This is a genomic window from Shewanella sp. 10N.286.54.B9 (genome assembly GCF_041468565.1).
Taxonomy (GTDB): Bacteria; Pseudomonadota; Gammaproteobacteria; order Enterobacterales; family Shewanellaceae; genus Shewanella.
In genome coordinates this window covers 115,344-173,014 of record NZ_JBFRIY010000038.1, presented here as the reverse complement: position 1 = coordinate 173,014, position 57,671 = coordinate 115,344, and the positions used below count along the sequence as shown (strand labels likewise).

46 protein-coding genes (2 of these 46 cut by a window edge) are annotated in these 57,671 nt (G+C 42.5%); 10 read left to right on the top strand and 36 right to left on the bottom strand.

Features of this window, described 5'->3' with window-relative positions:
* From AB4135_RS14410 to bioB, 15 genes are all read right to left on the bottom strand, one after another.
* Positions 1 to 750 carry the 5' portion of a tetratricopeptide repeat protein gene (locus AB4135_RS14410; RefSeq protein ID WP_371993929.1) on the bottom strand. The gene continues 402 nt to the left of window position 1, outside the view, so 750 of the gene's 1,152 nt are visible here — the first part of the coding sequence; the start codon lies at positions 748 to 750; its stop codon lies beyond the left edge, outside the window.
* 71 nt (positions 751 to 821) lie between these two features.
* Positions 822 to 2,666: a protein kinase domain-containing protein gene (locus AB4135_RS14405; RefSeq protein ID WP_371993927.1), complete on the bottom strand. Its 1,845-nt coding sequence runs from the start codon at positions 2,664 to 2,666 to the stop codon at positions 822 to 824.
* Between the two features lie 11 nt (positions 2,667 to 2,677).
* Complete coding sequence (locus AB4135_RS14400) at positions 2,678 to 4,159, bottom strand: NarK family nitrate/nitrite MFS transporter (RefSeq protein ID WP_371993926.1); 1,482 nt, start codon at positions 4,157 to 4,159, stop codon at positions 2,678 to 2,680.
* A 16-nt stretch (positions 4,160 to 4,175) separates the two neighbouring features.
* Positions 4,176 to 4,502, bottom strand: coding sequence for a nitrite reductase small subunit NirD (gene nirD / locus AB4135_RS14395; RefSeq protein WP_371993925.1), 327 nt, complete (start codon positions 4,500 to 4,502; stop codon positions 4,176 to 4,178).
* On the bottom strand, positions 4,499 to 7,129 hold the full coding sequence (nirB, locus tag AB4135_RS14390; protein ID WP_371993923.1) for a nitrite reductase large subunit NirB: 2,631 nt from the start codon (positions 7,127 to 7,129) through the stop codon (positions 4,499 to 4,501). Before nirB ends, nirD begins: the two co-directional genes overlap by 4 nt.
* A 290-nt stretch (positions 7,130 to 7,419) precedes the next feature.
* Positions 7,420 to 7,983 (bottom strand): ANTAR domain-containing response regulator, encoded by a 564-nt coding sequence (locus AB4135_RS14385; RefSeq protein WP_371993921.1) that lies wholly within the window; start codon positions 7,981 to 7,983, stop codon positions 7,420 to 7,422.
* Entirely contained in the window at positions 7,983 to 9,209 is a 1,227-nt protein-coding gene (locus tag AB4135_RS14380; protein WP_371993920.1) for a glycosyl transferase, read from the bottom strand. Before AB4135_RS14380 ends, AB4135_RS14385 begins: the two co-directional genes overlap by 1 nt.
* Entirely contained in the window at positions 9,157 to 10,068 is a 912-nt protein-coding gene (gene cobA, locus AB4135_RS14375; RefSeq protein WP_371993918.1) for a uroporphyrinogen-III C-methyltransferase, read from the bottom strand. Before cobA ends, AB4135_RS14380 begins: the two co-directional genes overlap by 53 nt.
* A 2-nt stretch (positions 10,069 to 10,070) precedes the next feature.
* Complete coding sequence (locus AB4135_RS14370) at positions 10,071 to 12,839, bottom strand: molybdopterin-dependent oxidoreductase (protein WP_371993916.1); 2,769 nt, start codon at positions 12,837 to 12,839, stop codon at positions 10,071 to 10,073.
* Positions 12,840 to 13,142: 303 nt separating this feature from the next.
* A complete protein-coding gene (gene cctA / locus AB4135_RS14365) occupies positions 13,143 to 13,490 on the bottom strand; it encodes a tetraheme c-type cytochrome CctA (protein ID WP_020913003.1) in 348 nt (115 codons plus the stop codon).
* Positions 13,491 to 13,791: 301 nt separating this feature from the next.
* The gene (gene htpX, locus AB4135_RS14360) at positions 13,792 to 14,655 is read right to left on the bottom strand and encodes a protease HtpX (RefSeq protein ID WP_371993913.1); all 864 of its coding nucleotides are present in this window, start codon (positions 14,653 to 14,655) and stop codon (positions 13,792 to 13,794) included.
* Positions 14,656 to 14,950: 295 nt separating this feature from the next.
* Complete coding sequence (gene bioD, locus AB4135_RS14355; RefSeq protein ID WP_371993912.1) at positions 14,951 to 15,616, bottom strand: dethiobiotin synthase; 666 nt, start codon at positions 15,614 to 15,616, stop codon at positions 14,951 to 14,953.
* A gap of 25 nt (positions 15,617 to 15,641) precedes the next feature.
* The gene (locus tag AB4135_RS14350) at positions 15,642 to 16,412 is read right to left on the bottom strand and encodes a methyltransferase domain-containing protein (protein ID WP_371993910.1); all 771 of its coding nucleotides are present in this window, start codon (positions 16,410 to 16,412) and stop codon (positions 15,642 to 15,644) included.
* Between the two features lie 55 nt (positions 16,413 to 16,467).
* Positions 16,468 to 17,655: an aminotransferase class I/II-fold pyridoxal phosphate-dependent enzyme gene (locus AB4135_RS14345; protein ID WP_371993908.1), complete on the bottom strand. Its 1,188-nt coding sequence runs from the start codon at positions 17,653 to 17,655 to the stop codon at positions 16,468 to 16,470.
* A 103-nt stretch (positions 17,656 to 17,758) separates the two neighbouring features.
* A complete protein-coding gene (gene bioB, locus AB4135_RS14340) occupies positions 17,759 to 18,811 on the bottom strand; it encodes a biotin synthase BioB (protein ID WP_371993906.1) in 1,053 nt (350 codons plus the stop codon).
* A gap of 249 nt (positions 18,812 to 19,060) precedes the next feature.
* Between bioB and bioA the strand changes: the two genes are divergently transcribed.
* Positions 19,061 to 20,401, top strand: coding sequence for an adenosylmethionine--8-amino-7-oxononanoate transaminase (gene bioA / locus AB4135_RS14335; protein WP_371993904.1), 1,341 nt, complete (start codon positions 19,061 to 19,063; stop codon positions 20,399 to 20,401).
* Between the two features lie 50 nt (positions 20,402 to 20,451).
* On the opposite strand, the gene AB4135_RS14330 is transcribed toward bioA, so the two are convergent.
* Both AB4135_RS14330 and AB4135_RS14325 read right to left on the bottom strand, forming a co-directional pair.
* Positions 20,452 to 21,321 (bottom strand): hypothetical protein, encoded by an 870-nt coding sequence (locus AB4135_RS14330; protein ID WP_371993902.1) that lies wholly within the window; start codon positions 21,319 to 21,321, stop codon positions 20,452 to 20,454.
* 238 nt (positions 21,322 to 21,559) lie between these two features.
* Complete coding sequence (locus AB4135_RS14325; RefSeq protein ID WP_371993900.1) at positions 21,560 to 23,515, bottom strand: methyl-accepting chemotaxis protein; 1,956 nt, start codon at positions 23,513 to 23,515, stop codon at positions 21,560 to 21,562.
* A 390-nt stretch (positions 23,516 to 23,905) separates the two neighbouring features.
* On the opposite strand from AB4135_RS14325, the gene fusA reads away from it, so the two are divergent.
* Complete coding sequence (fusA, locus tag AB4135_RS14320) at positions 23,906 to 25,996, top strand: elongation factor G (RefSeq protein WP_371993898.1); 2,091 nt, start codon at positions 23,906 to 23,908, stop codon at positions 25,994 to 25,996.
* Positions 25,997 to 26,232: 236 nt separating this feature from the next.
* The gene (locus AB4135_RS14315; RefSeq protein ID WP_371993896.1) at positions 26,233 to 27,177 is read left to right on the top strand and encodes a hypothetical protein; all 945 of its coding nucleotides are present in this window, start codon (positions 26,233 to 26,235) and stop codon (positions 27,175 to 27,177) included.
* Between the two features lie 36 nt (positions 27,178 to 27,213).
* On the opposite strand, the gene AB4135_RS14310 is transcribed toward AB4135_RS14315, so the two are convergent.
* Positions 27,214 to 27,681: an AAA family ATPase gene (locus AB4135_RS14310; RefSeq protein ID WP_371993894.1), complete on the bottom strand. Its 468-nt coding sequence runs from the start codon at positions 27,679 to 27,681 to the stop codon at positions 27,214 to 27,216.
* Positions 27,682 to 27,686: 5 nt separating this feature from the next.
* Positions 27,687 to 28,421 (bottom strand): Sir2 family NAD+-dependent deacetylase, encoded by a 735-nt coding sequence (gene cobB, locus AB4135_RS14305; RefSeq protein WP_371993892.1) that lies wholly within the window; start codon positions 28,419 to 28,421, stop codon positions 27,687 to 27,689.
* A gap of 268 nt (positions 28,422 to 28,689) precedes the next feature.
* Here cobB and fur point away from each other — a divergent pair, with 268 nt between their 5' ends.
* Entirely contained in the window at positions 28,690 to 29,121 is a 432-nt protein-coding gene (gene fur, locus AB4135_RS14300) for a ferric iron uptake transcriptional regulator (protein WP_220737515.1), read from the top strand.
* A gap of 72 nt (positions 29,122 to 29,193) precedes the next feature.
* Here the strand turns inward: fur and AB4135_RS14295 are convergent, their stop codons facing one another.
* Positions 29,194 to 29,694 (bottom strand): GNAT family N-acetyltransferase, encoded by a 501-nt coding sequence (locus AB4135_RS14295; RefSeq protein WP_371993890.1) that lies wholly within the window; start codon positions 29,692 to 29,694, stop codon positions 29,194 to 29,196.
* Positions 29,695 to 29,911: 217 nt separating this feature from the next.
* On the opposite strand from AB4135_RS14295, the gene AB4135_RS14290 reads away from it, so the two are divergent.
* Complete coding sequence (locus AB4135_RS14290) at positions 29,912 to 31,591, top strand: FMN-binding glutamate synthase family protein (protein WP_371993888.1); 1,680 nt, start codon at positions 29,912 to 29,914, stop codon at positions 31,589 to 31,591.
* A 12-nt stretch (positions 31,592 to 31,603) separates the two neighbouring features.
* Here the strand turns inward: AB4135_RS14290 and AB4135_RS14285 are convergent, their stop codons facing one another.
* The 11 genes from AB4135_RS14285 to sdhC form a co-directional block, all read right to left on the bottom strand.
* Positions 31,604 to 32,527, bottom strand: coding sequence for an AEC family transporter (locus AB4135_RS14285; protein ID WP_371993886.1), 924 nt, complete (start codon positions 32,525 to 32,527; stop codon positions 31,604 to 31,606).
* A 235-nt stretch (positions 32,528 to 32,762) separates the two neighbouring features.
* On the bottom strand, positions 32,763 to 33,071 hold the full coding sequence (locus AB4135_RS14280; protein WP_220737519.1) for a hypothetical protein: 309 nt from the start codon (positions 33,069 to 33,071) through the stop codon (positions 32,763 to 32,765).
* A gap of 229 nt (positions 33,072 to 33,300) precedes the next feature.
* Complete coding sequence (locus tag AB4135_RS14275; RefSeq protein ID WP_371993884.1) at positions 33,301 to 35,316, bottom strand: methyl-accepting chemotaxis protein; 2,016 nt, start codon at positions 35,314 to 35,316, stop codon at positions 33,301 to 33,303.
* 743 nt (positions 35,317 to 36,059) lie between these two features.
* Positions 36,060 to 36,932, bottom strand: a complete 873-nt coding sequence (gene sucD / locus AB4135_RS14270) for a succinate--CoA ligase subunit alpha (RefSeq protein WP_371993882.1) — start codon at positions 36,930 to 36,932, stop codon at positions 36,060 to 36,062.
* Positions 36,932 to 38,098, bottom strand: a complete 1,167-nt coding sequence (gene sucC / locus AB4135_RS14265; protein ID WP_020913026.1) for an ADP-forming succinate--CoA ligase subunit beta — start codon at positions 38,096 to 38,098, stop codon at positions 36,932 to 36,934. Before sucC ends, sucD begins: the two co-directional genes overlap by 1 nt.
* Before the next feature lie 81 nt (positions 38,099 to 38,179).
* Positions 38,180 to 39,370, bottom strand: a complete 1,191-nt coding sequence (gene odhB, locus AB4135_RS14260; protein ID WP_371993880.1) for a 2-oxoglutarate dehydrogenase complex dihydrolipoyllysine-residue succinyltransferase — start codon at positions 39,368 to 39,370, stop codon at positions 38,180 to 38,182.
* Positions 39,371 to 39,402: 32 nt separating this feature from the next.
* Complete coding sequence (gene sucA / locus AB4135_RS14255) at positions 39,403 to 42,225, bottom strand: 2-oxoglutarate dehydrogenase E1 component (RefSeq protein ID WP_371993878.1); 2,823 nt, start codon at positions 42,223 to 42,225, stop codon at positions 39,403 to 39,405.
* Between the two features lie 203 nt (positions 42,226 to 42,428).
* Positions 42,429 to 43,136, bottom strand: a complete 708-nt coding sequence (locus tag AB4135_RS14250; protein ID WP_371993876.1) for a succinate dehydrogenase iron-sulfur subunit — start codon at positions 43,134 to 43,136, stop codon at positions 42,429 to 42,431.
* Positions 43,137 to 43,148: 12 nt separating this feature from the next.
* A complete protein-coding gene (sdhA, locus tag AB4135_RS14245; RefSeq protein WP_371993874.1) occupies positions 43,149 to 44,915 on the bottom strand; it encodes a succinate dehydrogenase flavoprotein subunit in 1,767 nt (588 codons plus the stop codon).
* Positions 44,916 to 45,263, bottom strand: coding sequence for a succinate dehydrogenase, hydrophobic membrane anchor protein (gene sdhD, locus AB4135_RS14240; RefSeq protein WP_220737526.1), 348 nt, complete (start codon positions 45,261 to 45,263; stop codon positions 44,916 to 44,918).
* Positions 45,257 to 45,652 carry a succinate dehydrogenase cytochrome b556 subunit gene (sdhC, locus tag AB4135_RS14235; protein WP_220737543.1) on the bottom strand — a complete coding sequence of 132 codons (396 nt, stop codon included), beginning with the start codon at positions 45,650 to 45,652 and terminating at the stop codon, positions 45,257 to 45,259. Before sdhC ends, sdhD begins: the two co-directional genes overlap by 7 nt.
* A 410-nt stretch (positions 45,653 to 46,062) precedes the next feature.
* On the opposite strand from sdhC, the gene AB4135_RS14230 reads away from it, so the two are divergent.
* Positions 46,063 to 47,352, top strand: a complete 1,290-nt coding sequence (locus AB4135_RS14230; RefSeq protein WP_371993872.1) for a citrate synthase — start codon at positions 46,063 to 46,065, stop codon at positions 47,350 to 47,352.
* A 602-nt stretch (positions 47,353 to 47,954) separates the two neighbouring features.
* Here the strand turns inward: AB4135_RS14230 and AB4135_RS14225 are convergent.
* The 3 genes from AB4135_RS14225 to AB4135_RS14215 all read right to left on the bottom strand — a co-directional run bounded on the left by AB4135_RS14225 (position 47,955) and on the right by AB4135_RS14215 (position 50,395).
* Positions 47,955 to 48,917: a hypothetical protein gene (locus AB4135_RS14225; RefSeq protein WP_371993871.1), complete on the bottom strand. Its 963-nt coding sequence runs from the start codon at positions 48,915 to 48,917 to the stop codon at positions 47,955 to 47,957.
* Positions 48,918 to 49,082: 165 nt separating this feature from the next.
* Entirely contained in the window at positions 49,083 to 49,967 is an 885-nt protein-coding gene (locus AB4135_RS14220; protein ID WP_371993869.1) for a pirin family protein, read from the bottom strand.
* Positions 49,968 to 50,032: 65 nt separating this feature from the next.
* Positions 50,033 to 50,395: a DoxX family protein gene (locus AB4135_RS14215; protein ID WP_371993996.1), complete on the bottom strand. Its 363-nt coding sequence runs from the start codon at positions 50,393 to 50,395 to the stop codon at positions 50,033 to 50,035.
* A 124-nt stretch (positions 50,396 to 50,519) separates the two neighbouring features.
* Here AB4135_RS14215 and AB4135_RS14210 point away from each other — a divergent pair, with 124 nt between their 5' ends.
* The gene (locus AB4135_RS14210) at positions 50,520 to 51,407 is read left to right on the top strand and encodes a LysR family transcriptional regulator (protein ID WP_371993867.1); all 888 of its coding nucleotides are present in this window, start codon (positions 50,520 to 50,522) and stop codon (positions 51,405 to 51,407) included.
* 517 nt (positions 51,408 to 51,924) lie between these two features.
* A complete protein-coding gene (locus AB4135_RS14205; RefSeq protein ID WP_371993865.1) occupies positions 51,925 to 52,173 on the top strand; it encodes a hypothetical protein in 249 nt (82 codons plus the stop codon).
* Between the two features lie 423 nt (positions 52,174 to 52,596).
* Here the strand turns inward: AB4135_RS14205 and AB4135_RS14200 are convergent, their stop codons facing one another.
* Together AB4135_RS14200 and AB4135_RS14195 are read right to left on the bottom strand one after the other, a co-directional pair.
* Positions 52,597 to 53,001 (bottom strand): hypothetical protein, encoded by a 405-nt coding sequence (locus tag AB4135_RS14200; RefSeq protein ID WP_371993864.1) that lies wholly within the window; start codon positions 52,999 to 53,001, stop codon positions 52,597 to 52,599.
* A gap of 3 nt (positions 53,002 to 53,004) precedes the next feature.
* On the bottom strand, positions 53,005 to 54,174 hold the full coding sequence (locus AB4135_RS14195) for an RHS repeat domain-containing protein (protein ID WP_371993862.1): 1,170 nt from the start codon (positions 54,172 to 54,174) through the stop codon (positions 53,005 to 53,007).
* 577 nt (positions 54,175 to 54,751) lie between these two features.
* Between AB4135_RS14195 and AB4135_RS14190 the strand changes: the two genes are divergently transcribed.
* The gene (locus tag AB4135_RS14190) at positions 54,752 to 56,434 is read left to right on the top strand and encodes a thiamine pyrophosphate-binding protein (RefSeq protein ID WP_371993860.1); all 1,683 of its coding nucleotides are present in this window, start codon (positions 54,752 to 54,754) and stop codon (positions 56,432 to 56,434) included.
* A 247-nt stretch (positions 56,435 to 56,681) separates the two neighbouring features.
* Positions 56,682 to 57,671: the 5' portion of a nitrilase-related carbon-nitrogen hydrolase gene (locus AB4135_RS14185; protein WP_102542293.1), read on the top strand. 117 nt of this gene lie beyond the right edge of the window; only the first 990 of its 1,107 coding nucleotides appear in the window; its start codon is at positions 56,682 to 56,684; its stop codon lies off the right edge, out of view.

Sequence of the window (57,671 nt, the reverse complement as noted above, 5' to 3'; positions counted from 1 at the left end):
GGTTTCTACATCACCTAACCGTCGCAAAACAACGGCCAACATGTTAATTGAAGGCCCATAAGTTTGGCTAAAAGATAAACTTTTTTTAAGTAATAAATAGGCTAGTGGTAAGTCATCACTGAACAATGCATCCGCAGCTAAATTTCGATACAGCATCGCGAAGAACTCATTACTATAGACCTTTTTCCCACCTCTGTCATAACGACCAGGAAAGTAGTCTATTGCAACCCTTTTACTACCAGAAAATATAGTGTTGCTTTCATCATTATTATTCTCATAAAGAAATGTTCTAACATGATCTGACGTTACAGAGTATTGGTCTGTTACATCGAGTAAAACAGGCATAGTATGTAAGAGTTGAAATGATATATCGACTTGGAACTCGCTGGCGATTGCATAGGTTAAAAGAGCCAAGGACATACAGTTACCTTGGTTAAGTTCTAATGCCTCGGACGCGCTGTAGTTTTTGCCTTCATAGTTAAAGTTGACCAAGCGTTTTTCAATAAAATGTTTGACCTGTTGAAACGGGAGTAATGTGTCGACATCACTCTGTAATTGAAAACGCTTAAATTCTGCAACTTGCTCAGCAGTTAAAGAAAATAAGCTTTCTGGCTCAGGTATTTCATATTCACTGGCATCTACTTCATACGCTAATATCGGCATCTGGGTAGGCTGGTGAATCGGAGCAGACACTGTCTGGCAACCACTTACAATTAAGCATACTAACAACAGGTACTTCATAAATTCCATTTACATAGCTATGTCCTTATATTCAAAGATATACCAAGCAGATGCTAACTACAACAGTACGGTAAACAACCTCAGAATAACGCAAGTAGTACCAAAGCTAGCCCCAGCAACACGCTCAATGAGCGCCAAAATAGCAGTGGGTTCCGTTCTATTAATGCAGGCTTAGTCACTGAACGTTGCCAAGTTTTTACCGGCTCAGTCATTTCAAACAGCCATTCACTGCAGTCTGCTTGCCTATATTCAGGTGCCACACTCAATGCCTTTTTAAGAGCATTGTCCATCCAGATTGGGATCAAAGGGTTAATTTCATAACTTGGAACATATTCAAGCCGCATAAAATCAAGCTTTGATCTACAAGTTTGCTGCTTACCGTTAAAAGGTAACTGACCCGTTAACATTTCAAAAGCGATAACGGCAATGGAGTAAAGATCTGTTCTTTCCGTCACTTGATAACCTAGAATACTTTCTGGCGCTGAATAATCGGCGGTTCCTAGTATACAGTCGCGCTCTAGGGGGCTGGCGATCTCAGCAATACCTTTAATGAAACATGAACCAAAATCGATAACTTTAAGCTGACCATCATTGGTCAATATCAAGTTGTCAGGCTTTAGATCTTGATGCAGAGTTTCCTTACGGTGAAACGCTCTTACCCCTATCGCCAACTGCTTTAACAAAGCTAAAACCTCCTGTATATCTGGCGTCGGGTTATGCTTTATCCATTGGCTTAGTAATTGTCCGTCAATATATTCTGTTAGATAATAAAGCGCTGATTTCTGTTTATCACGGTCAACTATTGACACCACATGGGGACTATTAATTCGTCTGCCTATCCAGCTTTCCAATAAAAATCGTTCAATATAGGCTGCATCATCTAAGTAGTTTACTGAAGGCGTTTTCATGCACGATAAACGACCCTGCTGATTCTTGACTAAATAAACTTGGCTTCTTTGGCTTTGGTGCAGAATATCTACCACCGAATATCCATCGAGCTTCATTCCAACACTCAGAGGCGGTGGAAAGGGCAACTTAGATAGATGTTGATACACTTCATCAATGGTTTGTTCTGGCAAGGCGTCAATATATAATAACTGACAACTAATGTTATCTTGGCAGCCTAACTGGAGGGCTGAATTGACCAGTTTATGGCAGAATCTATCACACTTTTCGTCAGTGAAATGCGCGCTTAAACTGTTAGCTTGTTGAGTTTGATTAAATCGTGCTAACTTCCGCTCTAATTCAAAGTCAGTTACAACATCATGCACTCCGTCAGTCGTTAGCAGGTATAAGTCTCCCTCCTCTAGCGCTAACATACGATAGTCCACCTCAACATTCACATCCAACCCCAGAGCCCGGGCAAGGTAACGTTGATTATTACCCACTATACTGGTGTGATCGTGGCTTAGCTTATCCAATGTGCCATTACGGTAGCGGTAAATTCTTGAATCCCCAACATGAAACAGGTGCAAATGACGTGACTTAAAAACTAATGCACTTAAGGTACAAACATAGCCTCTTCGTGCATCTCGATAATCTTGCCCTAGTCCATAAAGCCATCGATTTAGTGCTGTTAACACTTGGGTACTTGATTTTTGAACTGACCAAAGATCAGGCGTTGAATAATAGTCGGCGAGAAAATTACTTACGCTAATAGCGGAAGCTGCTGCGCCTCCCTCAGCAGTACTAACGCCATCACTAATCGCAGCAACAACCCCTTTGGTGGTTAACATTAAGCCGCTAGGAATTCGGATCCCAATGGCATCTTCATTGGCCGTTTTAACACCTTTATCAGAATACTGACCAGCCTTAACGACTAAATTGCACTTAGTCTTTTGCCACTCGATATCATGACTCGTTGCCAATGAAGACAGATTGTCATCAAGATTATTAGCTGCAATAACCTCAGAATGCATATTCATCGAACTCCTAACTAGTTAACGCTGATCAAAGTCACTTCGCCATTTTCATTTATCTCAGCAATATGACCTTTAGGCTCAGTCATTAAGAACACGCTTAGAAAACCCAATAATGCACTTACAGCAATAACATAGAAAAAAGTTTGTGTAGAAACCATGGAGTAAACCGTCAAGAAAAACACGGCTCCAACATTACCGTAAGCGCCAGTCATACCAGCAATTTGTCCAGTTAAACGACGTTTGATAAGTGGTACTGCCGCAAATACAGCCCCCTCACCTCCTTGCACAAAGAAGGAACACGCCATCACCATAATAACGGCTAGGGGTAATGCCCAATTTGCCTCAATCTGTGCAACGCCGAAATAGCCAATAGCCAAACCTGCAGTTAATATTAACAATGTGGATTTTCGACCAAAACGGTCACTCAACCATCCGCCGCCAGGGCGAGACATTAGGTTCATGAAAGCATAAGAGGATGCGACTAAACCAGCTTGAGCTAAGCCTAAACCGAATGTTTCAGCAAAAAACAGTGGCAACATAGACACCACTGCTAACTCAGATCCAAATGTAGAGAAATACAGCACGTTCAGTACTGCTACCTGTTTAAACTCATAGCGTTCAAATTCAGGTACCGTGCCAGTAAATACTTGTTTGTTAACTTGATAGGTTTGATAAATATCTATTATAAATATGATGCTAAGCAACACATAGATACCGTCAATAACTTGTTGGCTAAACATACTCACTCCCGCAGGAGATAGCTTCCAACCCAGCAATGCGAGTGTGGCGTACATAGGTAATTTCATCACCAGTAAAAGTACAAAATCGCCTTTACTGGTCACTTCAAGTGCACCTGTCTTTTTCGGCTTGAAGTAGGTCGATCCCTTTGGGGTATCTGTTACATTAAAATAGTAAATAAATGCAAAAACTAAACTGAGTAACCCAGTCAATGCGATGGCATAACGCCAGCCATCAGCGCCACCAAATGCAAGTGCTACGGCTGGCAGAGTGAAGGCAGCAGCAGCCGACCCGAAGTTACCCCAGCCACCATATATCCCTTCAGCGGTACCTAACTCTTTTGCAGGAAACCATTCACTCACAATGCGAATGCCAACTACAAATCCAGCACCAATAAATCCAAGTAAGAAGCGCGCTAGCGCCAACTGTTCAAACGTTGTCCCTAGTGCAAACATAAAACAGGGAATGGAGCAAATGCCTAGCAATAACGAGTACACCAACCGAGGCCCATACTTATCCGTTACCATGCCTATCAATACTCGCGCAGGGATAGTTAGAGCTACATTAAGAATAAGCAGTGTTTTTATTTGCGACTGGCTTAAACCAATACTGCCGGCAATAACGCTCAGCAGCGGTGCAGCATTAAACCAAACCATAAAAGTGATAAAAAATGCCATCCAGCTAAGATGCATGACCTTCATTTTTCCTGAAAAAGAAAAAAGATTAAATCCTGTCTCTACTGTATTTTTACTATTCATACCTTCCCCCTCATCCTTAAGCGAGTAATCGCGCTAAAATCTTGCCAGACTCACGTTTAACCTCATAAACATCTACACTCAGTATCTCATTTTCTAAGCAATGCCCTGTCGTTAAGCTGTAGTGCTGTTTATGCAGTGGTGACGCAACAAATAGTTCATTGTCAAATTCACAAAGTAGACCCCGTGAAAGCACACTTACGCCCGTTGCAGGATCGATGTTATCAATGGCATAAATGCCAGCATCTCCAAGGTGAAAAATCGCCACCGCTTTGCCAGCAACCCATGCAGCAACGCCTCTTTTGGCCGGTAAAGCTTGTTCATCACAAATAGTTACCCAATTCATACCAACACCTCCTCTTCATCCAACTGCGTAATTGCGATATCGCCTAGTGTCGATAGCTTGTGATTAACAGCACTAAATATTTCGACTTCAGAGCTGATAGGAAATTTTTGCGAGCGTTGATATTGATACTGCTTTGTATCAATTAGAGGTGCCTCTTTAGGGTTGATAAATTCTCTGAAACGTTGCAAAAATCCATCATCTTGCAAACTGGTTTTCCATTCGCATTGATAATTGACAACGACTTTATGCATCTGGCTTTCTAACTCATCAGCTAAGCCTAAAGCGTCTTCAACCACGACAGATTGCAGATATTCAAGCCCACCAGCTAAAGATTCAAGCCACACCGATGTGCGCTGAAGTCGCGCAGCTGTTTTGCTGTAGAACATCAGTATTCGGTCAATATAGCTAACAAGTTGCTCGGTTGAGAGATCGGTTGCAAACAGATCGCCATGTCTAGGTCTCATCCCGCCATTACCACCAACAAATAGATTCCAGCCCTTCTCTGTTGCAATAACGCCAATATCTTTACTCTGCGCTTCAGCACATTCTCGAGTACAGCCTGAAACAGCAAACTTTATCTTGTGAGGTGACCTAAGGCCTTTGTATCGGTTTTCTAATGCAATCGCCAAGCCTACAGAATCTTGCACGCCGTAACGGCACCAAGTATTACCCACACAAGATTTAACCGTACGCAGCGACTTACCATAGGCATGCCCAGTTTCAAATCCCTCAGCGATTAGTTCAGACCAGATCGCCGGTAAATCAGATAACGCAGCACCAAACATATCGATACGCTGGCCACCCGTAATTTTGGTGTATAGATCATATCGTTTGGCTATCTGGCCCATGGCTATCAGTTTATCTGGGGTGATCTCGCCACCAGCAACTCTCGGCACCACCGAATAACTGCCATCCTTTTGCAGGTTACCTAAATAAGCATCATTACTATCTTGCAGGGCTACATGTTTTTCATTGAGCACATATTCATTTTCCAAAGTAGCAAAAATAGAAGCGGCAACAGGTTTACAAATATCACAGCCTAGCGCTAATTCAGAAGAGCCCTCTTTGGCATGAATCTGATATAGTTGCTCGAAGTTACTTATGTTTTCTACTTGGCATAGATGAAACAGTGCTTGGCGATCATGCTCAAAGTGACAGCAGATCCCTGCATCTGTTTCTAGTCCTTGTGCCTGCATAGTTTCATCAATGATCTGTTGTACAACAGCGGCGCAGCCTCCACAACCTGATGCCGCTTTAGTGCAACTTTTTATCTCAGCTAGCTGGTGATTTCCCGCAACAACTTGTGTAACGATGTCCGCTTTTGTAACTTGGTGACATGAACAAACAATGGCGCTGTCTTTTAGCGCTAATGGCGCAGAATCATCAGCCATTAGCAATGTGACGGCCGGCTCTTCTAACGCTTCTCCCGACAAGTATTGGCTAAGCAGATGACTGTATTCGTCAACATTGCCTACCAATACTGCCCCCCGCAGGTACTCGCCAGTTTCATCAAGCCAAAGCTTTTTATAAACCCCAGCTTGAACATCACTGAGCTCAACATATTGCGCATTATCAAAACCACGGCTTGCCCCAATAGATGCCACATCAACCCCAAGCAGTTTTAACTTAGTGCTCATGTCTGCACCGGTGAACTTTAACGCCTCTGTAGCCGGCGAGACTAATGAATTATCAAGTAGCTGCTTGGCTATCTGAGACACAGCTACTTTGGCCATTTGATAGCCAGGAGCAACTAATCCAAAGATCTGTTGTTGCCAAAGAGCACACTCTCCAATGGCGTATACATCCTTCGCGGATGTAAGGCAGCAGTCATCTATAACAATACCGCCGCGTTCACCAATACTTATGCCGCTCTCTCTAGCTAATGCATCTTGAGGACGGATCCCTGCGGAAAATACAATCATATCTGTTTCTAAGCAACTGCCATCACTGAAATTAAGTCGATGCTGCGCCCGCTCACCATCAACAATCTCTTGTGTTGCTTTGCTCAAATGCACACCAAGCCCTAACGCTTCAATTTTCTGCCTTAATAGTTCACCACCTCTGTCGTTCAACTGCACTGACATCAGTTGCGGTGCAAACTCAACCACGTGAGTATCGAGCCCTAATGCACTCAGCGCATTGGCTGCTTCTAGTCCCAGTAACCCACCGCCAATAACGACACCTGACTTGGCTGTTGTTGCGGCTTGCTCAATAGCTTCCAGATCATCAATAGTGCGATAAACTAAACAATCACGGCGGTCATTGCCCTTTATCGGCGGTACGAAAGGAAAAGACCCTGTTGCCAAAACAAGCGTGTCATAAAAGACTGTCTCACCATTCACTGTCAGTTGTTTATTATGTTGGTCAATATTGCTGACCTGCTGCCCTAGATGTAAAGCAACACCTTGCGCCGCATAATCAGCCTGCGTTGCTAACATAAGACTATCGACGCTACTTGATTCGAAATACTTCGATAGTTGAACCCTATCGTATGCAGGCAAACACTCTGCACCAAAAACCGTAACGTCATAATGTCGATTAAGCTGTTGCTCACATAATTGTTCCACAAAATGGTGACCAACCATGCCATTGCCCACTATAACTAACTTGGGTTTATCTACTCTCATGCTTTGCCCCTTTTGTGTTTTATACTATTTATTTCAAACAAAAAGGCGCCAATCTCCCTAATGGAGATGGCGCCTTTGCCAAAAATTCAAATTGTTAATTGCTATTAATAACGAATAAAAACCGCTGCTTAGTTACTCATAAAGGTAGCGAAGATTGTGCCAGTATTCACCTTCACCCAAAATACATTCAAAGCATTGATTTCAATGCTTTTTACTCTATGGTTACGCTAAGGGCTACTTTCCTCAAAGCTCCCTGCCATATCTTTTGCACCAATATGGTTAGCAACTGATTATTTATGTGCAAAACGACCCTGCGCGATTTTTCCAAGACCTGCTGCACAATCAGGCAAACGAACGCCTCCATCCATAGACACTTTCTGAATAACCTTATGGGCATCTTGCTCGGACAAGCCCGATTGCTGTAAATCACGCTTTGCCAGTTGAATACGTTTTTCGTCCTCGATCCGGCATTCAAGTTCCGCAACTTTACTGTGCAAACGGTTAGCCGTTTTAAAACGGACGAGTGCCAACTCCATCAATTTTACAAGACGGGAATAATCAAATGGCTGCGGTACATAGGTAACCCGCCCACAATGCAGTAACGTAGATAATTGCCACGGTTCAATACTTGTGGCTGTGATAATTAACGGTGCAGGTGCGAATGCCATCAATCGTTCAATAAACTGCAAATGCGAGGCTCTGATAGTGTCAACGACCATAACCACAGTATCCGTGGCATTGTTAAGTTCGAAACGCTCAAACTGTGATATTGACGTGAAGCTAACTAAATCAAAATCATGACGCTTGGCAGCGTCAATCAGTCCGCGATTGTCTGTATCCTCAATCAAACTCACTAAGCGCATGCCTTACCTCCGGAGCTAATAAGGTCTGCCCCTGGTTTACTGTGACCTGGTGTTTTTAGATCAGTAACACCCTTTATTGAATCGTTCTGGTGTCGCTGCAGCCAAAATTTCTTAGCCATGCTTTGAGCCACATCAATTTGAATACTGGAATCGAGCAGCATAAGAACTGCCATCACATTCGTCATCACGGTAGCCTCTGCTCTGTGTGCTTCCGCTGAATCAAGAGTACCATCGATATGATGGTTAACTGATAAGGAAAGTTCATGCCAAAGCAAGGATAGCCATTGAGCAGACAGCTCTAACGCATTTGCTTTGCGACCAACCAAGCCGTCAAGCTGGGTAGGCAAAGCGATTTGACGCTGGCCACTTAGATTAAAAATATTAATTGTTGTTGAGGTTCTTGAGTTTAATTCACACTCGCCTTGATACCCCTTAAATATAGCTACATTAGATTGATGCAGATTAGGCTCATTTTTGGCCATTAAGCGCGCCACATTAAAGTGAATATCATCTAACCCCGCGTGAAAATAGCTTCTAAGACTAAGTCTGGCATTTGCCGGATTGATACAGCGGATAGCGCTTTGAAACAGGCTTCTTAGACCAAGATCTTGATGAATGTCGCTAAATGAATGAACCAGTGCCGACAACTTATCGGCACTTACATAGCAGATCCCAGCAGACTTTAACGCAACATTAGCTTCCGCCGCAGTTGAAACAGTAGTAATTCCTAATTCATCGACGAATTTTGCAATATGTTGCCGATGAGGTAACGCCTTGTCATCCCCATGCAATAAAATACGATACCCTTGCTGTGCCAGTAACTTGGCACTAAGCAATAGGTAGGGTAATTGATCGCGCTTGGCGCCATAACAAGGCCAGTCAATATCGACATCAAGCTGCTGCCAGTTACTCTCTATCGTTGTTTTTAACGCAATAGCAGCGCCAGCAATCTCTTCAGCACTCTCCCCCTTAACTCGCATCAACATTAGTGCCACACTTAGCTGAGTCACGTTGCCAAAATTATCGTAAAAACCACGAATGAGTTGATAGCTTTCAAGAAAATTTAACGAACGAGAGCCCTTCTTTCCGCGAGCAAGGATTCTGATTAGCTGTTTATACTCATAAGATTCAGTAATATTCACTAATCTATCTTTGGTGGCGTAACTATCCATATGCACGCTCAAGCGGTAAGTTGTTAACCATTTGACTAAGGTCAAGCGAGCTCATACAGTTAGCAAGCTCCTTGCCTATAGCAACCACCTCACCAACAATCAGCAGTGTTGGACCATCAACCGTTATCGCACCAGCTATATCAACCATATCCTTAATCGTGGTAGTGATTACCTGCTGATCCGTGCGGCCGCCATTAGAGATAAAAGCCACCGGCAGCGATAACTTAGCACCGGCTTTTAATAAACCGTGCGCGATATCTGCAGCTCTCTCTTTTCCCATATAAAACACAAGTGTACTTTTTGATGCCAGCAAACCGCCCCATTCAACAGCAGAGTCATCACAATTATGTCCAGTCACAAAAGTCACTGAACGAGACACTTTTCTGTGTGTCAACGGGATCCCAGCGCTTGCGGCGCAACCCAAAGCGGCTGTGACCCCTGCGATAAACTCACTTTTTATACCATGTTGAGCAAGATACATAGCCTCTTCAGCACCGCGGCCAAATACGTTTGGGTCACCGCCTTTAAGACGAATAACCACCTTACCTTGTTGGTTCAATTGGAGTAACTTGAGGTTTATCTGCTCCTGAGTCGCACTGGGCTCCTCAAAGCGTTTTCCCATATAATGTAATTCACAATCATCAGCCGCTAACTGTAAAATATCTCTACTGACTAAATTGTCATAGACGATTGCCTGGGCACCGATAATTGCGCGTACAGCCTTAATAGTCAGTAGATCAATATCACCACAGCCCGCGCCGACAATCGCAATCCGATTTTCATCGAAACCAGCTGTATTTTGCATGGAAATTGTTTCATTTAGCGTTAATAACAGCTCTTGGCTTAAGTGTTGTTGCGGTAGATTATTTTCCAATTGCACTGGTTTATTTGTTGAATTTAGCATCATTAAGCAACCTCCCTGTTTGGTCTCTGCTTCTGTGCTATGACACAGTCTGCAATCTCTTTTACTTGATTTAAGCAACTACCACATACCGCACTGCAGTGTAGTTTTTGCTGTACTGTTTCAATTAATAATGGAGCATTGTCGGCACCACCCGAGATATCTATTTGCATCTGCGATTCAATATCAGATTGGGTCACCCCTGTGCAGGCACACACTATTTGACTACTACCAGCACGCAGTATTTGATGTAATTTTTTAATTGAACCAGCATTAAACATTTGATTTATCAGTAACTGAATAGCATTGTTATCAACATATAATTGCTCTACACCTGTGATAACTAAAGTTTTAAGACGTCCTTTGTTGACGATGCAAGTCACTCGCTTGTTTTGATGCTTCCACTGCATAACATGACCGTTCACACTGGCTGCTGATGACAAGCAAAGTGTCGTATTAAGCCCTGAGAGTGACAGACTAAAATAGTCATCTGCAGCGATGTGACGGCAAACCCCACCTTGAAGCTGCTGTTTTACATCCCAATAAAGTCGCTTTGTATTGACTACAGGTTGTCCCCACTCAATTCCCTGCTCAACCACTTCTAGTGGCTTAATTTGTACCCATTGATTCTTAAACCCGGGTTGCTTTGAATGAGGATCTACCGCTGCTGAAGTAACATTATTAACGCCACCACTCTTACTGAACTGTGATGACCAATGCATAGACAAAAAAGCACTATCAGTTTGTATTGATTGCTCGATAACAACTCTGGCAATCAAAGGGGTGGTTAGGTGGTCAGTGGCTAACGCAGCGAATTCGCCTTCAATAAGTCCATTCTTAATCGCTGTTGACACATTTAGCTTTAGTTCTGGCTGATAGTCTGCAGCAGCTAACTTGGCAATATGGCCGGTCTTGGTCATTGTGTGCCATTGATCTCGAGTGCGGCCACTGTTAAGTCGAACTTTATTGGAGCTTAAACTAACATCATCAGAAATGGGTGATGTTATTGCTGATGTAAATGGGGTTTCGACAAATTGCGCCTTACCCGTTGCGGTTGCAAATACCCCATCATTAAAGAGCCGTTTGTTTTTTTGCCCCAAAGCATCAATATCATCAATCGGCCATTGAGTCGGCACAAGATGTTGGTATTGCTCCGGTGTCAGATTTGCGAGTCCTGCAATTGAGAACTGTTTCTGTGGAAAGTGCTGCTTTACACGTGCGCTGAGCTGAGCATATTCCTTGAAAATTTCGCCGCTGTTTTTAAAGTTAAACTCAGCGTTAAACCCAAGCGTTTTGGCTACTTCACACAGTGCCCACCAATCGGCCTTTGAATCACCTTGAGGTAACACAAAACGGCGCTGGCGACTAATAGTGCGTTCACTATTGGTCACGGTACCCGATTTCTCTGACCAACCTTGTGCCGGCAACAGGATATCAGCGTACTGAGCGGTATCTGTATCAGCTGTAATATCTGATACCACTACAAAATCACATGCTGAGAGTGCTTGCTTAACTAATGCCGTATCTGGCAGAGAAACGACGGGATTCGTGCCTAAAATCCACACAGCTTTTATTTCACCGCTTGCCATCGCTGCGAACATCTCCGTCGCGGTTTTTCCTTTTGTATTAGCTAATTTATCAGTATGCCAATAGTTTGCGACTAACTGGTGCTCCTCTTCAGAAAAACCGAGGTGACACGCAAGCTGAGTAGCAAGACCTCCCACTTCACGTCCTCCCATAGCGTTCGGTTGCCCAGTTAGAGATAGTGGTCCACAACCTGGTTGACCAATATCCCCTAATGCCAAATGGCAATTTATAATCGCATTACTGGTATTTGTGCCTAAAGTAGACTGATTAACCCCTTGGCTACTGGCGGTAACCACTTTACTGCTTTGCTTATACAAGGAGTAAAACTCAATGATTTTATCTACTTGCAGACCAGTATGACGTGCAATATCGCTTAGTGTTACTCCCCCCTCCTGCGCCTTTGTTAATACTTGAGAGAAACCTTCTGTGTTTTGTTTTATGTAATCATCATCGTGTTGCAGGTTTGAAACGATAGCATTCAATAAGCCATTAAACAGTTGTAGATCCGAGCCAGGATTGAGCTGAAGATGAAGATCGGCCTGCGAAGCTGTCGCCGTAACACGCGGATCGATCACTACCAGCTTAGTGCCATGTTCAGCCCTAGCTGCCATTATTTTTTTAAACAAAACGGGGTGTGTCCAAGCTGTATTAGCCCCCACTAGAACGACAACATCTGCAAGCTGTAGATCTTCATAGCAACCCGGAACGACATCTTCACCAAAGGCGCGCATATGAGCGCTCACTGCCGATGACATGCATAACCTTGAATTGGTATCTACATTTGCGGTACCAATAAAGCCTTTAGCTAATTTATTGGCAACATAATAATCTTCCGTAAGTAGTTGGCCTGAAAGATAAAATGCCACGGAGTCAGGACCATATTTGGCTATAGTACTTTTAAAAGTATTCGCGACTTCTGATATTGCCTTAGGCCAGCTTATATCCTCATAATCTGCACCCGTGCTTCTGATACGTGGATATAGCAGTTTATTAGGAAGATTTAGGCTATCTAATAGCACCAAGCCTTTACCACACAGATCGCCACTATTTGCAGAGTGTTCCACATCTCCGCTAATAGCAAAAGAGCTGCTAGCTGAAGGTTGACCGACCTCAGCTCTACCAACCTTCTCGACCTTTACCCCGCAACCGACACCACAATATGCACAGGTTGTTTTACAGCTTGGCATGATTCGCTTCCCGTTAATTTACTCTGCGCTTAATATCGCAATTCTCATGCCATAAATTAAAGCTCTGTTTTTAATAGCTATTTGTTAGGGTAAACACTATTAACTTGCCTGCATGTGCTACAAAGAGGCAAAGGTACGCACTAAAATCACGCAAGCCATTGATAAATATCGAGATAAAATACTCATAAAGAGGTATAAAAGTAACAGCAAGTCAATGAGGTATGGTGGATTAAAACTGCAAAACGCAAAATTCAGGCACAAAAAAACCAGCTATTTGCTGGTTTTTATAGGTAACGGCTGAAATTACTTAAGTGTTGACTCAGCAGTACGTCCATCGTCATGACAGCTGTCACAAGTTGGTTTGTCACCCACGTTCATTTCATGTGGAGCATGACAATCTGCACACATTAGCATGCCATCGTGTGGCTGATGGACTGCGTCCATCTCATCTAGCGTACCGTGACAAGATTGGCACTGTTCAAATTCGTATTCGCCATCTGCAGACGGAGAACCGTCGGCGTGACATGCTTCACAACCGTCCATTTCTGCATGCATTTCAGCCAATTCTTGGCCTTCAGCAAACACAGAAGGAGATAACGCCAATGCTGCGATTGCCGCACCAAAGATTGCACTTAGTAGTTTTTTGCTCACAATTGTATCCTCATTTGATGTTCGCATAGTGGAAACATTATAAGTAAGTTTCGTTTCCATCTTGCGATCAATATTATTAGCACGACTAAGCTTAATTTAGCTAAGCATTAGCTAATTCGCAACTAATTTAGTTTGAAGATCATAACATTGTGATTATTAGCAAAACGTGCGCTCCATCAAACTATGCTACTCAGTCGAGGCATAGAATGTAATATGGTGGCATTTATCGCCTTGATTTTGGGTGATAAAAGCACAAATTGTACAGTAAACTGTCAAACGGTGCTTTATTACCACACGCTAATTAATTAGCTCTAAGTGCTGCGATACGCTTCTCAAGTGGTGGATGGCTCATCATCAGTTCAGCCATTGATTTTTTACCATTGATACCAAGAGCTGACATTGATGCTGGCATTGCGCCTGTTTCAGGGCCTTGCTTGAGTCTATCAAGCGCTGCTATCATTTTCTCTTTACCTGCTAAGCGTGCACCACCTTCATCAGCTTTAAACTCACGAATGCGAGAGAAGTAGGCAACGATCATTGAAGCAAGAATACCGAAAAGCATATCAAGTACGAAGACAACTGCCATATAAGCAAACATGCCTAGACCTTCACCTTCTTCGTCATTACTAGCTACAAAGTTATTGATGATGCCGGCAACAACACGAGCTGCAAATATAACAAAGGTATTCACCACACCTTGGATAAGCGTCAATGTAACCATATCGCCGTTAGCTACATGACTAACTTCATGGGCAAGTACCGCTTCGATTTCATCGTGGTTCATGCCATAAAGTAGACCACTGCTCACCGCAACGAGTGAATTGTCTTTACTTGGTCCTGTAGCAAAAGCATTGAACTCTTGCGATTGGTAGATCGCAACTTCTGGCATTTTGATACCAGCTTGCTCGGCTTGACGAGCAACCGTTTCAACTAACCAACGCTCAGTATTGTCACGAGGGGTCGTAATAACTTCACAACCCATGGTCTTTTTTGCCATCCACTTAGAGATAGCTAAACTGATAAATGCACCACCAAAACCGAAAATAGCAGCAAAGACAAGTAAACCACCCATAGTTGATGTATTAACACCTAAAATGGACATCACAATTGATGCCACTAGTAAGATCGCCATATTGGTAGCAATCAGTAAAAATATACGCTTCATTTAAGCTCCTGTAGGATCAAAATAATCCCGATAAATACTCTTAAAGACATAATATGTCCAAAATTGTTTTTTTCAAGGGGGAACTGAGTAAAAAACAATACGACCGATTTAATTCTAGCCCAGTCGCTTTCTTTATCAGGTTGATTAATTTTATGCAGCTTTCATTAATCTAATCTTAATTCGAGCCAAAATTGCTATAGAGACAGATTAATCTTTTTTAACAGGGAGATAGCCCAAACAACAGTGCGCAAATTTGCACCATTCGTCGGGCTACTAATATGAAGGTTGTTGAGAGTTAAGCCAGCAGAGTTACATTTAGATGTTTAGCAGCGTTCTGTGCGGTAGCATTTTCAAGATGAGGAATATGGCCTAGAAACGGCGCAGAGATCATCTGTTGCAGTGATGCTAAGTTTTCTTGCTGATTTTTCATCGTTGAATCGACTTGATTACTCACCCAGCCCGCGATAACAATACCATCGCGCTCAATCGCTTCAATAGTCAATAAGGCATGATTGAGGCAACCTAGCTTCATCCCTACCACCAAAATTACCGGTAAGCTCATCGCTTGCACCACTTCTGACATATAATGCCCTTCGCTTAAGGGCAAACGCCAGCCACCCGCCCCTTCAACAAGCACAAAGTCTGCACCTAAATGCTGCGCCATATTTAGTTGTGCTTGGATGCGTGCAGGAGTTAAAGCAACATTTTGTTCAGCTGCTGCGATATGCGGCGCGATAGCAGGCGCAAACGCAAAAGGGTTTATATCATCATAAGGCAGCTTAATGCTGGATGCAGCCATCAGTGCAAGGGCATCGCTATTCCTTAATCCCTGCTCTGTTTTCTCACAACCAGAGGCCACAGGCTTAAACCCTACCGTTTCACCAGCTACTGCGGTTAATAACGCTGATGACACTAAAGTTTTGCCGCAATCAGTGTCGGTGCCAGTTACAAAATAAGTCATGCATACTCCAAGGTTTCAGCCTTTATTAGCGCGTCTTTGTCGCTTTGATAAAACTGATATGATAAGTCAAAGGTAGCCCCTTTGGGGCGCGGCTTAACTCTGCCTTATTAACTAATTTTTGCCAATCACCTCGCCCTCTCAGTGTGACGTGGGGTTGATTTCGTTGATGTTTAGGATCAACTGTTGATGCGCCAACTCCCTTGATAGACTGCAATAGTGACTTAAAGTCTTCGAAGTAAACAGTAATTGCACGTGTCTCAATATGGAGATCGCTCCACCGCTTTAGATCAAAACAGCTCTTAATAGCTTGTTCGCTACTAAAGCTGTTAACATTTAGTTCTAAATCAGCTAATTGAAACAGGCTATGCTCACTGACAATACTGGCATTAATTTCACCACCCACTTTCAGCACCCGATTAGCTTCGCTTATTGCGCCATCCAAGTGACTGCACCATTGCAAGGCAATATTTGAGTATATGGTATCGATTGAGTCACTCAGTAAGGGTAGATTATGCGCGTCACCGCATAGAGCATGATGCGCAGGAAAGTCGGTTTTAAAGGTATTGAGCATTCCCTGTGCGATATCAACGCCAATAACTTCATTTACAGTTTCAAATTGATTAAAGGCCGTACCTGGTCCGCATCCAAGATCGAGTAATCGAGCAGAGGGTGACATATTGTCTAGCAGTTGCTTAGCGGTTATACGCTGTAAAACATCGTGTGAATGATATGACGATGCCGCCGCAGAAAATCGATTTGCGACATCAGTTGTTAATTGGTCTAGCCCGGTATTCACGTTATAGGGTCCTGTCCACTATGGAAGTTTATAATCTTGCAGCTAAACAACACCATTACTGGTCTTGTAAAATATCTGCAAGTACGGCTACAAACGCGTGGATATCTTCTTCGCAATGTTCGGCTGTTAAAGTCACTCTTAATCTAGCGCTGCCTTGAGCCACCGTTGGGGGTCTAATTGCACCGACCCAGAATCCGTGTTCTTTTAACCTTTTTGCAATTGCCAATGTTCTAGCACTATCGCCGATAATAATTGGTTGAATTGCAGTGCATGAACCAGTTAGTTCAATACTGGCAGCATCACAGCTTGTTATAAAAGTGGCAATGTTAGCCTGTAACTTTTGATTCAGTTGCGGCGTATTAATAATAGTATCGATAGATGCGGTCACAGCAGCGGCATTTGCTGGTGAAAGCGCTGTCGAATAGATGTATTGCCTTGCGTTTGCCACCAAATATTCGATTAACTCGCGGCTTCCTAGTATCGCAGCACCCTGTCCCCCTAAAGCTTTCCCAAATGTAACCACCTGGGCATCGATATCAATGTCCTCCGCCACAGCAGAGGCGCCCATACCATTATCTCCGATAATGCCAAAGCCGTGGGCATCATCGACGATGAACCATGCACCATTTTGTTTGCATAAAGCAGATAACTCTGCCAATGGCGCGATATCACCGCCCATACTAAAAACACTTTCGGTGATCACAGCGCACGGAGTATGGCGCTCGACATTTTCTATGGCTGATTCAATATCGTTATGGATAAATCGTTTCAGCGTGGCACCACTATCTTGCAGGCCATCAATAACTGAAGCGTGCACTAACTTGTCGGTTAACACTAGATCAGAGTTATTAAACAAGGTTTTCATCAAGGCATGATTTGCTGTAAAACCAGAACAAAATAGCAGTGCAGCTTCATGACCTGTCGCGTTACACAATGCCTGTTCTAGCTGCTGGTGTGCCTGATTATATCCAATGACTAAGGGCGAAGAAGCCCCTCCAGCACCAAAATTTTTTGCACCGCTATGAAGGGCTTCAATTACATTTGGAGCTCTGGACAGTCCTAAATAATCATTACTGCTAAAGTTAATATAGGGTAAATCATCAACTTCAAAACAGCTGGCATGCTCAGGGTCAAGCATCACTTTTACCCGCTTTCTTAACAGCCCTTTATCTGCCAAAGACCGATTTGCCTGTATAACTCTAGAGTGGAGCGGCTGTAGTTTTTGCTTAGCGGCATCAGACATAACATTACTCAATGTGAGAGCGAGACTTATTTACCGTTAGCAACTTTCGCTGTTAACGGTAAATTTCTGTTAAAGCAATTTCTAAACTAATTGGCTTAGGTATTTACAGTGCACCGGCATCATAAAAGGCTGAAGCTTTCTTATCTTGCTGCGCAGCGGCCTTAGCAAGCATAGCTTCATCTTGCTCTTTAGTTGCCGCAACTCCCTGCTCAGGGTGTAATCCAAGACGTCTGAACAAACTCATATCATCATTTTCTTCTGGATTAGGTGTGGTCAACAGTTTGCAGCCATAAAAAATCGAATTAGCACCAGCGAAGAAGCACATAGCTTGCAGTTCATCAGTCATATTCTCGCGACCGGCAGACAAGCGCACACGAGATTTAGGCATAATGATCCGCGCTACAGCAATAGTACGCACGAACTCAAGCGGATCTAAATCATCAATCTTTTCAAAAGGAGTGCCTTCTACTTTAACCAGCATGTTAATTGGTACTGAATCAGGATGTTTATCGAGGTTGGCCAATTGTTGCAGTAGACCTGCTCTATCGGTTGCTTTCTCGCCCATACCCACAATCCCACCAGAACAAACTTTCATGCCTGAGGCGCGGACATTAGATAAGGTATCTAATCGGTTTTGATAGGTTCGCGTAGTTATTACATCACCGTAATACTCAGGTGAGGTATCTAAGTTATGGTTGTAATAATCAAGTCCAGCATCAGCGAGTTCGCTCGCTTGATCCGCAGAGAGCATACCTAAGGTCATGCAGGTTTCCATACCTAGTGATTTAACCTCTTCAACCATGGTTTTAAGGTATGGCATATCACGCTCTTTAGGGTTGCGCCACGCAGCTCCCATACAAAAACGTGAAGCGCCAGCGGCTTTTGCACTGCGGGCTTCAGTTAACACGGTTTCCATTGCGAGTAAGCGTTCTTTTTCAAGGCCTGTATCATAACGAGCACTTTGCGGGCAGTATTTGCAATCTTCAGGGCAAGCGCCAGTTTTAATCGAGAGCAAGCGACTGATCTGCACTTCGTTAGGATCGAACTCTTGGCGATGTACGCTGTGGGCTTGAAACAACAGATCATTCATAGGTAACGCAAATAAAGCTTCAATCTCATCACGTTTCCAGTTATTTCTCACTTGTAGATCTGACATCTCTTTTTCCTTTTCTAGCTCACACTAGTTACAAAATCGTGCTCTTCAATCGACGCATGCATCTTGTTAACGACAATAGAGTCGATAAACCTATAACTGATTGTTTACAGATGCATAATAATCTCTTACAAACAGTGTATTAGCGTATTTATGTTGCGTGATTTAATTAATATTTATCTTGCCTAGGATACCTGTAAGCCTTAACCTGTCAATGCCAATCAGCCTAAAAGGTTTACTAGCGGTCAAATTATGAGCACAGAAAAACAGTTAAGTAATCAGTTTATCGATTTAGAGTTCGATGCCAAACATCTATGGCACCCTTATACCTCGATGAATAATGCATTGCCGACCTATGGTGTCGTTAGCGCCGAAGGGGCTGAGCTAACTTTAGACAATGGCGCCAAGCTGATTGACGGTACGAGTTCCTGGTGGGCATGTGTTCATGGCTACAGCCACCCTAAGATTGTCAGCGCAATGCAGCAACAAACAGCACAACTTAGTCATGTAATGTTTGGTGGGATCACCCATCGACCTGCTGTTGAACTTGCAAAAATGCTGGTCGAGATGACAAGTGAACGCCTCACCAAAGTGTTTCTCGCCGATTCAGGCTCCATTGCAGTAGAAGTCGCTATGAAGATGGCGTTGCAATACTGGCAAGGACGAGATAAACCCAATAAACAAAAGATCCTTACGGTGAAAAGCGGTTATCACGGCGATACATTTGCCGCCATGAGTGTATGCGATCCCGAAGGAGGCATGCACACTATGTTTGGTGAGCTCGTCACTGAGCAACTGTTTGCGCCAGCACCAATGTCGCGTTTTGCTGAAAGTTTCGATGCAAAAGAGCTGCTTTCGCTTAGCAACATGTTTGAAGATAACCATCAGCAGATCGCTGCTGTGCTGATAGAGCCGATTATGCAGGGTGCTGGCGGTATGCGCTTTTACCACCCAGAGTATTTGAGTGCACTGCGAAAATTGTGTGATAAATATGATGTGCTGCTAATTCTCGATGAAATTGCCACAGGATTTGGTCGCACCGGTAAGCTCTTTGGCTATGAGCATGCGAATGTAGAAGCAGACATATTATGCCTAGGTAAAGCGCTTACTGGTGGTTATATTTCATTAGCTGCGACTATGTGTAGTGATGAAGTAGCGAAGGGAGTCAGTGACTCTCCAGCAGGGGTTTTCATGCATGGGCCAACATTCATGGGTAACCCATTAGCCTGCACAGCAGCCATTGCAAGCCTTGAACTTATCAACGAGCAACACTGGCCCGTACAAGTCGCCAGCATAGAGTCTCAAATGAGCGCAGAGCTTGCTGAAGCAATTGATTACGCCAATGTTGTTGACGTTAGAGTGCTAGGCGCTGTGGGCGTATTAGAGATGAGCTCGACCTTAAACACCGCAGAGCTTCAACAACAGTTTGTTGATCTCGGAGTATGGATAAGACCCTTCTCAAACCTTATCTATATTATGCCGCCCTACACTATATCAAGCGAACAATTGTCGCGATTAACCAGTGCGATGAAAACCGTTGCGAGCCAAATATCACTGCCAGAAAATGACACCAGCTTTATCAGCCACGGATAGAAAGCCGGTGCTGTGAGCTGGTAACCGCCAAATTATCAACAGCTAAGCGACTAAGGTTTCCCCCCATAGTGAAGCGCTATAGCTTGCAGTTGTTCGGGGGACACCAGAGGAAAGTCAGTACGTTCGCCATATTGAATATATGTCGCAAAGAAAAAGTTTGTTCCAGCGATTTTATCTAACTGTCGTACTAGTTCACTTCCAGTGCTGTTTGCCGTTAGGCAGCAACGGCTATACTGATTAATGACTTGGGACAAACTAGTTCCACTTTGAAGCAATAAAGCATCAACTTCGGCAAAATAAGCGGCACCAGACCAATAAACACGCATGTAAGCGCGCTTTCGCCACATGTCATTAGCGATCATGCTCAACTTACCTGGTTGGGAAATAGTATTAAGCCTCCCCCTTTCTAATCCCGCTTGTAGTTTATTAACAAAGGTTGCCTTGTCTATGACTTGGCTTTGTAACATAACAATATTTTGCATGTACGTTGCAAACCCTTCGTTTAACCAAAATGAAGGATAATCTAAGTAGGGAATATAAAGATGTGACAACTCATGATAAAGCGTCCAGTCATCAACAAAATCTTGTAGAGGCCACTCAGTGTTGACTTGTAGCCTTATTTTATTCGGCGCGCCCCTAATAACTTGGGCAAACGGTACTGGTTCGTTGGCATTGGGCTTCATCACCAGCTCAAATTTAATACGCTTCCCAGGGAGTTTACCTAACGATGACTCAACCGCTGTTGTGCCACTCACTATCCATCGCTGCAGCTTATGTTGCTCATCAGTCGGCGCGCCCCCCATATCAATGTCAACCTCTGTCGCAAAGACAGAGCCTAAATTACAGGCGGCTAATGTACCAAATAACAATAAAGAAACTGAATACTTGTAGTGGCGGCTCTTGCTTATCCTCTTTAGCATTTCATCTCCCTCTATCATGTATGGAGTGACCATCCTTAATGATTAAACTAAACCATTGCAGCTTCATGAATACTCTTATCCGGTTACGTTAAGCATCAGCCAGTAGATCACCTTAGTCGTCCTATAACAACGAGTGCATCTGCGGCAAACCTTTAGCACAGCTAGTAACGGTCAATGACTGAATCATAGACAGACGTGCGACTATGTCGAAATGCCTGCCCTTTAAACCAGTAAAGGGTTACAACTTAAACCCTGAAATGTGTCGCGCTAAACGTTGAGAGTTTTGCGCTAACGCCTGACCTATAGATGAAGCTTCTTTTGCAGCAACGAGTGCTAAATCGGCGCCTTCTTTAATAGCACTGGTACGGGTATCCATTGAAGCTGATACCTCTCTTTGCGCATCAACGCTCTGAGTTATTTGCCCACTGATCTGGACAATATCCTCAACATTACTCGCCAACGTCGCAATACTTTCGCTAACCAAACTTGCTTGCTCAACTCCTTCATTGGCCTGCATTGAACCTGACTCCATGGCCTTAACGGCTTGTTTTGCCCCCTCTTGAACTAGCTCTATCATAGCTTCTATCTCTTGGGTCGAAGACTGTGTGCGGCTAGCTAGCGTTCTAACTTCATCAGCGACCACAGCAAAACCTCTCCCTTGCTCCCCCGCTCTTGCCGCTTCTATCGCTGCATTTAGCGCCAGTAAGTTGGTCTGTTCGGCAATAGAGCGGATCACATTCACTACCTTACCAATATCAGCGCTATGCACTGCCAGTTGGTTAATCACTTCAGCGCCCGTGGCAACTTCTTGCGCTATTTTGTTAATCCCGCTCACGGTACCTGCGATCACGACTTTGCCGTTCTGGACCGATTGTTGTGCATCGGTTGTGACTTGGTTGGCATCTTGAGTACAGCGTTCAACACTATCGGCGGAGTGAACCATATCAGTGATAGCTTCTGCAACATTGTGGGTTTGCGCTTGTTGCTTTGTTAATGTGGTCTCTACATCTGCTGTTACCAATTGCATTTTATCACTGGCATTAACTACATCGACGCTGACTTGCTTAACCTCGGTGATGAGCGACCTTACACTCAGTAACATGTGGTTAAAAGCTTCGGCAATTTTTGATAACTCATCATTTCCAGTGACGTTTAAATCCGCCGTAAAATCACCTTTAGCGACTCGTGAAGTCAATGCCTCAATGGCGATTACCTTTTCAACAATTGCTTTGTAGATAACGGATAAAATAGTCACACCCGTAATAACGACCATTAACGCTGTAATGATGAGCCAAAACATATGCGAACGCTCGTTTTCAAGTCGATTCTTTATTTGCTGTTCAAGCACTTTTGCTGTCGTATCGGCTAACAGGATTAACGCTTCAGAGAGCTGACTTGATTGCGCATTAAACGCACTCAACGTGATGCTAAACTTATCGGGAGAAATAATTCTTTTATCAACTGTATCAACAAATTGCTCAACTAACTCTGCGGATTCAGCAAGCGCGATTTTTAATGGCAACATCTCCGTTTCTGCAACTGTTGCGGACAACCGATTGGTCCCTTTCTTTAATAAGATTTGTTGTTCCGCCAACCTTTTATTAAGGGCTACTATTTGGGTGTAAGATTGAGGGGTAAAACTACCATGGCGCAATATCTTCGACGAAAGAGATGTAACCAGCGAGTAATACTCCGTCATTTCAGCAATGCGAGTAATGTATAATTCAGCCAGATAAAAACCACTGGGTTCTCCGTCAAGCGCGACCCCTGATGAAGCCGAAATATCCTCTTTTGCGCTCGCAATACTGCCAGCCAATGTGTTCGCGCTATTCTGAGTGTTTCTGTCGAATTCAAGTGATAATTGTCGTAAAAAATTAACAGAATTGGCTTGCAGGTTCACTGTTGCTTCTTGCTCCTTTAGGCTCGTTAACGCCAGTTCTTTTAACTGACGGTAATTTTGCCAACCATTAGCTCGACTTTGACGATATGCATGTTCAATATCACTCAAATGCGTTAAAACAAACAGCCCTGCTATTTCATCATTGAGTAGGTTTAGTTCATTTTTTTGCTGCATAACGATTAAGCTGGCACCGAACATGAGAGGCAAAAGAGTAACAATCGCAAGAAGGGTGAACTTCTTCTTAAAGCTCAATCGGTTGGCTATTCGCATTCCAGCAGAAGTAAAGGCGTTCATTTAATGTCGAGTCCGTTCTATAACTAGTTGATAACAGCAGACCTGTCATTATCAACTTTTATTTCACAATACCGCTTTAAACTGAACGAAATAGTTCTGAACTTAATATTGGTCAATCTTGCAATATCGCTTTTCGATGACTAAGGGCATCAGGGCAATATTTATTCTATTTCTGCTTAAAAAAGAAAATTGCGCGTAGATTTATAGATAAATTGTTAGCCTGTAAGAGGTAGAGGATGATTAACAAACGATAAATTTAGCCTCAAAATGTGATTTTTTCATGATATTTCGCTTAAATTAGCGCTGAATGATAAAAATCGATAAAAAAAATGGAAAAGTATTGCTATACTTGCGCGGAATTTTAGAACGTAACTCCAATAGAGTAGAAAAATGACTGATTTATCAAAGTACAGAAACATTGGTATCTTTGCTCACGTTGACGCGGGTAAGACCACCACAACTGAGCGTATCCTTAAGCTTACCGGTAAAATCCATAAGATAGGTGAAGTTCATGACGGCGAGTCAACAACTGACTTCATGGAACAGGAAGCTGAGCGTGGTATTACCATTCAGTCTGCTGCTGTTAGTTGTTTTTGGAACGACCACCGTTTCAACGTTATTGACACCCCTGGCCACGTTGACTTCACAGTAGAAGTTTATCGTTCTCTTAAAGTTCTTGATGGCGGTGTTGGCGTATTCTGTGGTTCTGGTGGTGTTGAACCACAATCAGAAACTAACTGGCGTTATGCGAACGAATCAGAAGTTGCACGTATCATCTTCGTAAACAAGTTAGACCGTATGGGTGCTGACTTCTTACGTGTTGTTAAGCAAACTAAAGACGTACTAGCTGCTAACCCACTAGTTATGGTTCTTCCTATCGGTATCGAAGATGAGTTCTCAGGTGTTGTTGACCTGCTAACTCGTAAAGCTTGGATATGGGACGAAACTGGGCAAGCTGAAAACTACAAGATTGAAGATGTTCCAGCTGACATGGTTGACCAAGTTGAAGAATACCGTGAAATGCTTATCGAAACTGCTCTTGAGCAAGACGATGATCTACTAGAAGCATACATGGAAGGCGAAGAGCCATCTATGGAAGACATTCAGCGTTGTATCCGTAAAGGTACTCGTACAATGGACTTCTTCCCAACATACTGTGGTTCTGCATTTAAGAACAAAGGTATGCAGCTTCTTCTTGACGCTGTTGTTGATTACCTACCAAACCCAGTTGAAGTTGATCCACAACCTCTTACTGATGAAGAAGGTAATGAAACAGGCGAAGTTGCAACAGTTTCTGTTGACGAGCCATTAAAAGCATTAGCATTCAAAATCATGGATGACCGTTTCGGCGCCCTAACCTTCGTACGTATCTACTCAGGTAAGATCAACAAAGGTGACACCATCCTTAACTCGTTCACAGGTAAAACTGAGCGTGTTGGCCGTATGGTTGAAATGCAAGCTGATGAGCGTAACGAACTTGATTACGCACAAGCTGGTGACATCATCGCTATCGTAGGTATGAAGAACGTGCAAACTGGTCACACTTTGTGTGATGTTAAGCACCCTTGTACTCTTGAAGCTATGGTATTCCCAGAGCCAGTTATCTCTATCGCTGTTGCGCCAAAAGATAAAGGCGGATCAGAGAAAATGGGTATCGCTATCGGTAAAATGATTGCAGAAGATCCATCTTTCCGCGTAGAAACTGACGAAGATTCAGGTGAAACTATCCTTAAAGGTATGGGTGAACTTCACCTAGACATTAAGGTAGATATCCTTAAGCGTACATACGGCGTTGACCTAATTGTAGGTGAGCCTCAAGTTGCTTACCGTGAAACTATTACTCAGGTTACTGAAGATAGCTACACGCATAAGAAACAGTCTGGTGGTTCTGGTCAGTTCGGTAAGATCGACTACGTTATCCGTCCAGGTGAGCAAAACACTGGTTTCACTTTCAGCTCTTCAGTTGTTGGTGGTAACGTACCGAAGGAATTCTGGCCTGCAGTTGAGAAAGGTTTCGCATCTATGATGGATACCGGTACTGTTGCTGGTTTCCCTGTACTAGACGTTGAACTAGAACTAACTGATGGTGCTTTCCACGCAGTTGACTCGTCAGCTATCGCGTTCGAAATCGCTGCTAAAGGCGCATTCCGTCAGTCTATGCCTAAAGCCGGTGCACAACTTCTTGAGCCAATCATGAACGTTGACGTATTCAGCCCAGAAGACAACGTAGGTGACGTAATTGGTGACCTTAACCGTCGTCGTGGTATGATCAAAGACCAAATGGCTGGTGTTACTGGCGTTCGTATTAAAGCTGACGTACCGTTATCAGAAATGTTCGGTTACATCGGTTCACTACGTACTATGACATCTGGTCGTGGCCAATTCTCTATGGAATTCGCTCACTACGCACCATGTCCAAACAGTGTTGCTGAAAAAGTAATTGCTGAAGTTAAAGCACGTGAAGCTGCTGCTAAGAAGTAACTATTAAGTTAGTTATGACTCTTAACGAGTTTTAAGCTTTAACAAAAGCCTATAGATGCAAATCTATAGGCTTTTTTATTGCCGTCAAACAATCGCAGCAAGTTCAGCTCTAGCGCATAGTCAGCACTTCATGAAATTAATCCTAATTTTGTTGCATCACTCTCATATTTAGAATGCCGAGTTGCTTTAGTTGCCAAAGTCGATAAAGTACGCGCTCAGTTTCTAGGCTCAACATTATGACGACTCAATTATCCAAGCTTTTCACACTTATTTTCGCTCTCATTAGCTCTTTCCATACTCTTGCCAATCAAGAACTCAATAGCACTGTAAATCAACAGCTAAAGCCTAAACATTGGAGTGGCCTACCTCTGCTCGCAGACAAAGCATCTGAGCGCGGGTACCAATTACCCATTCCGGTTGGCGTCACGCTGTTTTACAACAGCATTGATGCTGATTATGAAGCCGTTAATGATTTTCAAGTGCAAGTTGATGGCGGCTTGCTTGGCCTAAGGGGCCCCAATGACTATGTAGTACCCGCTGAAGATGTCAGTATCACAGGCCGTGACAAAAGTATGCAACTAAAGGTCGATGCTTGGTTACTACCCTTTTGGAATGTCTATGGGATCTTAGGTTACACTGAAGGCCATAAGGATATTCGAGCTAAGCTCGATAATGTTGAAGGCCTTCCATGTGGTACCAGTTGTGATGGGCTCGTGCTACCTATCCCTATTAATTATACCGCGACCAACTATGGCATTGGTACAGTGCTAGCAGGACAGATAGACCCTATCGTAGGTGATACGCCTTTCACTATTATGGCCATTGGCGCAATCGTAAAAGCAAAGACTGATACGACAGACAGTTTAATAAAAACTAAACTGGCCTCAGTTCGTATCGGCCAACGTTTTGATATCGGGGCTGATAAACTCGCATGGTTTCTTGCTTTTAGCCACCAAAGCGTCAATCAGAATGTTACCGGTGATTACTCTTTTAAAGGGACTGAGCTCGCCCCTTTAATGGAAAACGTAAAATTCGATATCGATCTTGCTAAGCAAGAAACTAAAAATATCTCATTCAGCCTAAACTATGATTTTGGGTCCCAAAACGAATGGAATATCTATGCTGAATATGGCTTCCTCAACTGGAAACATTTAATCATTGGTATGGGTCGTCGATTCTAACTCGCACCATTGATGCTCATCATGATTCTAAGTTGATTAGCACTCAAAATTAGCAGCCATTCGTTTAATACTCACCAATGGCACACTGTGCTGATTTCGCTGCGCGCACAACTGTTGATGAACTAGATTTTTTGGTTGGCCGACCAATTCCACCTGGACTTTATAGCCCAGTGCAAGCGCTGCAGCGCAATAAGCTTGGTATTCCCAATGCTGCAGATTAGTATTATCGCAAATAACGATAGATACTCCTTCCGCCATTGCTTCGATAAACGCTGTTAAGTTTAACTGGTGATATCTAGATAGTAATTTGGGGTTAAACTGATACGCTCCCTCGCTATAAAAATAATGGTCGGTTGAGAATATGCTGCATTGCTTGTCAGGCTGACCCCCGTTGTCATCTTGTGCATAGGCAGTGGCAAACTCTTTTGCCCAGTAGCTTTTACCACTACCGGGTAGTCCACGCATAATGATGGCAAGCTTGTCCTCAACATGCTTATTAAACATATTAATTATCCAGCCTGTAATTGATCATTAACCACTTTACCTTGCAGAATTTGCTCCACCAATTTAGGCAGCACTTCACTCGCCTTTCCCTGTAAATGATATTGGAACTGGCTATGCCTATCAGCAGGCAACAAATTAATATCGACGGTTTGTGCCCCATGGTGATTAGCTGTATCAACAAACCCAGCTGCAGGATAGACAGTACCTGATGTACCAATTGCAATAAACAGATCACAGTTGTCTAATGCATGTTGAATTCGATCTAGGCCTATTGGCATCTCACCAAACCAAACCACATGAGGACGAAGTCTTTGCGCGGGAATACAACAAGTACAAGTATGCTCAGGGCCAAAAGGCTCTCTCAATAAAAATGTTTGCCTAGACCGAGGGCAGCGACCTTTTGAAAGTTCTCCATGCATATGCAGTAATCGCTTTGAGCCTGCTCTTTCATGAAGATCATCGATATTTTGTGTGACAACGAGTAACTTACCTTCAAATTCACGTTCCAGCTTAGCAAGAGCATCATGGCCAGCATTTGGCTCTATTCTACCATTATGGAATTGCTGCCAGCGTTCATTATAAAACTTTTCAACAAGTTTAGGGTTATTCTCATAGCCCTCAGGAGTCGCCACCTCTTCTATCTTATGCTCTTCCCACAAACCATCTTGATCTCGAAAGGTACGTAATCCAGATTCTGCCGAGATCCCGGCGCCAGTTAGTATCACTATCTGCTGGTACATCTACAGTCCTATTTCTTAGTATTGGTATTGCCATTTTGCCAAGGAAATAACGATTTTCACATTAGGCATTAGTATAAACGCTAATAACAATACAAAAAGTATGCTTAAATTGCTTGTTTTATATCAGCTTTATCGCTTTTATTTACATTAGATGGCTTATTACTATATCAAAGGTTTAAGTTTTCTAATTGTGCACATATAATGGATTGAATCCCCACATATGAACTGGCTCGAGTTAACAGGCCGTTCTGCAATCAAGAGAACAATAATGACAGATGGAAATCAAGCGCTAAAGAAAGCGGGTTTGAAAGTAACCTTACCACGAGTCAAAATTTTAGAATTGATGCAAGGACCAGAGAATCAGCATATCAGTGCTGAAGATCTCTATAAAAAGCTACTGGATTTGGGTGAAGAGATCGGCTTAGCGACGGTTTATCGAGTACTTAACCAGTTTGATGATGCAGGCATAGTGACTCGTCATCATTTCGAAAGCGGCAAAGCTGTGTTCGAACTTGCAACACAACACCACCATGATCACCTTGTATGTTTATCATGTGGCAAAGTCTTCGAATTCTCTGATGATATGATTGAACAACGTCAAGATGAAATTGCCATGAAGCACAACATCAAACTGACAAACCACAGCCTTTACCTTTACGGTGTTTGCACCAATGACAACTGTGAACATGGTGAGTCATAAAGTTTATTGAAATAAAAAAACCAGCTTAAAGCTGGTTTTTTTGTGGGTGATGGTTAACTAAATAACGCTTGGCTAAAGATATTTGTGAAAAACATTGACCTTGTGCCCCATAAACTTGTCTCGTCCACGCTCTTGCATGCCTAGTTTTTTTGCCACGCCTTCAGAGCCCCTATTACCAATGAGGATTAAAGCGATAGCTTCTTGTATATCGTAATCAATAAATTTAGATAACGCGGCGTCTCCCGCTTCAAAGCCAATCCCTTTGCCCCAATAAGCCGGTAAATAACGGTAACCAAGCTCTACTTCGCCGAACTCCTCAATGTACTTTGGGCCACAAAAACCTATCACTCTTGCATCAGCTTTGTGCTCTACCGCCCAACGACCATAGCCTAGCTGCTCATAACTACTCAAGATCATATTCTCCAAGATCTCTTCAGCCTGAGAAATATTAGTCATTGGCGCACCAGGGATATAGGTAAGGATCTCCGGGATACTGTTGAGTAAAAAGATAGCTTTAGTATCTTTTGACTCAAATCGCCGTATTATCAGCCTCTCGGTTTCAGCTATTATCACTTTAAACTCCTTGGTATTGCGCTATCCATATTACTGCAACATACAATTTGTTAAACATAGTATGCTTATCTGTATTCACGACTTTGTGACTATAATCGATACTAATATAACTAATTTCTATTTAAATTAGAAAGTATTAAAACAAGATTGCCTAATTGGCAAAAATGCCTTTCAATAAGACAATCCGCTATCAGGTGCTTAATAGTAAGGAATACTTATGACCATCATGCAAAAATTCTTTTGGATTATCGCTTCTTTGGGCAACTTGATTGCAGTCAATTTCGCCATTAGCCAAACAAGTATTGGTACCGTCTTATTACTCTTATTAACGATGAGCTACAGTATTATTGGCTACTTTGATATGTATCATAGTAAACATACGCTTAATCGCCTTTACCCTGTTGTCGCGCATATTCGCTACTTTCTTGAGTCATATCGAGTTGAAATTCAACAATACTTCATTGCCAATGATACCGAAGAGAAGCCTTTCAATCGCGAGCAACGCTCCCTTGTATATCAACGAGCAAAAAATGTCAGAGATACCATTGCTTTTGGTACACAGCGTGATCTACTTGAGGATAACTATTTAAGCCTATGGCAATCGCTACACCCAAGAGATGTTTTAGCCGATGCTAAACGCGTACGTTTTGGTGGGCCTGATTGTTTAAAGCCTTACGATGCTTCCTACCTCAACATCTCTGCCATGAGTTTTGGTTCATTAAGCTCAAACGCCATTGAAGCTTTAAACTTAGGTGCTCTAAAGGCTGGCTGTTATCACAATACCGGAGAAGGTGGTGCGAGTCCCTACCACTTAAAGCACCATGGAGATGTAGTTTGGCAAATTGGCTCAGGTTTATTTGGCTGTCGTGATGATGAAGGTAACTTTAACCCCGACACGTTCGCAGCGATGGCGACTCGTCCGCAAATAAAAATGATTGAAATAAAGCTCTCTCAAGGCGCGAAGCCTGGTCATGGTGGTGTATTACCAGCAGCAAAAATTACTGATGAGATTGCCGCTATTAGGCATATATCCAAAGATAAGGACTGTGTATCACCGGCAGTAAACCCTGAATGCACAACACCAAAAGATCTACTTAATTTTGTGGTAAAACTGCGAACATTAAGCGAAGGAAAGCCCATTGGCTTTAAACTTTGTATCGGTAATCCGGTTGAGTTTTTAGGCTTGTGTAAAGCGATGCTAGAAACAGGCATTACACCCGACTTCATTACGGTAGATGGAGCAGAGGGAGGTACAGGTGCTGCGCCTGTCGAGTTCTCTAACCGTTTAGGTATGATGTGTTTAGAAGGGGTCTATTTTACTCATAACGCACTTATAGGCGCAGGGTTACGAGATAAAATAAATATCATCGCGTCTGGTAAGACTGCATCCAGTTTTGATCTATTAGCAAAAATAGCCATGGGAGCTGATACCGTCAATGCAGCTCGCACCATGATGATGTCACTCGGTTGTATTCAATCTCGCCACTGTAATACCAATATGTGCCCTACCGGTATTGCCACTCAAGACCCTGCTCGAAGCAAAGCCATTAACGTTATTGATAAAAGTGAACGGGTGAAAAACTATCATCACAACACCATAGAGAGCTTTTTTGAACTCGTCGGCAGCATGGGCTTAGATAATCCGGCCAAGTTAATGCCCCATATGTTAAAAAAGCGCACTCCATATGGGCTATTAATGTCGGTAGGCAGCCTCATCGAGCCATTAAAAGAAAATGAGTTACTGCAAGAGAAGCACATTGAGGGACCTTGGAGCGACTGGTGGCGTATGGCAAGAAGTGATGATTTCTATAGTGAGGACACCTACATCTTGTCGCCGGCTGAGTTCTCTCGCGCCAAGCATGCTAGTCATCAACGAGATCAAATTCAGCCTAAGTAAATTTTACCTAAATTATAGTAAAACTGATAACCAAAAACTCATTGTAAACACACACAGTACTGTGGAAATTACCACAGTACTGGCTATTACCGTCTGTTGAGCTTGAACTTGCATCGCGACAAGATAAGCATTAATGCCAAGTGGAGAAGCGCTGAGCAATACCAGTACAGCGAGCATATCAGCTTCTAGATTGAACATTAAACCGAGCACATAAACAAAAGTGGGCAGCAAAATTAACTTAATCAACGAAGCCATTAAAGCCAACTTCCAATCCTTCGCTACTTTATAAAAACACAGGTTTGCTCCTAGCACGAACAGCGCACATGCTAATGCAGGTTGACTCAGTAAATGAATACCATTGACTAAGTTATCAGCTAAGGGGATTTGCAATAGATTGAGGATCAAACCTAAAGAGATACTCATCACGATAGGGTTAAACACAATACTTTTTACAAACGGCCCTGCCTTAAAATTAGCTTTGCTGCCACTTAACCCTAGAGTAAAGGTCAGCGAAAATAGTAACGCGCTATGAAAGGTAATAATAATAAATACATTTCCCATCATCTCCTGCCCTATCGCGCCAACGATAATCGGTAAGCCCACTAAGATAGTGTTTGAATAACTGCAGCCTAGGCCATAAGCCGCACTGTTAGCCATAGGTTGCGTTTGGCCTCTTCGTACATAATAGAAAAGTAAAAAGCCAATGCTATATGCAACTAAGACCGGTAAATAAAAACTAGCTAATGCTTTAATATCAAAGCTTTTGGTTAAGTCAGCTTGATACATATTTATAAATAGAAAAGCAGGAATGCTGAGATAGAAGGTAAATAAACTTATGCCACTGATCTGTTCTTTAGAAAAAACGGATCTGATGGTGAGTATATAGCCTAATACGGCCATAAATATGAGAGGAAAAACGATTGAAATAATGGCCATTACCGGTTTAATTTAGTCCAGGAAGAAGAAGTTGGAAATTTCTTGATTAAATTCCAATATAAAGATTAATAATTGTATCAAAATAACGGTAAGGATTTGGAAAGTTAAACGGATATTTTACACAGAGTACACGACATTGGTTCGATATCGAGGGACCTGACAAGGCTAGTAAACAAGCATCCGCTGCTACAAAAAGCCTAAATTAGCAAGGTAAACAAGCACACTTGGTGGAACACTAATTACTAGAAATATTCAAAGGGATGACATTGCAAAATATCTCTTTCTCAAACTGCTGCTCTAGCTTCTCTCTCCATGACTGTTTATTGATCGGCACCAGATAAAAATTCTCTCTAGATGTGTCCGTAACAAAAGCCAAATCATGGCGCATTAGTTCAAAATGTATATCGTTAACAAAATCGGCTGAGAAGTTCTGCCGCCCTGTTAACTGATTAATATCTTTGCGAGACAAAGAGACCCCTTCATTGAGCCCCTCGAATCTCAACCTCAACCAATCTGAAAACTCTTTCGCGCTGACCATAGACATAAAATCTACCTACAAGTTCCTCTATAGATAAATTAGGTATAACAGATCGCTGTTACATCGCCATATTTTAGACTGCTTTTTCCATTTTAATCACCAATAATTCTAATTAACCCTCTAATATAAACATTAAACTCTAAAAAAAAGAGAGCGAATTTTTAGAAACACACTAGTAAAGCGCAAATATTTGTCCTCTTAGATCTATGACTTAAACAACGTAAGTCCCTTGGGTTTACGACTTAAAGCGTGCCATAGCGTTTATCAACTCAGAAGACTGGGATTCAGTTTCTTGAATAGTTACAGCTAAAGATTGAGTTTGAGTTACCGTACCGGAAGCCATCTCATCAATCTCTACAATCTCTTGATTCATCTGTATTGCAGTGCTCGACTGCTGCGTGATAGTAGAGGAAATATCGACCATGTGCTGTTCAAGTTGCTCCATAGAAGTAAGAATAGTTTCAAACTCTGGAATAACTGCAAGTGTCGCAGCCTTGTTAGATTTTGTTTCTTCTAACCCTTGGTTCATTACGCCAACTGCATCTTTAGCCGTATTTTGCAGCTCAGCAACAATATCGTGAATTTGAGTCGTTGAAGTCTGAGTTCTAGAAGCCAAGTTACGTACTTCGTCAGCGACAACAGCAAAACCACGCCCTTGCTCGCCCGCTCTTGCTGCTTCAATAGCCGCATTTAACGCTAATAGATTAGTCTGCTCAGCGATTGCACCGATAACATTAACAACTTCACCTATTTTGCTAGTATCTTGCTCCAATGCCGCCACTACGTCCGTCGCCTGTTGGATCTGATCAGCTAAAATACCCATCCTGTCATTAACTGTTTCAATATTAGCGACCCCACTTGCAACCCCCTGCTTAGTTTCAGATGCGATAGCAGAGATATCTTGTGCACGACCAGCAACATGTTCACTAGTCTGCGCCATTTCCACAGATGCACTAGCTACATTCGCTAGCTGTGCTTTTTGTTGACCAACGATGGCATTAGTTTCTGCAGTTGACTGTAAGCTATTTCGAGAGTTCTGGTAGAATTTATTCGCTAATGAACTTGATTCATTAACCATCACCTGGATTTTACTCACAAAATCATTAAACGCTTCCGAGAGCTTGCCGAGTTCATCCTTTCTATTAATGTTTAACCTACGGGTTAGATCTGCATCTCCTTGGCTTATTGAATGCATCGCCTGCTGTAACTGTTGCAAAGGTTTAAGTTGCCATTTGATCAATAGCCACATAAATAACGCTATCACACAGCTGAATATAACTGAGTGCAAAATATTGTCTCTTACTGCATCGTCAACGGGGGCTATAATAGCGCTTTCTGGCAACATAACTGCGACATTCCAATGCACCTCAGGGAGTGCACGCTCATAAGGTTGCAAAAATACCCGGTACTGCTGATTATTCCACTGCACGATATGTTCTTTATCGTTTCTAGCGTTATAAGCCTGCCACATAGTGCCGAATCCTTCAGCACCATGTTGTTTATAATTTTCATCTATCGCGGCCATGTCTAACGTACTCAATCCATTAGACATCATCTGATTGACCATATCAGGGAAGTTAACCAGTAAGCCACTGTCACTTACAACAAATACAGCAAGTCCTGGATATACACTCTGCAGTGCGGCAAACTCTCGATTCACTTGCTCCAAATCCAAATCTAATCCTACGGTACCAATTAGATTACGCTGTTGGTCATATGCTGGTGCTCTAAAGGTTAAAAGAATTTCACCATCGGCATCTAAGTAGGGATCATTGACATAGTGATTCATCTGACTTAGAAACTCTTGCCAAAAAGGTCGCTGATTTATGTAGTAATCGGGATCTTTGTTTTTACTGTCATGATCAAAATACTCCCAGGTAGCAGTCGTTGTAAAAAATAAGCTAACCAAAGATGTGTCTGATCTAATTAGCGACTGAAAATAATCACTAACTGGGGCCAACATCTCATGTTCTTCATATTTCAAGCCACGATCTTGTATCGATTTAATCGCTGCGGTGGTATTTGGATGAGTAAAAACCGCATCTAGTTGGTTGGTGCGCGAATACAACATATGATCGATCTTACCGGTCAATTGCTGTAATACCCTTTCAACTTCTTCATTTAATGCGACCGCAGACTCTTGGCGTACCTGATAGCTTTTTAGAATAGAACTACCGAGTGTTATCAAAGTTAAAGTAAACAGTAGACCTGCAATGAATTGCCTTACCATACTCTGTTGAAGAAAAGCCATTTAACCCGATCTCCGTTATTATAATTGTGATTTTACGTTACAGTGCCTTAGGAGTTGAACAGCAAAATAGGCTGCCAAAATACAGATATAATAATCTTATGCCAATCAGTATATGAAGTTGATCTACGCAGAATGCTTTTTGCAAACTAATTCAATGCGAGTAATGACATAATACTTATTCTCATATGAATTTATTCAACGCAATAGTAGGTAGCAAAAACACTCCTTACTGGCGAGTTTTGCAGTTCTGATACAGCGTTAATTAACTTAAACCTAGTTCTACTATGCCCTTCATTCATTAACTTTCTTCAAAACCGTTAAACTCTCGCTGAGCGATCAAATCTTTATACTGGTTGGTATTATTCCTAAGCGATAACCTTGGTATGATTTTGTAGCATAAGCACAAAACATCATTCACATACAATATACACTCTACCGTTGTACGTTACTAGCGACAAAAAACCTATACCCTTGAATTAAAATCAATATTTAATAATGACAACTAAACATTTATCAACTTTTAGTACGCCATAATGGCTAAAAGGTAGCGTTGCTCTCTAAGTATGATAGGTATAATCAGCGTGATATAACGCAGCAATCTGAGTAAATCATTGTATCTATTGGTATTGATATTAGAAGCTTTAGTGCCAGTCTTAGAGAGGGAATGCTATATGACCGAAATTCAGTTTGTTACTCCCATAAAAAAGCCGCTCTAAAGAGCGGCTTTTAATAAAACTAGGTTATTACCAACCCGTTTTAGTACGTAAAGCTTTACCGATGTCAGCAAGAGAGCGCACAGTAGTTACGCCTGCAGCTTCTAGAGCTGCAAACTTATCTTCCGCAGTACCTTTACCACCAGCGATAATTGCCCCCGCATGACCCATACGCTTGCCTTCCGGTGCAGTTACACCAGCAATGTATGAAACAACAGGCTTAGTTACGTTAGCTTTAATGTATTCAGCCGCTTCTTCTTCAGCAGTACCACCAATTTCACCAATCATCACGATTGCTTCAGTTTGTGGATCGTTTTGGAACATTTCCAATACGTCGATGAAGTTAGTACCAGGGATAGGGTCACCACCAATACCTACACAAGTAGATTGGCCAAAACCTTCATCAGTCGTTTGCTTAACTGCTTCGTACGTTAATGTACCAGAACGTGAAACAATACCGACTTTACCAGGCTTGTGGATATGACCAGGCATGATACCAATCTTACACTCACCAGGAGTGATAACACCTGGACAGTTAGGACCGATCATACGCACGCCAGTCTCTTCAAGCTTAACTTTAACTTGAAGCATATCTAACGTTGGGATCCCTTCAGTAATACAAACGATTAGCTCAATGCCACCGTCGATTGCTTCTAGGATTGCATCTTTACAGAAAGGTGCAGGCACGTAGATAACAGTAGCAGTAGCGCCAGTTGCAGCGACAGCATCTTTAACAGTATTAAATACTGGAAGACCTAAATGAACTTGTCCGCCTTTTCCTGGAGATACACCACCAACCATCTGAGTACCGTAAGCGATAGCTTGCTCAGAGTGGAAAGTACCTTGACCGCCAGTGAAACCCTGACAGATTACTTTAGTCTCTTTATTGATTAATACAGACATTATTTGCTCTCCGCAGCTTTAACGACTTGCTCAGCTGCATCAGTAAGACTTGTAGCAGCAATGATGTCTAGATCAGAGTTAGCAAGAACTTCACGACCAAGATCAGCGTTAGTACCTTCAAGACGAACAACAACAGGTACTTCAACGCCAACTTCTTTAACAGCGCCAATGATGCCTTCAGCAATCATGTCACAACGAACGATACCGCCAAAGATGTTCACAAGAACAGCTTTAACGTTTGAGTCAGACAAGATAATCTTGAATGCTTCAGCAACACGTTCTTTAGTCGCTCCGCCGCCAACATCTAGGAAGTTAGCTGGCTTGCCACCATGTAGGTTTACGATATCCATCGTACCCATTGCTAGGCCTGCACCGTTAACCATGCAGCCAACGTTTCCGTCTAGTGCTACGTAGTTAAGCTCAAACTTAGCCGCGTGAGCTTCACGAGCATCATCTTGTGATGGATCGTGCATTTCACGGATTTTAGGTTGGCGGAAAAGTGCGTTACCGTCGATACCGATCTTGCCATCAAGACAGTGAATGTTACCTTCGTCTGTGATTACAAGCGGGTTGATTTCAAGCAGTGCGAAATCATGATCTTCAAACATTTTCGCTAAGCCCATAAAGACCTTAGTGAACTGCTTCATTTGAGTTGGAGTTAGACCCAACTTAAAACCAAGATCACGAGCCTGGTATGGCTGTGGACCTGTTAGCGGGTCAATAATTGCTTTGTGAATGAGCTCTGGCGTTTCTTCTGCCACAGTTTCAATTTCAACGCCGCCTTCAGTTGATGCCATAAACACAACACGTTGTGTAGCACGGTCAACAACAGCACCTAAGTACAATTCATTTGCAATGTCAGTACAGCTTTCTACTAAGATTTTAGCAACTGGCTGACCCTTCTCATCAGTTTGGTAAGTCACTAAGTTCTTACCTAACCAATTTTCAGCAAACGCTCTTATCTCTTCTTTATCGCCAGTGACTTTAACGCCACCTGCTTTACCACGGCCGCCTGCGTGTACTTGACACTTAACAACCCACATATCACCGCCAATATGGCCTGCAGCTTCAACAGCTTCTTGAGCTGTATCACATGCAAAACCTTCTGACACTGGTAAACCATATTCGGCAAATAAAGATTTTGCCTGATACTCATGCAAATTCATGATGATCTATCCATTATACTTCTTGTCAATTTTTCAACAGGCCCTATTGGGCCTGCAACGAGGGTATTGTCTGCCTTAACCTTAAAGGTCAAGTAACAGACGAGTTGGGTCTTCTAGGAAGTCTTTAATAGCAACCAAATAACCAACCGACTCACGACCATCTACGATACGGTGGTCGTAAGAGAGTGCGAGGTACATCATAGGCAGGATTTCAACCTGACCATTAACTGCCATTGGGCGATCTTTGATGGCATGCATGCCTAAAATCGCGCTTTGTGGCAGGTTCAAAATTGGGGTAGACATCAATGAACCGAATACACCACCGTTAGTCACAGTAAAGTTACCGCCAGTCATGTCAGCAACGGTTAATTTACCGTCACGTCCTTTAAGTGCAAGCTCACGAACATTACGCTCGATATCAGCTAGACTCATCTTATCGGTATCACGCAGAACTGGAGTCACAAGGCCACGTGGCGTTGAAACAGCAATACTGACATCAAAATAGTTGTGATAAACAATTTCATCGCCGTCAATAGAAGCATTAACTTCTGGGAAGCGTTTAAGCGCTTCTGTCACTGCTTTAACATAGAAAGACATAAAGCCTAAACGGATACCATGACGCTTCTCAAAAATCTCTTGATACTGCTTACGGATATCCATAATTGGCTTCATGTTAACTTCGTTAAACGTGGTTAGCATGGCAGTAGAGTTTTTAGCTTCTAGTAGGCGATTAGCAATCGTCTTGCGAAGGCGTGTCATTGGTACACGCTTCTCGCTACGATCAGCAAGCGGCGCAGCTACCGCAGCTGGAGCGCTTGCAGGCGCTGGCGCGGCTTTAGCATTCTTAACGAAAGCTTCAACGTCTTCTTTAGTAATGCGTCCGCCAACACCTGTTCCTTTAACCGCGGCAGCATCAACATTATGCTCAGCGATTAAACGACGCACTGATGGGCTTAGCGCATCACTTGTCTCTTCAGCTTCTGCTGGAGTTGCCGCTTCTGCTTCAGCTTTAGTTACTTCTTGACCAGCAACTGCGCCAGCAACAAAGTTAGCGATAACCGCTTCACCTAAAACAGTCTCGCCCTCTTCCGCAAGGAATTCAGCAATTTGACCATCTTCAGGTGCAACAACTTCAAGTACTACTTTATCAGTTTCAATATCAACAAGGATTTGATCACGAGAAACTTGCTCGCCAGCTTGAACATGCCAAGTAGCAATAGTTGCATCAGCAACAGATTCTGGCAGAACGGGTACCTTAATTTCGATACTCATGGATAACGATCCTTTTTATATAATGTCTATTACTACAGCTTTAATGCGCTGCTAATTAACGATTCTTGTTGCTGAGCGTGCAATGCAGGGTAACCACATGCTGGCGCAGCTGAAGCTTCACGACCGGCATAACTCAATTGAGCTCCTGCTGGGATAACGCTCCAGAAGTGATGTTGGCTACAATACCAAGCACCCTGATTTTGTGGCTCTTCTTGGCACCAAACAAAATCTTTAACGTGAGCATAGTCAGCAAGTGCTGCGGCAGCTTCTTCATGTGGGAACGGGTAAAGCTGCTCCACACGAATAAGTGCGACGTTATCTTGACCTTCTTTGCGACGACGCTCTAGTAGCTCAAAGTAAACCTTACCGCTACAGAACACGACTCTTTCGACTTTACTCGCGTCAAGTTCATCTATTTCACCGATAACATTCTGGAATGTACCTTCAGCAAGCTCTTCCATGCTTGAAACGGCTAATGGATGACGCAGCAATGATTTAGGTGACATAACGACAAGTGGGCGACGCATTGGACGAACAACTTGGCGACGCAACATGTGGTAAACCTGTGCCGGTGTCGATGGCACACAAACCTGCATATTGTGATTCGCACAAAGCTGTAGGAAACGCTCTAGACGTGCACTTGAATGCTCTGGTCCCTGACCTTCATAACCATGAGGCAGCAACATAGTCAGACCACATAAACGGCCCCACTTTTGCTCACCAGATGATAAGAACTGATCAATAACGACCTGGGCACAGTTAGCAAAATCACCAAACTGCGCTTCCCAAAGTGTGAGTCCACCAGGTTCTGCAGTGGCGTAACCATATTCAAATGCAAGTACTGATGCTTCAGATAGAACAGAGTCGGTAAGGTCGATTGGACCTTGGTTATCAGCAATATTACGCAGTGGCATGTATGCCGTTGCGTCATTTTGATTATGCAGTACAGCATGACGATGGAAGAAAGTACCACGGCCTGAATCTTGGCCGGTAATGCGGATACGTTTCTTATCTTCAAGAATTGACGCGTAAGCTAATGTCTCAGCAAAACCCCAATCTAACAATTTCTCACCTGAAGCCATCAATAAACGATCTTTATAGATCTTGGCAACACGAGATTGCAGCTTATGGCTTTCAGGAACATAGCTGATTTTTTCTGCTAGGTTCTTGATTCTGTCCATCGACATATGCGCGTCGTAGTCATCATTCCACTCTGCGCCAATGTAAGGTGTCCAATCAACAGAATGTAACGTCATAGGACGCCACTCTTTGACGACACAATCACCATCATCTAACGCGTCACGGTAAGCATTTACCATAGAGGTTACGTCATCCGCACCCATTGCGTTTTCGGCAATAAGTTTGTCGGCGTAAATCTTTCTTGGTGTTGGATGCTTCTTAATTTTTGCATACATCAGTGGCTGAGTTGCACTCGGCTCATCCGCTTCGTTATGACCATGACGGCGATAACAAACCAGATCAATGACCACATCACGCTTAAATTCGTTACGGTAATCAACAGCAAGTTGTGACACGAAAGCAACCGCTTCAGGGTCGTCAGCATTCACGTGGAAAATTGGCGCCTGTACCATCTTAGCGATATCGGTACAATATTCCGTAGAACGTACATCTTCAGTTAGGTTAGTCGTGAAACCAACTTGGTTGTTGACAACGATACGAATTGAACCGCCAACCTTGAAGCCACGAGTTTGCGACATGTTAAAGGTTTCTTGAACGATACCTTGACCCGTAATCGCTGAATCACCATGAATGGTAATTGGCATCACTTGCAGGCCAGTATCACATTGGCGTCGATCTAAACGAGCGCGTACAGAGCCAATAACCACTGGATTGACGATCTCTAAGTGAGATGGGTTAAAAGCAAGTGCAAGATGGACATTCCCGCCTGGTGTTTCAAAGTCAGATGAAAAACCTTGGTGATACTTTACATCACCACTACCGTTAAGCTCATCACTGTGCTTACCAGCAAATTCATCAAACAATTCCGACGGTTTCTTACCAAGAATGTTAACTAATACGTTAAGTCTACCGCGATGCGCCATACCGATAACCACTTCTTTGGTACCAGCATCACCCGCACGATAAATAATTTCACGCATCATAGGTACAAGCGCATCACCACCTTCAAGTGAGAAACGTTTTGCACCTGGGAACTTAGCACCAAGGTATTTTTCCATACCTTCTGCGGCATTAAGCCCTTCTAGAATTCGAGTTTTATCAGTTTTTGAGTAGTTGGCAGCACCTAAAGATGGCTCAAGACGTTGCTGGATCCAACGCTTTTCATCTGTATCGGTAATGTGCATATACTCAGCGCCAATCGAGCCACAGTATGTTGCTTTCAGCGCTTTTACCAGATCAACTAACTTCATGGTGTCGCCACCATGTGCAAATGAACCGGTATTAAATTCACGCTGCATATCATCGCTATCTAGACCATGGAAAGCAGGGTCTAATTCAGAAACGGTATCGCGTTTCCAAATGTCTAGCGGATCCAAGCTCGCGTTCTGGTGACCACGAAAACGGTGCGCGTTAATTAGCTGTAGGACTTTAACTTGTTTTGCATCGACTTCATGATCGGTCACTTTTGGTGAGCCTTTCTGACGTCCGTCTAATGCAAGACTACGAAAATAGTCACGTACTTTAGAGTGGGCAGCTTCAGGCACTTCACTAGAGGTACCATTCACTAGAGGGAGGTTATCAAACACGACTCGCCAGTCTTCTGTTACTGACTGTGGGTCATCTTGATAGGCTTCATACATCTCTTCTACATAGGTCGAATTCGCGCCATTAAGATGAGACGATTCGAGCCAGGCTTTCATGATGCCTTGGTGCATTTCTATTCCTTTCAAACTTATACACGTGCTTAGCCAAAGTCATAAATACAGATAGTTCGAGCAAACCCAAATTGTCTGTAATCTCTGTAGCCCCTAGAGTTCCAGATTATCTTTATATTGTCTTCCGTGACACAAAAAGAGTCACTTCCAATAAAGAAAGTGACTCTCATAGAGCTATATCAATATCGGCTCTTTATACTGCATTAAATGGCTCTCTTCAGAAGCATAGACTTGATGTGTCCAATTGCTTTTGTCGGATTCAGCCCTTTAGGACAAACGTCAACACAGTTCATGATGCCATGGCAGCGGAATACACTGTATGCATCATCAAGCTCTGACAAACGCTCTTCAGTCGCGGTGTCGCGGCTGTCGATCAAGAAGCGGTATGCGTGTAGCAAGCCACTTGGACCGATGAACTTATCAGGGTTCCACCAGAATGACGGACAAGCTGTAGAACAACATGCACACATAATACACTCATAGAGTCCATCTAAATGCTCACGCTCTTCAGGAGATTGCAGATGTTCACGCGCAGGCGTTTTTTCATCATTAATCAAATACGGCTTAATCTTTTCATACTGAGTGTAGAACTGAGTTAAGTCGACGATTAAGTCGCGCACTACAGGCATACCTGGTAGCGGGCGGATCTCTATCTTCTTGTTCTTGAAGGTAGAAACAGGCGTGATACACGCTAATCCATTTTTACCATTCATATTGACACCGTCACTACCACACACACCTTCACGGCATGAACGTCTAAATGACAATGTTGAATCTAACTCTTTCAGCTTCATCAATGCATCAAGGACCATCATATCGGTACCTTCATCCACTTCTAAAGTGTAATCCTTCATGTATGGCTTAGTATCTACATCAGGATTGTAGCGATAAACTGCAAATTCCAATTTCATCGTCGCGACTCCTTAGTAAGTACGTTTGATAGGCGGGAATGCATCACGAAGCTTAGGCTCCATGTTCACATCACGCTTAGTCATTAGCTCGGTAACTGGGTCATATACGCTGTGGCATAACCAGTTTTCATCATCACGGTCTAAGAAATCTTCACGTGAATGCGCACCACGACTTTCCGTACGGAAGTTAGCTGCGGTTGCAGTTGCAATCGCTGTGGCCATCAAATTATCAAGCTCTAAACATTCGATACGTTGAGTATTAAACTCAGATGAATTGTCAGACAGCTTGGCATTCTCTAAACGGGTACGAATTGCTTTAAGCTCTTTAAGGCCTTCAGCCATTGCGTCACCACTTCTAAATACAGAGAAGTTAAGCTGCATACAAAGTTGTAGATCTTTACGGATAACCGCAGGATCTTCACCGTCTTTGTTGCTTTCCCAACGATTCAAGCGAGCTAGCGATGATTCGATATCAGCATCTGAAGCATCTTTAGGATTAGGTGTTGCATCAAGTGCTTTACCTAAGTGTTGACCCGCTGCTCGCCCAAATACCACTAAATCGAGTAGTGAGTTACCACCTAGACGGTTAGCGCCGTGCACTGACACACAAGCAATCTCACCCACAGCGAATAAACCAACGATATCTTCTTCAGTGCCGTCGTCATTTTGACGAAGAACCTGACCACTTACTTTAGCTGGCAAGCCACCCATCATATAGTGACAAGTCGGTAATACTGGAATTGGACCATCAGCAGGATCGATATGGGCGAATGTACGAGACAATTCACAAACACCTGGAAGACGCGCTTCAAGGGTTTCTTTACCTAAGTGATCAAGTTTTAGTAAACAGTGCGGACCTAATGGACCGTCAAGACCACGACCTTCGCGGATTTCAGTCATCATTGAACGTGCTACCACGTCACGAGATGCCAAATCTTTAGCGTTTGGAGCATAACGTTCCATGAAGCGCTCGCCGTCTTTGTTCAGCAGGTATCCGCCTTCACCACGACAACCTTCAGTCACAAGAACACCCGCTCCAGCAATACCTGTTGGGTGGAACTGCCACATTTCCATGTCTTGCATTTGAACGCCAGCGCGCATCGCCATACCCACACCGTCACCAGTGTTAATATGTGCGTTAGTGGTAGATGCGTAAATACGCCCTGCTCCACCAGTCGCTAGGATGGTTGCCTTGGCTTTAAAGTAAACGATTTCGCCAGTTTCAATTTCGATTGCAGTACAACCGACGATGACACCGTCTTCGTTTTTAACTAAATCGAGTGCGTACCACTCTGAGAAAACTTCAGTCTTATGTTTAACATTTTGCTGGTATAAGCAATGAAGAAGCGCGTGACCAGTACGGTCAGCCGCTGCTGCGGTACGTGCAGCTTGCTCGCCACCAAAGTTTTTAGACTGGCCGCCGAATGGGCGTTGGTAAATAGTACCGTTTTCAAATCGAGAGAAAGGTAGACCCATTTGCTCAAGTTCGATGACCGCTTCCGGTCCGGTTTTACACATAAATTCGATAGCTTCTTGGTCACCGATAAAATCAGAACCTTTCACAGTATCGTACATGTGCTGTTCCCAGTGATCTTCATGGGCATTACCCAGCGCTACGGTAATACCACCCTGCGCAGATACTGTATGAGAACGAGTAGGGAAAACTTTAGATAACAGCGCGCAGCTCTTACCTTCTTTAGAAATTTGTAGTGCCGCGCGCATACCTGCGCCACCAGCGCCGATAACAACCGCGTCAAATTCGCGAACTGGAATACCCACTTAAACACCCCACACTATCAAAATGCCTGCTGCCAAATAAGAGAAGGCTGCTACGACAAAAACAAACTGAAGTACACCACGTAGAGACACACACTTAACGTAATCGGTAAGTACCTGCCAAATACCAATCCATGAATGGACTAGAATCGCAACCAGTGCGAGAAGTGTGAAGACTTTCATTGGCAGAGCACTGAACAACCCGTGCCATGCATCATAAGTCAGTGGAGAGCTACATGCGATAAAACCAACCATAAAAATAGTGTAACAGGCTAGAATTACTGCACTTGCACGTATAAGAATAAAGTCATGGACACCGCTGCGACCAAGACTTGCTGCATTTGTTACCATACCCAAATCCCCGCAATGATTGAAAACACTACTGACAATGCAATAGCGACTTTAGCTGAAGTTAATCCTGAAGAGAGTTCTTCCCAGTAACCGGCATCCATCACTAAGTGGCGCAAACCCACTATCAAGTGATAACCCAGTGCAGTAAGAATTCCCCAAACGATAAACTTAACGATAAAGCTATCAAAAAGAGATTGGACGCCAGCAAAACTTTCCGCGGATGCTAATGACTCATTAAGCAACCAGATAAGGATACCGACAGCAAACAACATAATAACGCCCGATACACGATGTAGGATGGACGCGATGGCCGTTGCAGGAAACTTTACAGTCTGCAGATCTAAATGGACAGGTCTTTGCTTTTTCACGTTCTGCTCACTCTGCTCAATTGAGCTAATTTTTGTTATACGAACCGCTTTTGCTTGGATCTTCATCCGTGAACTAGGTCACAGTTTACGCCCTTCACAAAAGAAAACTTTAAACAAACATTTAACAGTTTAGTGAGCACTAATTAAGTATGTAAAAAAGTGATAACTATTCGCTAATGTCTGCAGCTCATCTGAGCCGCAGCAAGTATACGTGGGTGAAATGTCAAATACAAACATCACATTATGGAAATATAGTTTTTTTGGTAAAAAAATCTGCCAAGTGGCTGTTGCAACAAGTGGTTACACTTGGATAAGACCATGGTCTAAGAAATTTAAACGCTTATTTAAATTGAAATGTGACCCAGATCCACTGTAAAGTATTGGCGTTTGATAAGCCGCACTCAATAAGAATGAAGTAAGGAGAATGGGGTATGGCTGAAAATATAGCCAAGTTAGAGCTACCAGGGAATGATTCAATCGATCTGCCGATCAAAAAAGGAACGGCAGGATTTGATGTAATTGACATCAGTAAACTAGGTAGTAAGGGGCACTTTACCTTCGATCCAGGATTTCTCGCGACAGCCTCCTGTGAATCAGCAATTACTTATATCGACGGCGCACAAGGGATCCTGCTTCACCGCGGTTACCCAATTGGCGAGTTGGCCGTGGACTCTGATTATTTAGATCTATGCTATTTGTTGCTTTACGGAGAGCTTCCGAATAAAGCACAGTACGAATCATTCGTACATATGGTTAAGAACCACACTATGGTGAATGAGCAACTTGCAGCCTTCTTTAGAGGTTTCAGACGTGATGCTCACCCAATGGCAATGCTATGTGGTGTTACTGGTGCCCTATCGGCATTCTACCAAGACTCTTTGGATGTGAATGACGAACGTCACCGTGAAATCGCAGCCTTCCGTTTGGTCTCTAAGATGCCGACTATTGCTGCAATGTGTTACAAGTACTCAATTGGTCAACCATTTGTCTACCCACGTAACGACCTAAGTTACGCTGGTAACTTCCTAAGCATGATGTTTGCTGTGCCGTGTGAAGAGTACAAAGTTAACCCAATCGTTGAACGTGCTATGGATCGTATCTTCATCCTACATGCCGATCACGAACAAAATGCATCAACGTCAACTGTTCGTTTAGCAGGTTCATCTGGGGCTAACCCATTTGCTTGTATCGCTGCGGGTATTGCGTCTCTTTGGGGACCAGCTCATGGTGGCGCAAATGAAGCTTGTTTAAACATGCTTGAAGAGATTGGCAGTGTTGATCGCATTCCTGAGTTTATTGCACGTGCAAAGGATAAAGAAGATCCTTTCCGTCTAATGGGCTTCGGACACCGTGTTTACAAAAACTTCGACCCTCGTGCAAAAGTAATGCGCGAAACATGTCATGAAGTGCTTGCTGAGCTAAACGTCAATGATCCGCTGTTAGATGTTGCAATGGAACTTGAACGTATTGCACTAGAAGACGAGTATTTCGTCTCTAAGAAACTTTATCCAAATGTTGATTTCTACTCAGGGATCATCATGAAGGCTATTGGTATTCCAACTAGCATGTTCACAGTACTATTCGCCCTAGCGCGCACAGTCGGTTGGATTGCTCACTGGAAAGAGATGCTCGACCAGCCTGGTCACAAGATCAGCCGTCCTCGTCAGCTATACACTGGTGATGCAGAACGTAGCTTTATCGCTAAAGACAAACGCGGCTAATAACTCTGGTTTGAGTTATTAACCCTAAAAGGCACTCATCGAGTGCCTTTTTTATTGCCAGACATAGCATGTTCACCCAGTTATAGTTCGCCCTAGCGCGCACAGTAGGTTGGATTGCACATTGGCAAGAGATGCTAGATCAGCCTGGTCACAAGATCAGCCGTCCGCGTCAGTTATACACTGGTGATGCAGAACGTCTTCTCATCATGGAAAGTGTTGCTAAAAACAAACGCGGTTAATCAGCTAGTTTCTTAATAGGAAAAGGCACTCATCGAGTGCCTTTTTTATTGCATGACATAGCATGTCCACCCCGTTATGGTTCGCCCGCCGAGCATCAGTGGTTACGATAAGCGGCGGTGGCGGTGCTGCTGCTGCTGAACAGGATATTTGCATGTATTGACGCATAGAAATGAACGGTTGACCGCTGGTGCAGACGCGACTATCTCTCTTCACTCAGCACTCAGCACTCAGCACTAACTATAAAAGTTAACTCTGAACACTTATTCTTGATGGTAGAGCGCATATTTCAGAATATAAATCTGCTCAACGACTCGGTTTTCGATACTAAGAATAACCGAGTCGTCGGACAGGCTGCAGTATTTCTAGCTTTTTAGATATACAATCTCGTGTAAACTGCTTTCGTTATAAACCTTGGTTTTATTATTCCGAGTAACAGTTAACACCTCTTCACCAATATAACGATATACATCTTCACCCGGTAGCAACTTGCCCTCTTCTATCATCACAATATCAGCAAGCTTAACGTTTAAGGTGAAGCTTACATCGTCCTTTGTCCCAGATAAGGTGAACTCTTTTGCAAATGTATAACCCATCGTTTCATCAGTCATTGTTGCGTTTACTTCGCCATCAAAACTAACAGGGTTGTCTCCATCTCTTGCATCTGTAGGAGTCATTAACAAGCTATCTTCGGTGGTCACCAAAGCAATGGGCATACCGACAGTATCATCGTCATTCATAAACATCGCATAGTCGATAGATATGTCAGGAGTATGAACTTTACCCCAGTACCAGTTTTTGAAAGTACCCGCTAGATTTTTATCCCCCCAATTATGATCGTGGTAACCCACACCTTTAACCTTAGTGGTTTGACCATCTTTGTAGATCTCCCCTTCGATAACGCCAGAAGGCACTGCAACCGTCCAAGGTAACGGGAATGGGACACCCTCGGTAGTAAACGGATGATTCTTTTTGCTTAGGCGAAGCTTTGCTCCATATCCCTCAATCAAAGTATAGATTTCATAATAGTCACCACAGTCACGGCAATACTCCTCGCCAAAGGTAACATCACATTTGTCGTAACTAGTTGTCACTTCACCTTCAGAATAGATCGTCATTTTCCAAATATCGGGCTTACCTTGAGGGTATATGTTCAACCTTACTGAAGGCGCTCGAGGCTTAAGTCTCGTATCGTTAAGTGAGTACATCACCACGATGTGGTCACCATTATCAAGATGCGCATCGAAATACCACCACTCAAAATGTTCTTCCCTGTTCGAAATTGGAAAGTCGATATGTGTTGCATCAGCTTTAACATAATTATTCATTTTTATGCCTCTTATAGTTAAAAAGTAGATAAATATACAATTTGAAAAAGTCCGAATACGCTTGAGAGATAGGCTTCTTTCACAGGAATAAATCACTGTTAAAGTTATCTTCCGGGCCTAATCACGGTGTTCAAGAATATAAACTTCGATGTCATTTCAATTTAATCAACTCTCTCCTGTTATTTGATAGTCAATCTTTCCGTATTTACCGCTACGAAAGTCCTCGTAAGCCTGACCAATTTCTTCAACGGTGTTCATAACAAAGGGCCCGTGAGATACTATTTTCTCTTCATAAGGTTCACCACCAAATAACAGAATCTCTAGTTCTTTACTTGCCTTATTGGAAATAGTAATACCTGTATCATTGCTATCAAAAACGACTAATTCTCTTGCACTAATCTCAATATCGTTGAAGTGTGCATTTCCATTAGGTAAGTAACCGCCATACTCTAATCCTTCGAGAGTCTTCAATTCTATCGATGCTTTACCAGACAACTTTATGTGCCAAATGAATTGCTGAGTAAAAGCTGGTATGGGAGAAGATTTACCGCCATATTCCCCTAACAGAACTTTTAACGTGGCTTGTCCATCAGCTAGCTGAATAAGTGGTAATTCTTCAGCTTGGACTGGCATGTAATCAGGTGCTTGCTCTTTAATTTCAGCCGGAAGGTTCACCCAAAACTGAAAGCCGTAGAATGCCCCTCCACTAACACGAAATTCTTCAGGTATAACTTCATCATGGATAACACCGTTTCCCGCATTCATCCACTGCACACCACCCGCCTTAACTCGGCCATAACCACCATTACTATCGAAATGAATTAGCTCCCCTTTCAGTAAGTAGGTAAAAGTAGCAATGCCACGATGAGGATGTGCAAAAGAGCCATTTGGCGCTGAAAACTCACCTGGTAATAAGTTTTTCTCAAGAATATGATCTAAGAATATAATTGGCCCTACTCTAGGAGTTAAATCGCTAGGTAAAGCTCTCATGATATCAATAGCTCCCACTTTGTCCGCTATAGCCTTCTCTTTAGAAATAATTGGTTTCATAGTTCCACCTATTAATGCTTACAACAGGTATATCTTCTATCTTGCTAAAATGACCAATAACCCAATTAGGACACTAATTTTGCTTTAACTGCAGAGCGATTGAGCCAAGCCAGAATTCCGCATAGCATTAAAAGAATGATGCCTGGCAACGCAGCTTTTTCAGGATCAAGCACTAAGTGATATGCGATCGCACCAACCATTATTCCTGAAAGCCCTAAAGCTGCTAAAAACCGAAATTTAGGAACAAAAAGCCCAATCGCGCCAGCTATTTCTAACACACCAACAACTTTAGCCATTGCAAGCATATTCATATGAACAAATGGGAGCAGAACTTGCTCTACGCCCACTAACTTAGCCCCACCAGCAGCGACAAAAACCAATCCGAGGAGCCCCGTTAGTAGCCAATGTGTAATAGACTTCTTAGTCATCTGAGCCATGCAATATTTCCTTAAATTTAAATGTTGTAAAAAGATTAGCGTAGAGCGAGTAAAATATATATTTATACTTTATTATTAAAACTATAACTTTTACTTAAGTTTATTGAGGTTACAGATGAAATTAGAGCAGTTAAAAGTCATGCAAGCTTTAATCGAAACAGGTTCGGTCAAATCTGCCTCTGAGCTACTACACAAAACACAACCCGCAATTAGTCAGGCTTTAAAGGCATTAGAGTTTGAAAGTGGGGCTAAGCTATTCGACCGTTCAGGTTATAGATTAGAGCTAACCTCAATAGGACGGCGGTTTTATCAGCAATCTTTGAGGGTGCTAGAAGAAGCTGATGATTTGTCACAACTATTACTTCACTTTAATAAAAAGAACGAAGAAAAAATATGCATAGCGCTAGATGCAAATACGGATTTAAATGCTTTAGCGCCTATGCTTAAGCTGTTGCAGAATGAGTATCCTGAAACACAAATTAAATTAAAAACAGAAGTTCTCTCAGGAACAATTCAAATGATAAAGGACGGTAATGCTGATATTGGTATCGCTCCCATTATGCCATTCTTATTAGAAGAAGAAGGGTTTGACTATCTTCCACTCTATCAATCACAGCTACGAAATGTCGCCACTCCAGCGCTTGTTGAGCAGATGAAAAGTGCAAAAAAAGTGTCTGACTTAAGGCGGTTTCAGCAAGTCATTATGAATGATTCAGGCAAAGCGGAAGGAGTATTTAATCGAAACTTTGGCGTTCAGATGGGCCAAAGGCGATGGTTGGTCAGTGATTTAGCAACCAAAAAGCAATTACTCGTTACAGGGTTGGGCTGGGGGCGGTTACCCGCGCACTTAGTTGATGATGAAATCAATAAAGGATTACTATCAGAAATTAAGCTTGAAGATACCCACTTGGCATTGGATATTAACTTCTTTGCTTTTAGAAGGAACTCTCCCGCCATTAATGGCCCTGTGGCCTCAACTATTTGGGAGGTTTTAAAGAATTAGATATTCCATGGTTTTTTGTGAGCCATTATGTAACTTTGCGATTAGACATAATAGATTTATACATTCACACCTTTTAGTACAACGTGACTCAAGCGTTAACGACTCATACAGCGCAAACATGTCAGCTTTGCCAATTATAATGTTTGAAATGCCAACATCTAACAGTAACAAGAGTCGTCATCGTGAGCTTTACACTAGTGAGGCAGCACGTAGCTTTATTGCTAATGACTCAACTAAACACTCTAAGTTAAGTAATTAGCACTAAAAGTGCACTCGTTAGCTGCATTGTTATTGGCTCGCCAGCATGTTCAGCGCTTGCTATCTGTCTAGTAACTCACTTTTGGACATGAACGAGTAATCAGCAAGAGTTTAAAGTGTCTAGAAAACTAGGGGCTTACCAGACTTTTATCTGTACATTAATACTCAATTTGCAGAGCGCTATATTGATATCCCCCACAATGCATATGACTTTATTTGCTCTTGTGAAACATCAAGCATTGATAAACTCTATCTGCCAATGCGCCTAATAAATAAAGGCACGGTTGACCTCCAACCGATACTGACGCTTTACCAACAATTGTGTCAGCGCGCCATTCAAGTCGGTATCGTACCCAACTCTAGCGAGGGGCAAAATCAATTCTATAGTTTTATCTGCCACAGCGAAATTCAAGTGATCACTGACATTCTCTATCAAGAAAAATACCTTCCTGACTCATTAAGCGCACTTAAACACAAAATTTTTCAGCGTACATTATTTGCAAAATAACAGCGGCATATGCAGTAGTGAGCAGCAGAACAGATCAGTGTTGAACAGCAGAGCGTCTCATTTTTACCAGCACCGCCACTTAGTGGCGCTGGAGTTAATTGCACAAACTACTGTTCCCAACTGATCACTTCTACTGGTGAGTACGGCTCACGGTGCTGGCCAAATTACCAACTTACAGGCAACAAAAAGCCCCAAAAAATGGGGCTAATTAAGAGGGGGGGAATCACTAGCTATCTGAGTTTGATTTATCATGCCTGTCCATATAAACCAATAATAGGGGGTGTCTTCAATACTAATAAGGGTTCGTCTTGGCCTCGGCATGCAACCTCCTTGTTCAATGCTCAAATCAAGCATAATAGGAGGTCGCGATTGATGCCATTAACTATGCCTGTCTATGTATTAGTGGTCCACAATTATTGTTTATTATGGCTTACCATCCATTTGTTCAATTTTAAATTCAAATACTTCCACAAAACTCTTATTTTTGGCATTTCCCTTAAACCTATATTTTTTAAGGGCCTGTACGCTACTTCTTGAAAACTGTCTATTATACGAACTATTCAATATCTTGAAGTTAACTGGTGATAACGATGCGTCAACTGTAAACCTTACAATTATACATTCAATTAGACCATCACGGCCCTCTTTTAGGCTCTCTTGAAAAATTAACTCATCCCTAGGGAATTTAGGGATTTCGCGGTGCTCTATATAGTTTCTCAACTCCAGTCTTAGCTTCCCCTCTTTTTCTGATAGCGTATCACACTCATTTGCACGTACATTGTTAAAACTAATAACAAGGAAAAGAGTAAGTAATAAAAAATATTTCATGTCCTACAATCCTCCATTAAATGTTCGCACATCAGTGTCAGCGTAATGAGTTCTCATCGGCATTTCCTTTGCTCTACGATACACATTTTCAAAGCGAGTAGTTGCGCGTACCTCTTCAGCCTTGAGTAGAATGGGATCATATTGGCTTCTTCCCGGTCGCCTTTGAGGGATTACATTTAACCCCAGAGCAGCCCTGCCCGCAGAAGTATGACCAAATTCATGCGCAATTAATGACCCAATAGTTGCTGAGTTTATTTCATTACCTTTGTGCATATTCTGCCTAGATTGTTTCCATCCATCAATATTAGAGGTATATGTAATTTGTATTGCTGAATCAGAAAGGTCATTAGCACTATAGCCATCACCTGGAAAATATCCTTCAGTAAATAGAACTGACTTACCATTCTCCATTATTCCTCGGATAACTTTTGCACCAAGCTCCGTAGCAGCATATCCTCTCAACCCTAGCAAAAGCTCCTTAGTAATTTCGCTTTCTACAGTGTTAAAATTTTCATCAATTTCAGACTCATGACTAACATGCTTCTCCATAAAGGTAGTAAACTCTTTATCAGTAAGTCCAATATCCTGCTTATTCTCCTGCCCACCAATCTTATCAACCTGAACATCTGCCTTCTGAGAAGACTGCGATTTCTCTGAACCATTATTTCGATTAGATTGGTTTTTTTGTTTAAATATTTCTTCAATCGGTTTATCCCAACACCCACCGATATCACCGCATTCTGGACGTCTACCTGATATATCAATTGACTTATACCCCGTCGGATCCGTCCCCGCCAGCGGATTATTCATAATGTACGAATACGGATTAACACTTTGCGTCGATGTCGGCGATTGAATAAACGGGTCAACACTCAATAAGCGGCCGAGGTTATAATCATACACCCGACCGTTCATATGAATAAGTTGCTGTTCATTCAAATGCTCATGGTCAGTAAAACCGTGGCGATTACGGTTGGTATTAACCAAATCCCCTAAACTGCCCGCCACACTTGCCGAAGCCGTGCGCCCAAACGGGTCGAAGTAACGTTGAGTGATGATATTGCCCTGATGGTCAACCATTGTCGTTGCACTACCAAGCCTGTCTCGCAAGGTATAGAGCAGTTGATGGCTGCGCTCTGGCTGGGAAGATAGAATTGTTGGGTCGATACCCAAGGAAGATTAAATAATCTGCCAACATATCGATTTAAACACATAGATTAGGCAAGCTAAAAATATAGCTATCATCATAGTACTCGGTGATAGCAACTCAATTAATATGGATAAAAGCAAAACCCTAGATATAATTTCATATCTAGGGTTTTCGTGATCATAAATAACATTTGTCAGAGAAAGAATCATCAAACCTCACAGAAACAATTAACAACCACCAAGTTTTTAATCAATAGGCAATAGGCAATAGGCAATAGGCAATAGGCAATAGGCAATAGGCAATAGGCAATAGAACCATATAAAAAAGAGCTATAAACAACAGAGCTATGAACTCCCCTACAGTCAAATAAATCAAAAGCATTCTATTTAAGAGATGGTAAATAACAGAAAACCTCTTATTTATAAACAGCATATAGCTAATTTTAGCCTGAGCATTTCTCCCGTCACATTGCAGTTTTACGTCTTGTTATCAAAAATGGGATTCGGACTCTCTGTATTGGTTATTTCTTATATACGTAAAAAAGATAAAAATAGCTTCATCAAATCGTTACAGCTTTAACTTAATAAACAGGTAAACATTATGAAAGTAACAATCTCAACATATCTATTAATGCGACTAAAAGAGCTTAACGTTAATCACCTTTTCGGTATTCCTGGTGATTATGTGCTGCCATTCTTTGATGAACTAATCGATCAGCCTCACGGTGTACAACATGTACTCACAAGAAACGAACTGAATGGTTCATACGCAGCTGATGGCTACTCTAGAGAAAATGGTTTTGGCGCAATGGCCGTTACATTTGGTGTCGGCTCACTAAGTTGCACTAATGCTGTGGCTGGTGCCTATGCAGACGACTCACCAATGATTGTCATTGCAGGTGCTCCAACTGTTGAGGTTATTAATACACCTACTGAGAAACTACTCCACCATGTAGTAGGAACTGATTTTGATTTCAACCTTCGAGTATTTAGTAACTTTACTGTTGGTAGCAAGCGTCTTGAGAAACAAAGCACGGCAGCGTACGAAATTGACAATCTACTACGAAAATCAATACAAGCGAAAAAGCCGGTTTATCTTGAGATCCCATATGACATTCAAACTCAGTTGGTTGATGCTCCCGATCATCCTCTAGATTTAATGTTAAATCAGTCTTCTAAAACCAATATGACCAAAGCACTTAAAGATGCTTATGAAATTATAAGTAATAGTAAAACCAGAAGTATCGTTACTGGTCACCTACTAAAGCGCGAACGCATGATTGATGAGGGATTAACTTTAGTTGACCGTCTAAATGCCTGCGTATCAACTACATTTGTATGCAAAATGGGTGACTTTGATGCTCATCCAAATTCAGTAGGTACTTTTTTAGGTACAACAAGCCAAGATTATACGGTTGATATGATGACAAATGCTGATGTAGCAATTGGCCTCGGTATGACTTACAACGAGTTTGACACAGGAGTCTTCTCTTCAACAATGGGTAACAACCAAGATGTTATCTGGATTAGACAGAACTATGTAGAGATCAATGGTAAGCGATACGACGAAGTATATTTGCGTGAGTTCTTACCAAAGTTAAACCAAATTGTGATGGATATTCCTAAAGGGGAGTTAGAAATTGCTGATAAGCGTAAATTTGTTTTTGAACGCAAAGACAAGTTTGTAGCGACCGATGCAGATATCACTATCGATCGCCTGTTCGTGCAGTTTGCCAACTACCTGAAACCAAACGATATGGTTTATGGTGATACGGGCGGCCACATTAATGGCTCTCAAGCTGAATTTCCAGCAGGCACCCAATTCGAGGGTTGCGGAAACTGGGGCTCTCTCGGCGCAGGGTTTGGTATTTACGTTGGCGCAAACATGGCTAACGAAGAAAAATCTGCTCGCTCAGTGTGTATCTCAGGCGAAGGTGCTTTTACCATGACAGGCCAAGAGCTAGCGACACTCATAGAGCATAAGAAAGATCTTGCTTTGTTCGTATTAGATAACGCGGGTTACGGTGCAGAACGAGCGATTAAACCTGGTAAACATCGCTCTTATAATGACATTGCCGTATGGAAATATGAAAAGCTAGGTGAAGCACTTGGTGGTACAGAGGGTGTTGATATACATAGTTATGTTGTAAAAACTGAAGCTGATATGCAAAAAGTATTTGATCAGCTGGAAACACCAAAAGGCGTTAACATTGTTCGAATTATGCTTGACCCAAATGATTCAGCTGAATTTAACATCAAGTTTAGTGGAGCACTAAAACATTAATTTAGTGGAGTATTGAATCACTAATTTAAAGCTAACTAAATATTCATGGCGAGCACTATTCGCCATGAATATAAAAGTTAAAATCAACATTAAAATAGAACTATTACTGTGGTAAACATTATTAGACAACAGTAAATAGGAAAACTCACATAAAAACTAGATAAGTGTATTAAACACTTATCTCAGTTTAATAAAATTTCTTTGTCGTATAACACAGAGAGACAGAACATAAATATAGGTATAAACAATGAGCACTTACATTCCTCCTTACATTGCAATTGGGTTAACGAGCAAAACAACTTTCATTCAACATCGAAATGAAATTCCAGCAATCATCGATGAGATAGAAGCCTTAGCAGACTCTGCTATTTGGTTAGCCTCTGAAGATGGTAATGTAAAACTTATTACTCTGATTGAAGGCGGTTTACAGGGGTTTCCTGATGAGACTCAAGAGATGGACCCAGACGAATATATAAAGAACATTGCAATTGATATTGAAAATGGCCAAGAAGTACTATTATTGGGTTCCATCGCTAAAAAGCACAAAATCTATCTAGCATTTCAGGCCAGAACGATTCGTAAAGAGTTCCCAAATCGTTACTTTAATGAAGATATCTTATTAAACCCTCAAGGCGAGGTTATTCTGCGCAGCTGTAAAAACTCAACCCTTTATCCATGTGAACCATCAACAACACCTCATGATGTTTACGACCAATGGGTTGAGTTATATGGAGATAACTTAGATGCGTTTTACCCCGTAGCCAAAACTGAAATAGGCAATATTGGGTTTGCAATGGCGATGGAAGGTTCTTATCCTGAATATGTTCGCGGCCTTGCTATGAATGGAGCAGAGCTCATATTGCGCATGAACATACCAGAGCCCTTTGCTGATGCTTCTGAAATTCAAAATCGTGCGCACGCCCTTAATAATACAGTGTATGTACTAGGTAACCAATCTGGAGTATCACAAACTCCCTATGGACCTGTAGCCCTCACAAACGGGAAGTCACAGTTGATAGACTATAAAGGTCGCATAGTTGCGGAGAAATCGACTACAAACGTTAGTTTCCTCTCTGGTGAGGTTAATATAGAGGCATTACGAGAATATAGGATAAATACACCTATTGGAAACTGGATAAAAGATTTAAGATGCGAAATCATTACTAAAATATATGAAAAGCCAAACTTACCAAAGAACATAAACAAGGATAGAACAACTTATACTGCAGGTGAGTAT

Excerpts from the sequence above, each read along its gene's own strand:
- fur (WP_220737515.1), top strand. The coding sequence starts at position 28,690 with ATGACAGATGGAAATCAAGCGCTAAAGAAAGCGGGTTTGAAAGTAACC.
- AB4135_RS14220 (WP_371993869.1), bottom strand. The coding sequence starts at position 49,967 with ATGAAACCAATTATTTCTAAAGAGAAGGCTATAGCGGACAAAGTGGGA.
- AB4135_RS14345 (WP_371993908.1), bottom strand. The coding sequence starts at position 17,655 with ATGTCTGATGCCGCTAAGCAAAAACTACAGCCGCTCCACTCTAGAGTT.
- fusA (WP_371993898.1), top strand. The coding sequence starts at position 23,906 with ATGACTGATTTATCAAAGTACAGAAACATTGGTATCTTTGCTCACGTT.
- AB4135_RS14280 (WP_220737519.1), bottom strand. The coding sequence starts at position 33,071 with ATGTCTATGGTCAGCGCGAAAGAGTTTTCAGATTGGTTGAGGTTGAGA.
- sucD (WP_371993882.1), bottom strand. The coding sequence starts at position 36,932 with ATGTCTGTATTAATCAATAAAGAGACTAAAGTAATCTGTCAGGGTTTC.
- AB4135_RS14250 (WP_371993876.1), bottom strand. The coding sequence starts at position 43,136 with ATGAAATTGGAATTTGCAGTTTATCGCTACAATCCTGATGTAGATACT.
- sucC (WP_020913026.1), bottom strand. The coding sequence starts at position 38,098 with ATGAATTTGCATGAGTATCAGGCAAAATCTTTATTTGCCGAATATGGT.
- bioB (WP_371993906.1), bottom strand. The coding sequence starts at position 18,811 with ATGTCAGATCTACAAGTGAGAAATAACTGGAAACGTGATGAGATTGAA.
- sdhD (WP_220737526.1), bottom strand. The coding sequence starts at position 45,263 with ATGGTAACAAATGCAGCAAGTCTTGGTCGCAGCGGTGTCCATGACTTT.
- AB4135_RS14315 (WP_371993896.1), top strand. The coding sequence starts at position 26,233 with ATGACGACTCAATTATCCAAGCTTTTCACACTTATTTTCGCTCTCATT.
- AB4135_RS14285 (WP_371993886.1), bottom strand. The coding sequence starts at position 32,527 with ATGGCCATTATTTCAATCGTTTTTCCTCTCATATTTATGGCCGTATTA.
- cobA (WP_371993918.1), bottom strand. The coding sequence starts at position 10,068 with ATGCTAAATTCAACAAATAAACCAGTGCAATTGGAAAATAATCTACCG.
- AB4135_RS14310 (WP_371993894.1), bottom strand. The coding sequence starts at position 27,681 with ATGTTTAATAAGCATGTTGAGGACAAGCTTGCCATCATTATGCGTGGA.
- AB4135_RS14325 (WP_371993900.1), bottom strand. The coding sequence starts at position 23,515 with ATGAACGCCTTTACTTCTGCTGGAATGCGAATAGCCAACCGATTGAGC.
- AB4135_RS14275 (WP_371993884.1), bottom strand. The coding sequence starts at position 35,316 with ATGGCTTTTCTTCAACAGAGTATGGTAAGGCAATTCATTGCAGGTCTA.
- AB4135_RS14290 (WP_371993888.1), top strand. The coding sequence starts at position 29,912 with ATGACCATCATGCAAAAATTCTTTTGGATTATCGCTTCTTTGGGCAAC.
- htpX (WP_371993913.1), bottom strand. The coding sequence starts at position 14,655 with ATGAAGCGTATATTTTTACTGATTGCTACCAATATGGCGATCTTACTA.
- AB4135_RS14210 (WP_371993867.1), top strand. The coding sequence starts at position 50,520 with ATGAAATTAGAGCAGTTAAAAGTCATGCAAGCTTTAATCGAAACAGGT.
- bioD (WP_371993912.1), bottom strand. The coding sequence starts at position 15,616 with ATGACTTATTTTGTAACTGGCACCGACACTGATTGCGGCAAAACTTTA.
- AB4135_RS14205 (WP_371993865.1), top strand. The coding sequence starts at position 51,925 with ATGCGCCTAATAAATAAAGGCACGGTTGACCTCCAACCGATACTGACG.
- nirB (WP_371993923.1), bottom strand. The coding sequence starts at position 7,129 with ATGAGAGTAGATAAACCCAAGTTAGTTATAGTGGGCAATGGCATGGTT.
- AB4135_RS14200 (WP_371993864.1), bottom strand. The coding sequence starts at position 53,001 with ATGAAATATTTTTTATTACTTACTCTTTTCCTTGTTATTAGTTTTAAC.
- bioA (WP_371993904.1), top strand. The coding sequence starts at position 19,061 with ATGAGCACAGAAAAACAGTTAAGTAATCAGTTTATCGATTTAGAGTTC.
- AB4135_RS14190 (WP_371993860.1), top strand. The coding sequence starts at position 54,752 with ATGAAAGTAACAATCTCAACATATCTATTAATGCGACTAAAAGAGCTT.
- AB4135_RS14330 (WP_371993902.1), bottom strand. The coding sequence starts at position 21,321 with ATGCTAAAGAGGATAAGCAAGAGCCGCCACTACAAGTATTCAGTTTCT.
- AB4135_RS14400 (WP_371993926.1), bottom strand. The coding sequence starts at position 4,159 with ATGAATAGTAAAAATACAGTAGAGACAGGATTTAATCTTTTTTCTTTT.
- cobB (WP_371993892.1), bottom strand. The coding sequence starts at position 28,421 with ATGTACCAGCAGATAGTGATACTAACTGGCGCCGGGATCTCGGCAGAA.
- AB4135_RS14405 (WP_371993927.1), bottom strand. The coding sequence starts at position 2,666 with ATGAATATGCATTCTGAGGTTATTGCAGCTAATAATCTTGATGACAAT.
- AB4135_RS14230 (WP_371993872.1), top strand. The coding sequence starts at position 46,063 with ATGGCTGAAAATATAGCCAAGTTAGAGCTACCAGGGAATGATTCAATC.
- AB4135_RS14370 (WP_371993916.1), bottom strand. The coding sequence starts at position 12,839 with ATGCCAAGCTGTAAAACAACCTGTGCATATTGTGGTGTCGGTTGCGGG.
- odhB (WP_371993880.1), bottom strand. The coding sequence starts at position 39,370 with ATGAGTATCGAAATTAAGGTACCCGTTCTGCCAGAATCTGTTGCTGAT.
- AB4135_RS14215 (WP_371993996.1), bottom strand. The coding sequence starts at position 50,395 with ATGACTAAGAAGTCTATTACACATTGGCTACTAACGGGGCTCCTCGGA.
- AB4135_RS14225 (WP_371993871.1), bottom strand. The coding sequence starts at position 48,917 with ATGAATAATTATGTTAAAGCTGATGCAACACATATCGACTTTCCAATT.
- nirD (WP_371993925.1), bottom strand. The coding sequence starts at position 4,502 with ATGAATTGGGTAACTATTTGTGATGAACAAGCTTTACCGGCCAAAAGA.
- sucA (WP_371993878.1), bottom strand. The coding sequence starts at position 42,225 with ATGCACCAAGGCATCATGAAAGCCTGGCTCGAATCGTCTCATCTTAAT.